The following is a 57,671-nucleotide window of genomic DNA, read 5'->3' as shown; positions in this document are numbered from 1 at the left end:
CTCCGCTTCGCGAATGCGCTGCACGACGACCTGTTTTGCCGTCTGTGCCGCGACACGTCCGAAGTCAGCTGGCGTGACCTCGATCTCGATCTCATCGCCGATTTCGTAGTCCGGCTTGATCGCGCGTGCGCGGGCGAGCGATATCTCCGTGATGTCGTTCTCGGCCTCTTCGACGACCTGCTTGAGCGCGTAAACGTGATAATGCCCCGTCTCGCGCGAGAGCGTCACACTGACGTTCTCCTTCGCGCTGAAATTGCGCTTGTAGGCGGAAATGAGCGCTGCCTCGATCGCCTCGAACAGCACCTCTTCGTCAATGCCCTTTTCCTTGCCGAGTTCCCGCAGGGTCATGAGAAACTCCTGCCCCGGATCCGTCGCCTTCGCCTTCGCCTTCGTCGTTTTCCTTGCCAACGTACTAATCCTCCTAAATCGCATGAAATGGCCTTGCTTCAAATATCGATGTGCAGCCGCACCTGCGCCGCATCTGCAAGCGGGATCGTCACGTTGCCGTCGAGCGTCAGGACGCCATCTGCAAATGCCGTGAGCCTGCCTGTGATCTGCTTCTTTCCATCCCTTGCCGCGTAAAGCGTGACATCAACCGCCTTGCCCATCTCGCGCGCGTAGTCGCGCGGTTTCCTTAGCACACGGTCGATTCCGGGAGACGAGACTTCCAAGATGTAGCTCTCCGCGATGCGATCTGCCGCGTCAAGACGCGCTCCGAGCTTTTCGCTGAGATCCTGGCAGTCCTCGATATCGACGCCGCCTTTCTTGTCGATGTAGACGCGAAGATACCATTCGTGTTCCTTGACGTACTCGACATCGACGAGCTCGATTTCCTCCTGTCCGGTTAGAAGTTCGCGCACGATCGCTTCCACTGCGTCTTCTACTTGTTGTCTTGCCATAGCCCCACTCCTACCATCTCGCGCGGCGTCGCCGCGCCATTCCTTGCACATAAGATGAAAGAGTGGGCTCGCACCCACTCTTCCATAAACACTTCATATTGATAGTCCTAGTTTAGCATAAAACCCACGTCTTGTAAACGTCCTGCCAAAATTTGTTTGCCATGTTCATTCCAAGCAAACATTTTGCTATAATTAAAACAAGTCCCCTGCCTTTCTCTACCTTTTCGGAAAGGATGCTTGCCATGAATGCCATGAAACCATCCCCTACGTTCGGCGTCGTGCATATCGGCTCCATTCGGACGAGTGCCGCCATCGTGAGCTGGCGCACGCCGACCGATGTCGAGATCATCGAGTCCGTGCAAAAGGAAACGACATTCGGCGAGGAAGTGCTGCACGCGCACCGTCTCTCCTTTGCCTCCATCCACGCGCTCTGCACGATCCTGCAAGGATTCCGCCAGCTCTTTGCCGACTACGGCATCGAGACCGTCTACCCGATCGCGACGACGGTCGTGCGCGAAGCGGAGAACAGTCTCGGCATACTCGACCTCCTGCGCCTGCGCACAGGCTTCTCGTTCCACGTCGCCGGCCTCACAGAAGAAACGTACTACAAATTTTTCGCGCTTCATCAGCGGTTAAAGAGGGACAAAACCATTGGAAAGCGCCCTCTCCTGCTGCTCGACGTCACATCAGGCGGTCTCGCCTTCACGGGCTGGAAGAGCGGCCGTATCCTCTTTCAGCGCAACGCCGCGAGCGGAAGGCTCAGCATCCTCGAACACTTCACGAAAAAGGAGCGCTCCGATGTCATGTTCCCCTCCGCCATGCGCGATTACCTCCACGCTGCACTCTCACCGCTTTGGCCTACGATCGCGCGCGCAAAGATCCACACACTCGTCCTCACGGGCTTTGAATCGCGCGTTCTTGCGCATCGCCTCATCCCCGCAGACGCCAATGAGCCGCACGCCATCGCCCCGGAAACATTCCGCACCTTCCTCGAAGGTCTTGCTCCGCTCACCGTCAAGAAGCTCATGCGCACCTTCTCGCTCTCCGAGCGGCTTGCGAGCATCCTGCTGCCGACGCTTCTCTTATACGACGAGACAATCCGCACGATTCAGATCGATTCCATTCGCGTCATGGACACGCCGTTTCTCCAGGCCTATGCGACGTACGCCGGCGCGCTCCTCTGCTCGCCGCACGCCATGCGCGAACAGGACATCCTGCTCCTCGACCTTGCGCGCAGTGTCGCCATGCGCTACGGCTGCAATCTCGCACACGACGAGCGCGTCGAAACATTTGCCGTGCGCATCTTCGAAGCGCTGCAGTCCATTCACGGTCTATCGGAGCGCCACGGCATGCTGCTTCGCATGAGCGCGATTCTCCACGAGACCGGCAAGTTCATCAACCTCCGCAACTACGCGCTTCACACATGGCAGACGGTACTGGGCTCCGATTTTTTCGGCATCACGGACGCGGAAAAGGAAATCATCGCCTCAAATTGCTACTACTACGCAAAGGAAAACCCCGATCATCGCGACACCCATTACCAGCTTCTCACGCGCGAGCAGAAAATCGTCGTGGACAAGTGCTGCGCCATCCTGCGCCTCGCCGACGCACTCGACCAAGGCCACCGCGACAAGCTCACGATAAAGAACGCCCGTCTCGCGCGCGAAGCACTCCTCCTCACGTATCGTTCGGAGGATGACATCGCACTGATCCGCTGGACATTTGACCGCGCTTCCGTGCTCTTTCGGGAAATCTTCGGCATCACGCCCATTTTGCAGCGAGCCTGACCAGCCTGCCCATTCCGCAAGGAGGAACGACGATGGACATCGACTTCAAAAGATCCGACTATTATCTCAACCGCGAATGTACCTGGCTCGCGTTCAACCACCGCGTACTGCGCGAATCGAAAGATGCATCGAATCCGCTGCTCGAACGCCTGCGCTTCATCGCGATCGCCTGTTCCAATCTCGATGAGTTCTTCATGATCCGCGTCGCAGGTCTCAAGCATCTGCTCGCAAGCGAGACGCCGCACCGCGATATCAGCGGGCTCACGCCGAAGGGGCAGCTCGATGCCGTAGCAAATCGCGCACACGAGCAGATGCACGCGATTGATCGCTGCCTCGCACGCGTCCTCTCTGCGCTCGAAGCAGAAGGCATCCGTATCACCCGCCCCAATGCGATAGACGCGAAAGAGCTGCTTTGGCTCACGGAGTTCTTCGAGTGCGAAATCTATCCCATCGTCACGCCAATGGCACTCGATCCCACGCACCCCTTCCCCTTTCTCGCGAGCAAGAGCCTGAATCTCGCCGTACGGCTCAGGCGTGCAGGCGAATCGGAAACGCGCCGTGCGATCCTGCCCGTCCCCGCCCCTGTCCTCGACCGCCTCGTCAAGCTGCCCGGTGCGCCGCGCTTCCTCTGCCTCGAAGACATTCTGAGCCACTTTGCCGTACGCTTTTTCACAGGCTATGAGATCCTCGAAACGACGCCATTTCGCGTCACGCGTGACGCCGATCTCACGATCCGCGAGGATGCCGACGACCTTCTCGTCGAGGTCGAAAAATCCCTCGAGCGCCGCAAGAAAGGCGCTGCCGTCCGCCTTGAAATCGCCGGCTCCGCATCGGATGAGACGCGCGCGTTCCTAAAGCGGGAACTCGAATTGCAGGAATCCGATATCTATACAGGCGAAGGACCGCTAGGCTGTGCTTTCTTCTCCGCGCTCGCGAATCTCGAAGGATTCGATCCTTTGCGCTATGCGCCGTTTGCGCCGGTCCCTTCCATCGAGCTTGCTCGGCTTGGTGCGGCAAGCATTTGGGACGCCATCCGCACGCGCGATATTCTCGTCCACCATCCATTCGAGCGCTTCCAAACCGTCGAGGACTTCATCCGCACGGCGGCGAGCGACCCATACGTGCTGGCCATCAAGCAGACGCTCTACCGCGTGAGCAGCCGTTCGCCGATCATCGCCGCGCTCGAAGAAGCCGCACGAAACGGCAAGGAAGTCACGGTGCTCATGGAAGTCAAGGCACGGTTTGACGAGGAGAACAACATCCTCATGGCACACCGCCTCGAAGAGGCAGGCTGCCACGTCATCTACGGCATTTTGGGGCTCAAGACGCATTCGAAGATCACGATGGTCATTCGCCGCGAAGAGACGGGCATCCGTCGTTACTGCCATCTCGCGACGGGCAACTACAACGGATCGACAGCAAAGATCTACACCGACATCGGCCTATTTACATCGGATACGGAAATCGGTATCGATGCTTCGGGCTTCTTCAATTTTCTCTCGGGATTCAGCGACCCGCCCGTATGGAACAAGCTCATCGTCGCGCCGCTCAACCTCCGCGAGACGATCCTCGCAGGGATCGATCGCGAGATCGAACACGCAAAGCACGGCGAGAAGGCATACCTAGCGGCGAAGATGAACGCGCTGCTCGACAAAGGCATCATCGCGAAGCTCTACGAAGCCTCGGCGGCAGGCGTCCGCATCGATCTCATCGTGCGCGGCATCTGCGTGCTGCGTCCGGGACTCCCGGACGTCAGCGAGAACATCCGCGTCCGCAGCATCGTCGGGCGCTTCCTTGAGCACAGCCGCATCACCTACTTCCGGGACGGCGGTGCGAGCAAGATCTACATCTCGTCCGCGGACTGGATGCCGCGCAACCTCAACAGCCGCATCGAGCTCATGGTCCCCGTCGAAGACAAAGCGCACAAAAAGCGGCTTCGCGCCATCCTGAAGGCCTACCTGCGGGATAACCGCAAGGCATATCTCATGCGCTCCGACGGCTCCTACGTGCGCGCCGCCTGCCGCAAGGGAAGCGAAGCCATCGCGGCGCAGGATCTGCTGAAGGAGACAGCGGGAAAAGGCGCCGTGCTCGGATAAGAGAGTGCCGCCGGCAAATGCATGCTGGCGGCACTCTCTTTTCATGGTTATGGGACTTCGGACAGAGGAAGCGCTTACTGTTCCGTGCTTCCTTCCCATGTTCCGACGGCACGCTTTGCGGCTTTGTCATCGAACCAGTGCGTCGTGACCGTCTTTGCGCGTGTGAAGAAGTGCACGCCGTCCCTGCCGAGGACGTGGAGGTCGCCGAAGAACGAATCCTTGTTCCCGGAGAACGGATAGTATGCGCTCGGGACCGGAATGCCGACATTGACGCCGACCATGCCGCCGTCCGTATCCATGACAAAACGGCGCGCATAGTAGCCGCTGCTCGTAAAGATGCTCGACCCGTTTGCAAACGGATTCGCATTCATGATGGCAATGCCTTCCTCGTAATTCCTGACGCGCTTGATGGAAGTGACCGGGCCGAAAATCTCACAGTCGCCGACCGTCATGCCGGGCTTCACATGGTCGAGAATCGTCGGCCCGACGAAGAAGCCCTTCTCGTATCCCGGCACGCATGCCGTGCGTCCGTCGAGAACGAGCTCCGCGCCCTCATCGACACCTTTTTGAATCCAGTCAAATACCTTCTTCTGATGCTGTGCAGAAACGACAGGCCCAAGGACCGTGTCCTCCTTGTAGGCGCAGCCGATCTTCATTGCCTCTGCCTTCTGCTTCAGCAGTGCCACGAAGTCGTCCGCGATGCTTTCCTCGACGGCGACGACAGGAAGCGCCATGCAGCGCATGCCCGCACAGCCGTACGTCGAGTTGATGATGGCGTTCGTCGAGGCCTCAAGATCCGCATCGGCCAGCAGCAGCGCATGGTTCTTTGCCTCGCACTGCGCCTGCACGCGCTTGCCGTGCGCTGCAGCGACGGAGTAGATATGCTTGCCGACGCCCGTCGTGCCAACGAAGGTGACGGCCTTCACGCGCGGATCGGTCAGGAATGCCTCCGCCTCCTTGCGGCTCGTCGTCACGAGGTTCACGACGCCGGCGGGGAAACCCGCCTCCTCGTAGAAAAGTTCAAGCATGCGCATGGAAGTCAACGGCGTATTGCTATTTGCCTTCAGCACGACCGTATTGCCGCACACGATGGCAAGCGGGACCATCCATCCCCATGGGATCATCGCAGGGAAGTTCATCGGCACAATCCCTGCCACGACCCCGAGCGGGAAACGGTACGAAGCCGTATCGTAGTTCGTCGTGACCTGCATCGCCGCATCGCCCTGTATGAGCATCGGTGCCGCGCAGGCCTCTTCCGTCGGCTCGATTGCCTTCTGCACGTCACCGCGCGCTTCATTCAAATTCTTGCCGAGCTCCTTTGCGCAGAGAACAGCGAGCTCTTCCTTATGCGCGTAAAGGACATCACGCCAACGGAAGAGATATTGGACGCGCTTTGCCATCGACATGCGCGCCCAAGCGGGAAATGCCTTTTGCGCCGCGTCAATCGCCGACTCGCATTCTGCAAGCGTGCAGCTCGGCACTTCTGCAATGACCTCGCCTGTGCTGGAATCCGTGATTTCCATGTACTTTCCTGTCGCGGACTGCTTCCACTCGCCGCCGATGCAATATCCCATGCGTTTTGCTTCAGCCATCTTACAGCCTCCTGTTCATCAAGACATTCGACAAAAATAACCTTAACCCATTTGATAGTATAAGGATAGCGAATCCTACTGTCAATAAAATAAAGATGAAATATGCTCAAAACGCGAAAGAACCGAGCGAAACTGCTCGGTTCTTCCCTTTCTTATACGCCTACACGGCTTGCTTTCGCAAGGCGAGCGAAATGCGCTCATGTTCCGCTTCGATCTGTTTTTTGGCGAGACCGAGCTGGCAGGCGACTTGGTCGTACGACGTGCCGCCAAGAGAATTGCGGTTCCTGACGCAAGTCTCCGGACGAATCGCCTCTTTGATATCGGCATCGAAGAGCGGCGAGAGCTTCTGAAACTCCTCGATGCGCATGTCTTCGAGATAGATGCCCCTTGCGATGCAGTCGTGGACGGCCTGCCCTGCTACGGCATGCGCCTTGCGGAACGGCATGCCCTTCTTGACGAGGTAGTCCGCGAGATCGGTTGCATTGGAAAAATCCTCCGTGACCGCCTTTTTCATGACGTCTGCGCGGACCTTCATGCCACGCACGATCCGGGCGTAGACGGAAAGACTGAACTTCACCGTATCGATCGCGTCGAAGATTCCTTCCTTGTCCTCCTGCAAATCCTTGTTGTAGGCGAGCGGAAGGCCTTTGACCGTCGTGAGCATCGCCATGAGATGCCCGACGACGCGTCCCGTCTTGCCGCGCACGAGCTCCGACACATCGGGGTTTTTTTTCTGCGGCATCATCGAGGAACCCGTGCAGTGCGCATCATCGAGCTCGATGAAAGAAAATTCCCGGCTGCACCAAAGGATCGTCTCCTCCGAAAGGCGTGAGAGATGAACCATGAGGATGGAAGCCGCAGAGAGGAACTCCATGATGTAATCGCGGTCGCTGACCGCGTCGATGCTGTTCGTGTAGATGGCCTCAAATCCGAGCTCCTTCTGCACGAATGCGCGGTCGATGGGGAACGTCGTTCCCGCGAGCGCACCCGCTCCGAGCGGCATGATGTCCGCCCGTTCGTAAACGCCTGTGAAGCGTGCGAAATCACGTGCGAGCATGCCGTAGTAAGCGAGCAGGTGATGCGAAAAGAGAATCGGCTGCGCGCGCTGCAGGTGCGTGTAGCCCGGCATGATGACATCCTTGTACTGCTCTGCCGCCAGTACGAGCGCCTGCTGGAGATTCACGATTTCCTTCTGCACGGCGAGCACTTCGCGTCGCACGTAGAGATGCGTGTCGAGTGCGACTTGATCGTTGCGGCTTCGTGCCGTATGGAGACGTCCGCCCGCCTCGCCGATCGCGTCCGTCAGACGCTTTTCGATGTTCATGTGAATGTCTTCGAGCGCGACGGAGAAATCGAAGTCCCCTGCCTCGATCTTCGCACGGATATCCTGAAGCCCGTGAACGATGGCATCGCGATCCTTTTCCGAGAGGATGCCGCATTTCGCAAGCATTTTCGCATGGGCAATCGATCCTGCTATATCCTCTTGATACATGCGCCGATCAAATGCAATGGACGCCTGAAACTCGTTGATCCTCTCATCCGTCGTCTTGCTGAAGCGACCGCCCCACATTGCCTCACTCATGGATTCGTCTTCTCCTGCATCAATGCGCGAACCTTGAGCGGCAGGCCAAAGAGGTTGATGAAGCCCGTCGCATCCGCTTGGTTGTAGACATCGTCATGCTCGAACGTGACGAATTCCTTGCTGTAGAGCGAGTACGGGCTCTTCGAGCCTGCCGAAATGATATTGCCCTTGTAGAGCTTGAGCCTTACCGTGCCCGTGACCGTCTGCTGCGTGCTGTCGACAAAGGCGGAGAGCGCCTCACGGAGCTGGCAGAACCACATGCCGTCGTAGACGAGCTCGCCGAAGCGGATCGCGACTTGCTGCTTGTAGTGGTACGTCATGCGGTCGAGGCAGAGGTATTCGAGCTCGCGGTGCGCGTAGTAGAGGATCGAGCCGCCTGGGTTCTCGTAGACGCCGCGCGACTTCATGCCGACGAGGCGGTTCTCACAGATATCGACGATGCCGACGCCATTTCTGGCGCCGATCCCGTTGAGCGTGGTCAAAAGCTCGACTGCGCCCATCTTCTTTCCATTGACGGCGACGGGCTCCCCCTTTTCAAAATCAATCGTGACGTATTCGGGCTTGTCCGGTGCGTCCTGCGGCGCCTTTGCAATGAGGAACATGCTGTCCTTCGGCTCGTTTGCCGGATCCTCAAGATCAGAGCCCTCATGCGAAAGGTGCCATATATTGCGATCCATCGAGTATGTCTTGTTGTCCTCCGCGACGGGGATGCCGTGCTTCTTTGCATACGCGATTTCCGAAGAGCGCGAATCGAGCTCCCATTCGCGCCACGGCGCGATGAGCTGGATATGTGGCGCGAGCGCCTTGACCGTGAGCTCGAAGCGGACCTGATCATTGCCCTTGCCCGTCGCGCCGTGCGCGATGGCATCCGCGCCTTCCTGCTTCGCGATCTCGACGAGCTTCTTCGCGATGATCGGGCGTGCAAATGACGTGCCGAGCAGGTACTTGTCCTCGTAGACGGCGCCCGCCTTGAGCGTCGGCCAAACGTACTGCGTCAGGAACTCCTCCGTGAGGTCGCAGATGAACACCTTCGATGCGCCGGACTTCAGTGCCTTGTCGTGCACGGGCGCAAGCTCCTCGCCCTGTCCGATGTCCGCGCAGCAGGCGATGACTTCGCAGCCGTCGTAATGCTCCTTGAGCCAAGGAATGATGACGGAGGTATCGAGACCGCCTGAGTATGCGAGTACGACTTTCTTGATCTGACCCATGATAATTACCCCTTTTCTATTGGTCCGTCGCCCATCGTGAGCGCCATGATGGCTTTCTGCGTGTGGAGACGGTTTTCCGCCTCGTCAAAGATGACATCCGCGTTCGCCTCAAGGACTTCCTCGGTGATTTCCTCGCCGCGGTAGGCGGGCAGGCAGTGCATGACGATGACGCGCTTATCCGCGCCCGCGAGCAGCTCGCGGTTCACTTGGTACGGCGCGAAAATCTTCCTGCGCGCGTCGTGCTCCGCTTCCTGCCCCATGCTCGCCCACGTGTCCGTGACGACGATATCGGCATCCTTTACGGCTTCCTTGGGATCGGTGACGAGCGAAATGCGCGCGCCCGTCGCCTTCGCATCCTCGACCGCCTGCTTTGTGACCGTCGCATCGGGACGGTAGTCTGCGGGCGTTGCCGCGACGAACGTCATGCCGGTCTTGGCACAGCCGTACATGTAGGAGTTCGTCATGTTGTTGCCGTCGCCGACGTACGCCATCTTGAGTCCCTTGAGGTCTTTCCCCTTGTGCTCGCGGATCGTCAGAAGATCGGTGAGCGCCTGGCACGGGTGCAGGAGATCCGTGAGCGCATTGATGACGGGGATATCCGCCCACTCGGCGAGCTCCTCGACGCAGTCATGCCCATAGGTGCGGATCATGATGCCGTCGAGGTAGCGCGAGAGCACGCGTGCCGTATCCTTGATCGGCTCGCCGCGTCCGAGCTGCAGATCGCGGTTCGATAGGAAAAGTGCCTGTCCGCCGAGCTGGTACATGCCCGTCTCGAACGAGACGCGCGTGCGCGTCGAGGACTTTTCAAAAATCATGCCGAGCGTCTTGCCCGCAAGAAGATGGTGCGTGACGCCCGCCTTCTGCATGGCCTTAAGCTCTTTCGCGAAGGAGAGAATCTCCTCTACCTCGTCCACGGAAAGGTCATGGATGGATAACATATCCTTCCCTTTCAGCATAGAAACGCCTCCTCTATGCACAAAGCACGGTGCATGCTTTTGTTATTATACATCAGTTCCTTGTGCCTGTGAAGGGAATCCCAAAAGAATGATGTATACTTATACGACTATCTTGCATAATTGAAAATTGCTTTGTCGAGGGTCGCGATGACTTCGTCGATCTGTGCCTCGGTGATAATGAGCGGCGGGATGAAGCGAAGCACCTTGCCCGCCGTGCAGTTGATGATCACGCCTTCCGCGAGGCACGCATTCACGATGTCGCGCCCATGCTGCGCCGAGGCGAGTTCCGCGCCGAGCAGGAGTCCCGTGCCGCGCACGTCGACGAGAAATTCCCTGTACTTCTTCTGCAAGCCTTCCAGTTTTTTCCTGAAGTACATGCCGAGCAGCTCGACGCGTGCGAGAAACGCCGGATTCGGCACGGTATCGAGGACGACGTTCGCCGCCGCGCACGCGAGCGGGTTGCCGCCGAACGTCGTGCCGTGGTCGCCCGCATGGAACGCCCTCGCGACTTCGTTGGTGACGACGAACGCGCCGATCGGCACGCCGCCCGCAAGCCCCTTCGCGAGCGTGACGATGTCGGGCTTCACGCCGTACTTCTCGTAGGCGAAGAACGCACCCGACCGGCCGATGCCCGACTGAATCTCATCGAAGATGAGGAGCGCGTGATGCCTGTCGCAGAGCGCGCGAACGTTCTGGAGGTAGTCGCCCTTTGGCGTATGGACGCCGCCCTCGCCTTGGATCGTCTCGAGCATGACGGCTGCCGTCTTATCGCTGATCTTCGCCTCGAGCTCCTCGATGTCGTTGTAGTGGATGTAATCGAAGCCTGCGGGAAGCGGGCCGAATCCCTCGTGGTACTTCGGCTGTCCCGTCGCCGTCAGAGTCGCGAGCGTGCGGCCGTGGAAGCTGTCCCATGCCGTTAAGATTTCCGACTTGCCGGGATCCGTCCGATGCGCGTACTTGCGCGCGATCTTGATCGCGCCCTCATTCGCCTCGGCGCCGGAGTTGCCGAAGAATGCGCGGTCAAGGCCGCTGAGCTTGACGAGCTTTGCCGCAGCGCTTGCCTGCGGCTCCGTGTAATAGAGGTTCGATACATGGATGAGCTTTCCCGCCTGTCTTGCGACTGCGTCGACAAGCGGCTTGTAGCCGTGGCCGAGCACGTTGACGGCAATGCCGCCGAGGAAGTCGAGGTATCGCTTTCCCGTGATGTCCCAAACGTAGGCGCCCTCGCCATGATCGAGGACAATCCTGTAGCGGTTGAACACGGGCAGGTAGTCCTTCGCATCCGTATCGAAAATTTGCTGTTCTGTTGCGCTCATAGTTTCTCCTTACCGCACGACCTGCGTACCGATGCCAGTCGATGTGAAAAGCTCGAGGATGATGGAATGCGCAAGGCGCCCGTCGATGATGTGCGTCTTGCGCGTGCCTCCTTCGAGTGCCCGAAGGCAGGCCTCCACCTTCGGGATCATGCCGCCCGCGATCCTGCCACCCTTGATGTAGTCCCTTGCCTCTTGCATGCGGATCGTCGAGAGGAACGAGCTCTTGTCGTCGAAATCCTTGTAGATGCCTTCGATATCCGTGAGAAGCAGAAGCTTTTCCGCCGCAAGCGCGCCCGCGATCCCAGCCGCGACGTAATCGGCATTGATGTTGTAGCTCTCACCGTCCTGCCCGACACCGATCGGTGCGACGACGGGCACGTAGTCCCGATCGAGCAGATCCTTGATAACGGAAACGTTCATCGCCTCGACCTCGCCGACGTAGCCGATGTCGACTTCCTTTTCCGCCTCATTTTCGTAGACGTGTGCGAGCTTCTTGCGCGCGCGGATGAGCCCCGCGTCCTTCCCCGAAAGCCCGACCGCGCGCGCGCCGCGCTGATTTAAGAGCGTGACGATCTCGGAGTTGATCTTGCCGTCCAGCACCATCTCAGCGATTTCCACCGTTTCCGCATCGGTCACGCGAAGCCCTGCGACGAAGGACGACTGCTTGCCGACTTTCTTCAAAAAGCCGGTGATCTCGGGGCCTCCGCCATGCACGATGACGGGACGGATGCCGACGTACTTCATGAGCGCGATGTCCTGCATGACCTCGTCTTTGAGGACATCGCTGACCATCGCATTGCCGCCGTATTTTATGACAATCGTCTTCCCGTAGAATTCCTGTATGTACGGGAGCGCTTCTACGAGAATGGACGCCTTGTCCGCTGCCTGATACAAATGACCGCCTCCCTTTCAAGCGATGCCGATCAAGTATGATACTCGCCGTTGATCTTGACGTACGCATAGGAAAAGTCGCACGTCCAAACCGTCGCGCTCGCCTCGCCCGCCCCCATATCGATGTCGATGGCAATATCGTGTTCGCCCATGACGGCCCTTAGCGCTTCCTCGTCGCAAGCCGCGCCAACGCCGTTTGCGTAGACGGGAATGCCGCCGAACTTCACGACCGTTGTCTTCGGATCCATGGGGATGCCTGCGTAGCCGACCGCACAGATCACGCGTCCCCAGTTCGGGTCTTCGCCGAAGAACGCCGTCTTGACGAGCGGGCTCTTCGCGACGCTCATTGCGATCGTCTTTGCGTCCGCAAACGACTTCGTGCCGGATACGTTGACGGTGAGGAACTTCGTCGCGCCCTCGCCGTCTGCGGCAATGCGCTGTGCGAGTCCCTTGCAGATCGACTCCAGCACCTTCTTGAACGCCTCGTAGTCTGCCCCTTCTGCCTGAATCCTCGCGTTTCCTGCGGCTCCGTTTGCGAGCACGACCGCCATGTCATTCGTGCTCATGTCGCCGTCGATCGAAATCATGTTGAACGAAACCTCGGTGGTCTCGGAGAGCGCCTTTTGCAAAAGCCTGCTGTCAATGGCCGCGTCCGTCGTGATGAAGCAGAGCATCGTCGCCATATTCGGCTGGATCATGCCCGAGCCCTTCGCGATTGCGCCGAAGCGGACTTTTTTGCCGGCGATTTCGACTTCCGCCGCGCACGACTTCGAGTACGTGTCCGTCGTGAGGATCGCATTGCCGGCATTCTCGCTGCCGTCCGCTGAAAGCGCCGCGACGGCCGCCCTGAGTCCTTTTTCCATCTTGTCCATCGGCAGATTGACGCCGATGACGCCCGTCGAAGCGACGATGACGTCCTCTGCCGTGCAGCCGAGCGCCTCAGCCGTGATTTCCTGCGTCGCGCGCGCGTCCTTTTCCCCCTGCTCCCCCGTGCAGGCATTCGCACAGCCCGCATTGGCAGCGACGGCGTGCGCCGTACCCGTCGCGACGACCTCCTTGGAGACAGAGACCGACGCTGCTGCAACCGCGTTCTGCGTGAACACGCCTGCGACAGCCGCTTCCCGCTCCGTGTAAATGACGGCGACGTCGAGGTTGCCGCTCTTCTTGATGCCAGCCTTGACGCCAGCCGCCTTAAAGCCCTGCGGGAACGTCACGCCCGCCTTTGCATGCTTCTCACTGAACATGTGATTTCCTCCTGATATTTGCTATTTGCACGGATTTCCGCCGCGAGCCGTTTCTTATGGATACAGCGGCGTCATCATGAGCCCCGTCGTCTCGTCAAAGCCGCAGGCGATGTTGAAATTCTGCACCGCCTGCCCTGCCGCGCCCTTGACGAGGTTATCGATCGCCGACAGCACGATGATGCGATGCGTCCGCGCGTCGATATGCCATGCGATATCGCAGAAATTCGAGCCGCGTACCTCCTTCGTCGAGGGGTACGCACCGCGTCCCAACAGACGGATGAAAGGCTCGTTTCGATAGATTTTTTCGTACGCCGCATCCACGTCATCTTCCGTGACGCCTTCTTTCAGCGTCGCGTAGCACGTCGCGAGGATGCCGCGCGACATCGGCACGAGATGCGGCGTGAACTGGATCGTCGCCTTCTCGCCCGCAAGCTTTCCGATCTCCTGCTCGATCTCCGGCGTGTGGCGATGGTGCGCGACGTTGTAGGCGCGGAAGTTATCGTAAAGCTCAGGAAAGTGATTCGCCGTCTTCGCGCCGCGTCCCGCGCCCGAAACGCCCGACTTCGCATCGACGAGGATCGTATTCACGTCGACGAGACGCTCCTTCGCGAGCGGTGCGAGCGCCAAAATGCTCGCCGTCGTGAAGCAGCCCGCATTGCCGATGATCTTCGCCGTGCGCACCGCGTCGCGGCAGAGTTCCGAAAGGCCGTAGGTGCGCGGCGCATCGGCATGCGTATGCCTGACGTGATACCATGCCTCGTAAACATCCGTATCATCAAAGCGGTAGTCCGCGCCGAGGTCGATGATGCGCGTCCTCATGCCCGCAAGCGCCCTGCCAACCTCCATCGCATGGCCATGCGGCAGGCCGATAAAGACGAAGTCGCTGTCGGCACCGATGCGCGCGATGTCCCTCATGCTCTCAAGCTCCATATCATAGAGCCCGCGCAGATGCGGATAGAGTGCGGTGATATGCTCGCCCGCATGACGCTCCGACGTGATGTGGACGACCTCCGCGTTCGGATGGTTGTATAAGATGCGCATGAGCTCCGCACCTGCGTAGCCCGTCGCACCGAGGATGCTGACTTTACTATCCATACGCGTTTTTTCCCCCCCTTAGGGAAGCACGGATCCATTCAGCCACGCCAGCCCGGCGCATCTTTTTTGCCCGTACTTCGGTGGAAAATCCTCCACCGAGCGCCACGCTGCGTCCAGTTTTCCACCTCGTTCGGACGAAACATCTACGTCAATCCGACGAATTTCATGTTATCCATGATTCCTTAGAAAACTATGGTCATAATTATACATCATTCTTGCATAAATTTGCAAGCATTCTTTTTGCACAAAAAAACAGCGAGGATCCGTTTCCCTCCCCGCTGCCAAAGGATTCATGTCGATTCAGGCGAGCACGATCTTGCCGAAGTCCGCGACTTCCCTCGTGAGTGCATCGATGGACCTCAAGAGTGCGAGGCGGTTCCGGCGGACAGCCTCGTCCTTGTCCATGACCATGACGGCGTCAAAGAACGCGTCAATCGGTGCGGCAAGGCTCGCAAGCGCCTGCAATGCACCCACGTAATCATGCGATCCGCACGCTGCCAAAACACGCTTTTTCGCCTGCTCATAAGCATAGAAGAGTGCCTTCTCTTCCGCTGCCGCAAAGCGTGCCGGATCCATGGCATCGTCCTTGCCCTTTGCCGCGAGATTCGCAGCGCGTACCAATGCCTGCACGCCCGCCGCCGCATCTTCTCCCGCGAGAAACGACTCGACTGCCTTTGCGCGCAGGATCACGCCGTAGACATCATCCACATGCGTGAGCACGGCATCGACGACATCGTAACGGATTCCTTCAAGAACGTTCTTAAGGCGCAGGCGGATGAAGTCGGCCACAGCCTGCTGCAGCTTCCCGCGCGCCGACGCATCCGTGATCCGGTAGAGATCCATCGCGCGTCCGACTAAGGCGCGGAGCGAAAGCGCGTACTTCGCCTCGATAATCGTATGGACCATCCCGAGTGCCTGACGGCGCAGGGCAAATGGATCCTGCGATCCCGTCGGGATCTTGCCGATGGAGAACGTGCCGACGATCGTATCGATCTTGTCGGCGAGGCTCACGATGCGCCCTGCCTCGGTAGCGGGCTGCGCATCGCCCGCAAAACGCGGCTTGTAGTGCTCGTCGATCGCACGCGCGACGCCTTCACAGCATCCGTCAAGGCGCGCGTACTCGCGTCCCATGATGCCCTGCAGCTCCGTGAATTCCTGTACCATGCCTGTCACGAGATCGGCCTTTGAGAGGAGGGCTGCGCGATGTGCGTGCTTGTGTGCCTTCTCGTCCGCATGGACGGCGTCTGCGATGCAGTCTGCGAGCACGGCGAGGCGTTCCGTCTTTTCGTACATCGTGCCGAGTCCCTGCTGGAACACGACGGTCCGGAGTTTTTCGCGGTGTTCGTCGAGACTCTTCTTGCGGTCTTCATCAAAGAAGAACTGCGCATCTTCAAGGCGCGCGCGCAGCACGCGCTCATTGCCGTGCCGCACCGTTTCGAGGTACTCGCTGCCGCCGTTGCGCACCGTGATAAAGAGCGGCAGGAGCTTTCCCTTTGCATCCTTTACGGGAAAGTAGCGCTGATGGTCGCGCATCGGCGTGATGACCGCCTCCGGGGGCAGCTTCAGATACTTCTCATCGAATTTGCCGCAGAGTGCCGTCGGGTACTCGACAAGATAGAGAACCTCTTCGAGAAGGTCTTCCGTGATCTCCGCCCTGCCGCCGTTCTCCGCGGCGGCCGCTTCGATGCCGGCGCGGATCCTTTCCCTGCGCTTCTCCGGGTCGACGAGGACAAACGCCTTCTCGCACGCCGCTTCATAGCTTGCCGCATCCGCGATTTCAAAGCCGCCGTTCCCCAGGAAGCGATGGCCGCGCGATATGCGTCCGCTCCTGACGTTCGCGACCTCGAACGGCACGACGTCAGCGCCGAAGAGCGCGACGATCCAGCGGATCGGGCGAATGAATTTGAAATCGAGCGTGCCCCAGCGCATGCTGTTCGGAAAGCTCAGCCCGCAGATGAGAGCCGGCAGGATCTCGCTCAGAAGCGCTGCCGTCTCCTTGCCCGCCTCATGCACCATCGCGTAGACGTAGCCATCCTTCGTCACGAGATCCTTCGGGTCGATATGCCGGCCATGCGCGAAGCCCTGCGCCGCCTTCGTCGGATTGCCGTCCGCGTCGAATGCGATTGAGACGGACGGTCCACGGCTTTCGCACGTGACGTCCTCCTGCTTTTCGGCAACTCCCGTGACGAGAAGCGCCATGCGGCGCGGCGTGCCGATCGTGCGGACCGCGGCAAATGCGATACGGTTTTCGTTCAGCGCAGCCGCCGCATTCTCCCTGAGTTCCTTCAGAATGCCCGGCATGACGTGCGCGGGGACTTCTTCCGTTCCGATTTCGAGTAATAAATCCTTGCCCATGCTCATTTCTCCCCCCTGTGCAGCATCGGATAGCCAAGCTCCTCCCGCTGCTTCAAATAGCACGCAGCGCACAGACGCGCGAGCCTCCTGACGCGCCCGATGAAGGCGGCGCGCTGCGATACGGAAATCGCGCCGCGCGCATCGAGCAGGTTGAACGTATGCGAGCATTTGAGCACGTAGTCGTATGCGGGATGAACGTTTCCCGTCTCAATGATGCGGACGGCTTCCTTTTCATACTTGCCGAAAAGATCAAAGAGCAGTGCCTCGTCGGAAAGGTCGAATGCGTAAGCCGACTGCTCGTACTCGTTCTGATGGAATACATCGCCGTACGTGCAGTCGTCCGTCCACTTGATATCGTAGACATTCTCGACGCCCTGAATGTACATCGCGAGGCGTTCGAGCCCGTACGTGATCTCCGATGCGACTGGGCGGATGTCCTGACTGCCGACCTGCTGGAAATACGTAAACTGCGTGATCTCCATGCCGTCGAGCCAGACCTCCCAGCCGAGTCCCCACGCGCCGAGCGTCGGCGACTCCCAGTTGTCCTCGACAAAGCGGATGTCGTGCTGCCTTGGATCGATGCCGAGACGCTCCAGGCTCTCTAGGTAAAGCTCCTGGATGTTGTCGGGCGACGGCTTCATGATGACTTGGAACTGATGGTGCTGGTACAGGCGATTCGGGTTATCGCCGTAGCGTCCGTCGGCGGGACGGCGCGATGGCTCGACGTAAGCGACATGCCATGGCTCTGGGCCGAGCACGCGCAGAAACGTCATGGGGTTCATCGTGCCTGCGCCCTTTTCGACGTCGTAAGGCTCTGCGAGAATGCAGCCCTGCTCCGACCAAAATGCTTGCAGGGCAAAGATGATTTCCTGAAATTTCATGGGAACAACTCCTCTACTCCAACTGCCGCAGGAAAAGCGGCTCCTATCCGCATAGAAAAAGCCCCGCCCCTGCGACGCAACGCCACAGGGACGAGACTCGATTGCCAAGTACCGCGGTTCCACCCTGATTGATCCGAAGACCCACCTCAATCTATGCGGTTCGCGCTCCAAAGTGCCTTCGCCCCGTCGATGCCTTTCACCGTCGCATCTCGCTGGGATTGGGGGTACTCCTCTTCTTCATTGCCATTACAGTGTAGCAAACGGGACATGGCTTGTCAATGCGGGACAGGCAGGTTTTCTTAAAACGCCCAGTTCACCTGCACGCTGCCGGACACCCCTTCGCGCCTGCCTTGCCAGCCCGTCACTTGGAAGTCGTAGCGAACGCGGCCGTCCTTCGGTGCGAAGCGATAGCCGAGCTCGAGCATCGCGCTGCCGCCGCGCAGGCTGGGACTCGGCGTGTCGTAGCCCGCGTAGCTTGCACGCGCACTGCCGCTGAGCTCATACTCCCAGGCAAGCCCTGCCCGCACGGAGCCGCCCCGCTTGCCCATATGGGCGTATGTCGCGCCGAGGCGCACGCGGTTCGAATGCACGCTGCCGAAGTCGTACGTCTCGCCGGAGCTCAGCGTCGCTTCTCCGCCCTGCTGGTTGGAATAGAGGTAGCGCAGGTACGCTCCGACGGTACTGCCTGCTCCGCAGCGGAAGTTCTTGCCGACGCCGAGATGCGCCGCATAGTACGCGCTGTCCATATCGTACGTCGTATTCCGATTGCCGTAGAGCTGTCCGCGGTAGTCGCTCCGCGCCATGCCCGCATGGACGGACGCATCCGCCCAAAGTCCATCCGGGCGTTCGTACGTTCCGAGCACGCCCGCGCCGAAGTAGCTGAGGTCGCCGCTTCCCGTCGTGCCGTCGTCCAAATGAGAGGTATACTTCCCCTTGCCGTACTCGACAAAGGGACTGAAGGTCGTCTTGCCCTTGCCGCGCGGATCCCTGCGTGCCCATCCAAGGGCAAGGTTCATGCCGTTGCTGTCGACATACGAGCCGGTTCTTGCGCGCATCGAGCCGTTTTGCATGGCAGCCCAAAGCTCGTACCGCTTCGTCCCGCCTTCCTTGCCTGCGGACTGGACGCCCGCCCACGTCAAGAGATCCGCGCCGCGGTTCAAAAAGTCGCTCATGCCGGCGCGCGTCTCGACGAGGGACTTCGTCCGCTCGCTTATGGCCGCCTTGGTGACGGTCGCGACGAGCTCGTCAAGCCCGCGCTTCTGCAGGTCAAACCCATAGAGCAGCGAGACGCCCTGCATCCCCTCGACGTGGTTTTGGGGAAGCGCGTCCATCGTGAGCGTGCCGCCCGGTGCGGCTTTCATAAGGCTGATGACATCGCCCATTTGCAGGGCGGGCGCAGCACCATTGACGCCGACGCCGAGATGCATGCCGCGCATGTCCTTCTGTCTGACGCCAAGCTGGAGCATGGTCGGGCTTTCGCGGTTCACCCTGCCGCCAAGGTAGAAGTGCAGGTTTTCCACATTGCGGAAGTCGTGGACAGACGATGTGCGCACGGGGTCGAAATGGATGGCAAGCGTGTTGCCCGCTGCGCCCGCCGTGCCGCCGATGACGTCACCCGTCACCGCAGCCCCCCGCAAGTGAATGGCATTGCCGGTTGTCGTCGCGCCCGCACCGCCCGTCACATCGCCCGTGACGGACGCGCCTTCCACGGTGACCGCATTCTGCGAGGCGCTGCCCTGCGCAGCCCTGCCGCCAAAGACATCGCCCGTCACGGCGGCCTTGATGGAGACCGTGTTCTCCGTGGCGTCTGCATGAACAGACTCTGCCCCCGTGACACGCCCCTGCATGGAAGAAGCGACCGTGACCGTATTCTTTGTCGCGCTGCCTGCGGCGCGCGCGCCGCAGAGATCTGCATGCACCGTGCCGCCTTCGGCTGCGACGCGGTTTTCATGCGCTTCTCCCTGTGTCATGGCGCCGTAGAGCGCGCCTTGCGCCGATGCCGTGCCGATTGCCCCGCCATTGACGACGACGGCATTTTTCACGGCCGCGCCGCCAATCGCCTTGCCGCCGATGCCGTGCGCCAGCGCGCCGTCCGTTACCGTCAGCACGTTCCCCTTTGCATCGCCCATAGCGGACTGCGTGTCGCCCGCTATCGCGTTCGTGACCGCCCCGCCGGCAGCAATGGAAAGATGATTCGACTCCGTTTCCGCCATGCGGCTCTTGCCCGCGTAGGCATCGGCTGCCGCAGTGCTTGCGGTGATGTTCGCATTGCGCCAGCGATAAGCGGAAATATCGAGCGTTCCCGTCGTCACAGCCGCATCGTCATCCGTCCGGAGCTGGTATTCGACATCGCCCGCACGCTTTGTGTCCGCCGCTGTGCCATACCCGTTTACCGTAAGCGAAGCACCGGTCATGCGAATGAGATGTGCGCCCTTTTCCACAGCGTTTCCAAGCCATTTCTCCATGTGCTCGGTCGGTACGCAGAGCGATCCGATGGGAATCACCGTGTTCCGCGTGAGCGTAAGCACGGTGTCTCCGTCCGCCATCTGCGCGTTCGGCATAAATGTGATATGCTCGAAGTTTGCGACACTGCCTGCCGTCAAGCCCTTCGTCTTGATGTTCAGCGTATTGCCTTCGACGTCCGTTCCATTTCCGCCGTAGATCGTGCCGGAAACGGATGTGCCGGCAGCAAGAGGAGCCGCGCCGTCGCCGATATTGACGATGTTGCCCGTTGTCCTGCCCGTGCCCGCCGTGAAGCCCGCATAAATGTCCTGCGCCTGTCCGCCTAGGATATTCACCACATTGCCCGTCGCTGCGCCCACAGCCGCCGCGTCCGTCAGCGCACCGCCGTATACCGTGCCCGTGACTGTGCCGCCCTTCAGGCGCACGACGTTCTCCTTTGCCGCGCCCGTCGCGCCTGCTGCCGTGAGCGCGCCGCCGTAGACATTCCCCGCGACCGTGCTGCCCGTGACCTCGGCGGCGTTCCCTTCCGCCGAGCCTCCCTTCGTGCGCACGTCCGCGCCATAGGCATCATGGACGGCCGCGCCTGCCTTTACCGTCACCGTGTTGTCGTTCGCATCCCCCGTTGTCAGAAGGACGCCTGCGCCGTCGTGTTTCGTGTTCTCGGCGATGCCGCCCACCGCCTTTACGAGCGTGCCGCCCTCGACGGAAAGCACGTTATGCTGCACGGTGTTGCCGGCGATGCTGCGCCCTGCCCATGCCTCGGGCTTCGTGCCGTCCGCCGCCGTGAATTTCGCCGCCTTGTTGTTTTGGTACTGGCAGCCCGTGAGGTCGACGTAGCGCGTGGCGTTCACGCTGTGCGTATCCGTGTCGAGGACGAACTCGTAGTTTCCATTCCGCTTGTCCTTGGCACCGATTGGGACGTACGTATTGCGCGAGCCCTGCATGAACGAGATGCCGCCTGCCCCTTCCAGGATATGCGCATGGTATGCCTCATAGGGCCTGAGCACGGGCGAAAGGTGCTTTACGTCCACGTCGACCTTCGCCCAATCGAGTCCCGCAAGCGGCATCGTGCCCGTCACATTCAGAAGCGGCGTCGTCGTGCTCGCGCTCGTGTCCATGTCGAACCGGATGGTCTCAAAATTTTGGATGCCCTTGACCGCAGCTCCGGCATTCGCCTTGACGACGAGCGTATTGCCCGTGACGTCCGCGCTGTCACTGCCGCCGTAGAGCGTACCGTAGATCGTGCCGACGCCATGCGTGCCGTCGCCTAATGTGACGGTGTTCCCCGTCGTCTTTCCAGAGCCTGCCGTATAGCCGCCGTAGACATCTGCTGCCTGAAGGGGCGTGCCGATCCTGCCGCCCGTGATGGTGACGGTGTTGCCCGTCGCACTTCCCGTCGCCGCCGCGTCCGTCAGCGCGCCGCCGTAGATCGTGCCCGTGACCGTGCCGCCCGCGACGATGGCCTTGTTGCCCGTCGCGCTTCCCGCGGGCGTCTCGGAGCGTCCGCCGTAGAGGCTGCGGACTTCCGTCGGATGCGCCGCATCCGTGTCCTTCAGCGTGACGCTGTTCCCCCGGCTGCCGAATTTGTCGGCGGCCGTCGTCGTCGTGCCGGCCGTCCATCCGCCATAGGCATCGCGGAACGTGCCGCCCGTGACGGTGAGATGGCTCCCCGCCGTCGTGTTGCCGATCGCGGAACGCCCGGCCCATACGTCCGACGCGGGCGTCGTGGCATCGGATGCGCCAGCGGTCTTGCTGGCATCGCGGAACGTGTAGCCGCGGAACAGGATCTTCTTTGCGCTCGCCGCATGGGTGTCGGTATCGATGGAGATTTCGCTCGTCCCCGTGGACGCGACTTCTTTCGCCCCGGTGTACGACCCGATCGTGAGCCCGCCTGCCGTCGTATTTTCAAGCAGCGTGACGATGCGGCCATCCCCGATCGCATTTCCCGTCGTCTTGATGCTGCGCCAGTCCAGCGCCGTGCCGGCCGTGTCCGTGAGCCTGAGCAAGGGGCTTGCCGCGTTCTGCGTGGGCTTGAAGTTGAAGCGGATCGTCTCGAAGTTCCGGATGTTCTTCGCCTGCGCGTTGGCGTTGACGTTCAGGACATTGCCCGCGACGTCCGCGCTGTCACTGCCGCCGTAGAGCGTGCCGTTTACGGCAGTCGCAGCGGAATACGCCCCATCCTCGTCGCCGAGGTTGACCGTGTTGCCCGTCGTCTTGCCCGTGCCTGCCGTATGGCCGCCGTAGACATCGCCGTTCAGCGTGCCGCCCGTGATGGTGACGGTGTTGCCCGTCGCATTTCCCGTCGCCGCCGCGTCCGTCAGTGCGCCGCCGTAGAGATTCGTGACCGCGCCGCCCGATACCTTGACTGCGTTCCCTGTCGCATCCCCCGATGCCGCCGCGCCCGTCAGTGCGCCGCCGTAGAGATTCGTAATCGCACCGCCCGATACCTCCGCCACGTTCTTCTTTGCATTTGCCTTCGCCGAGGCATCCGCCTTTCGGTCCGCATCCGAGGCCTGCGTGGCGCGGGAGAATCCCGCATAGGCATTTGTCGAGGACGTGCCAGGTTCAAACTTCAGCGTATTGTACTCCGAACCACCTTTTTCCGCATCGGTATAGCCTGCGCGGACGTCGGAATACGCGCCCGGGCTTATCGTAATCGTATTGTGGTTCGTCGTATTGCCATAGAGAGAATATCCGCCATGCGCAGTAGCGCCGACGACTGTCGGTGTCGTTGCGTATTCGTATTTATTGCCTGACAGGGTAATTTGCGTTGCCCCTGCCATCGTTGTCCCCGCGAGCGTGCCGTTTCCGCGTATTCCGAATTCGTAGTGGTTCATCGCTTGAATCAAGCGTGGCGAGTAATTGCGAAGTGAAATATTCGATGACCCAGTGTTGTACAGTACGACGTTTGGCGTGTTGATCGTGGATGGCAGGCTTTCGGCCCACTTGCTCAACCCGTTTACCCCCACCTTGTTCCAATCAATGGACGGCAGCCCAAACGATACGTATAACATCCCAGCGCCATTGGCAACACTCGAATCGAGATCATACTCCATCTTCTCGAAATTTCTTATTTGGATTACGCTCGTCATCCCGCCCTTTACGCGCAGCGTGTTTCCCGTCGTGGCATCTCCTGCCGGAAGATTGCTTCTTCCGCCATATAGGTATAGATAATTCCCCGTTACCGGGCCTTCCAGTATGACCGTATTGCCGGTCGCATTTCCGTGCTCTGATCCTCCCCCGACAAAATAAAGATCAGCAAGGCCTGAATTCAATTCCCCACTTAGCGTGAGTATGTTGCCTGTCGCGTTGCCGCTACCGGCCGTATACCCGCCATAATGCCATACGTATCCGGTTCGCACACGTATGGTCAGTTTGTTGCCAACCACATTTCGGTTATCGCCTGTATTGGGTATATCCGCTCCATTTCCTGCTGGCAATGAAAACGTAGCGGGAAGAGGATGCGCCGCATCCACCGTCACATCTCCGCCCGTCACATCCGCAGCCAGCGCATGGGTCGGATTTAGTAAGAATGTCCCCCCCCCCGTGGACAATGCCAGCGCAATGCACACGGCCAATTTCTGATATCTCTTGGTTCCTTTGCGCATGATACCCCTCTCCCCATATTTTTTAATGTATTAACCTAGCATAAGATTATTTTACTGCTAATAGAACATGAAAGCAAGATAAAAGATTGGATGGGCAGATTTTTCTTGCCACGATTCACGAATCGGATGCGGGCAGACAAATAGGCACACGAAAAGAAAGAGTCCCATCGTCCTATGTGACGAATGGACTCCCTCCCCATGCGAATGGCACACGTATTCCGCTGCCCGCAAAGCATGATGCGCCGTCGCCGAATCAGTTCTCCCTAGAGGAACGCCTTCTTTCGATGATCTTTTTCGCCTCTGGATCCGCAAGCGGCTCGTAGCGCGAGAACGCCCGTGCATAGGTGCCGCGTCCCTGCGTGAGGGAGCGCAGGTCGGTCGCGAAGCGATAGAGCTCCGAGACGGGCACCTCCGCCTGTATCCTGCTCATGTCCCTGCCAACATGCTCGATGCCGAGGATGCGCGCCCGCTTCGCGTTGAGCTTGCCAACGACGTCGCCCATGTAGTACTCGGGAGTCCGAACCGTCACGGTATCGATCGGCTCGAGGAGGACGGGCGATGCCTCCATGACGCCTTTCTTGAGCGCGATGGCGGTCGCCGCCTTGAACGCCGCCTCGGACGAGTCGACGGTATGGTACGAGCCGTCGTAGAGATTGACCTTGACGTCGGTCACGGGATAGCCTGCGACGATGCCTGCAGCGAATGTCTCTGCGACGCCTTTTTCGACGGCGGGGATGTACTGGCGCGGCACGCTGCCGCCGAAGATCGTCTCCTGGAATGCATTGCCTTCGCCCGCCGGCTGCGGGCTGAGCTCAAGCCAAACGTCGCCGTACTGGCCGTGGCCGCCGCTCTGCTTTTTGTGCTTGCCCTGCACCTTGACGCTCTTTCGTATCGTCTCGCGGTAGGCGACCTTCGGCTCGCCGAGCTTGAGCGTCACGGAGAACTTGCGCGCGAGCTTCTCGGCGAGTATCTCAAGGTGCACTTCGCCGATGCCGGAGACGAGCGTCTCATGCGTCTCGGGATTTTTCGTGACGGCAATGGCCGGGTCTTCCTCCTGCTGCTTGTAAAGCGCGGAAAAGACCTTGTCCTCTTCGCCCTTCTTTTCTGCGGTCGCCGCCATTTCGAGCATGGGCGCAGGCGTCTCGATTGCCTCGTACTGGATGGCGTCCGCCTTGTCGCAGAGCGAGTCGCCGGTCCGAACGGACGGCAGCTTTGCCGTGACGACGATATCGCCCGCCGCGGCGCTTGGCAGGCTTTCCTGCTGCTTGCCGCGCATCGTGAAGAGCGTGCCGACGCGCACCGTATCCGTACCGTTCGGATGGCAGTACGAAGCATCGCCGCGCATCTCACCCGAAAGAACGCGCAAAAAGCTAAGATGTCCGACGAAGGGATCGACGATGGTCTTGAACGACTGCGCCGAGAACGCGTCCTCCGTGCGCCGCTCCTTGATGTCCCCCGTTTCGGGATCCGTGCCGATCGCGACCTTGAAATACGGTGTCGGCAGGTATTCGACGATGCTGTTCATCAGCTTTCGGATGCCGATGTTCGCCTTTGCCGAGCCGCAGAATACGGGGAATATCTTGCCTGCCTGAATCCCCTCGATAAGGGCAGCAGCCGCCTCGACTTCCGTGATTTCCGCGCCTTCGATGTACTTTTCGAGAAGCTCGTTATGGAACTCCGCAATCGACTCGATGAGCTTCTGCCGTCCTGCCTCAACCTCCGCCCGGATGTACGCAGGGACTTCGCCCACCTGCGGCTCATCGTCGTGCGTCATGACGCGCATGCGAAGGGTCAGGAGATCGACGACGCCCTGGAACGCCGCCTCCTTGCCGATCGGGATCTGCACGGGAACGACGCCCGTGCCGAATCGGACGCGCAACTCCTCGACGACGCGGTCAAAGTCCGCGTGTTCGCGATCCATCTTATTGACGAAGAACGCACGCGGCAGCAAGGCCTCCTCCGCATACTGCCAAACGCGCTCTGTCTCCATCTCGATGCCTGCCGGCGCGGAAATGACGATGAGTGCGCTGTCTGCTGCGGCGAGCGCTCCCTTCACGTCGCCGACAAAGTCAGGATAGCCCGGCGTATCAAGGAAATTGATCTTGTAATCCTGCCATTCGCAGGCGACGAGCTTCGCGCTGACCGTCATGCCGCGGCGCAGTTCTTCCGCCTCATGGTCAATCGCGCTCGTCTTGTCTTCGACGCTGCCGAGACGCTTTGCTCCGCCTGCATCAAAAAGGCAAGCGTCGAGCAAGCTCGTCTTGCCCGTCTTGCCATGTCCAATGACGGCGACGTTTCGCAAATTTGTGCTTGGATACGATTTCATGAACCATCCCTCCCATTTATAAATTCTTTTTTCTATATTCTCTGAATACAATAGGAATCCTGCCAAAATACAAAAAAATGAACATCGCCCGAATAGGAAGCAGGTATTTCCCGCGCCAACCCCGATGCAAAAGCAAAGGGAAATAAAATGGGCTGTGCCCCCGCACCTTCTCGGTTGGGCTGCACAGCCTTTGTTTTTCGGCAGCATCGATTTCACCGTGTAATGCCGGTCCATGCGATGGAGCGGCCCGCTCATGCCTCCTCGCCGCTCGAAAAAACATCTTCTTCAAGCCGCATGAGAAGGAAGCAGTAGTCGGAGATGCGATTGAGGTAGATCATCGCCTGCGCGGGCACATCCTCTTCCTGTGCGAGGCGGCACGCCGCACGCTCGGCACGCCGCGCGATGGTGCGCGCGAGGTCGAGCATCGCGCCGCCCCGCGTATCGCCCGGCACGATGAATGCGTGCTGCTCGGGGAGGTCGTCCTCGATGTCTGCGATTTCCTTTTCGATCTTCGCTACGTGCTCTGCCGTGATAAGCGGCTCTTTTCCGATGCTCGCGAAGTCTGCCATGAGCAGGGATACGCTCTTTTGCAGGCTGCGCACGCGCTTTGCGACACCTTCTTTTTCGGCAAAGGCACGCGCGAGCGCCAGTGCGGAATCGAGCTCGTCAATCGTGCCGTACGCTTCGACGCGCAGACTGTCCTTGCCGACGCGCTGCCCCGTGTAGAGGCTCGTCTTCCCCTTGTCCCCCGTCTTTGTCGTGATCGCCATAAAAGCACCTCCCAGCTGCCTGTACGCAATCTTATCCAATCGCATCGTCCGCGTCGAAGATCTCCATCTGATTGAAAAAAATCGGGATCTCGCGCGCCGCGCTCTCAGGGCTGTCCGAGGCATGGACGGCATTGCGGCTGCTGGACTCGGCAAACTGCTTGCGAATCGTCCCTTCTTCCGCCTCAGCGGGATTCGTCTTGCCGTTGAGCTTGCGGACACGCGCGATCGCGTTCTCGCCCATTAGGACCATCGCGATGATCGGGCCGGACGTCATAAATCCGGAAAGGTCGCCGTAGTACGGGCGCCCGATATGTTCCGCGTAGTGAATGGAGGCGAGCCGTGCGTCCATCTTGAGCATCTTCATCGCGACGATGCGGAAGCCTTCTTTCTCATAGCGGTCGATGATCGCGCCTGCATGGTGCTTGCTGAACGCGTCCGGTTTGATGAGCACAAGTGTCTTTTCCATCCGATTCTCCTTTAGCGCTTCTCCTTTAGAGCAGCTCTGCCTGATATTCCTGTGCGACGTTCCGATAGTTCTCCGCCGAGGCCTTGAGCGCCTCCATCTCATCCTCGCGCAATGCGCGGACGATCTGCGCGGGGCTGCCGTAGACGAGCGAATTGGACGGGATCTTCTTGTGCTGCGTGATCAGGGATCCTGCCCCGACGATCACGTTGTCGCCGATCTCCGTGTAGCCGAGGATAATCGAGCCCATGCCGATAAGGCAGTTGTTGCCGATGCAATTGCAGTGCAGGACGACGTTATGCCCGATGATGACATCGTCGCCGATGATGGTCGGCGTATCGCACATGACGTGAATCGTCGCATTGTCCTGCACGTTCGTCCGCTTGCCAATGCGCACGGGCTGAAAATCCCCGCGCACGACGGCGCCGAACCAAACGCTTGAGCCATCGCCCAGTGCCACGTCGCCAATGACGGAAGCATTCGGCGCGACGAATACGTCCGCGCCGATCTTCGGCTTGACCGATTTGTAGGGAAAGATATTTGCCAAATCCGTTCACCCCTCCAGCAAACTATGGTTTACTATATGTATTCGATAAGAAGAGAAAACTTCCTGCTAACGGATGGAAACCGCCTTGCCATTCTTTGCACGGATCGCGCGCAGGATCGCAACTTGCTGCGCAAAAATCCAATCGCCGATCGCCTTTCCCCTTAGCCGTTCAGGAGCGTCTTCACCTCGAACGGACTGCATGGCCGCGAGATACTCCGCTCCCGATTCGAGATAGTCCGGCAGCCCGCGATGATCGGCGCGGATGACCGCACAGAATCCTTCGAGCGAGATCGCAGATTTGTCGATGTCGAGCAGGAGCGCTGCCATCTTGCCGATCTTCTCGATGCGCGGCGCACGCATGTGTTCCTGGATGACGAAAAGCCCCGCCTGCAGCCAGCCGTGCGGCAGCACCATGCGTTCGTTCCACGCGCGGAGCGCCGCGAGCCCCGTCCGCTCGTGCCCGTAGTGATGCGGCAGCATTTCAGGCGGCGTCCTGCCCTTGCCGAGATCGTGGACGAGCGCGCAAAACCGCGTGACGGCATCGTGCGTCGTCCCCGCTACGGCATCGACGACATCCATCGTATGCGCCCATGCATCGCCTTCTGGATGGAATTCCTTCGGCTGCGTCTTTCCAATGAGCGCAAAGAGTTCGGGAAACGTCACCTCGAGAAGCTCCGCACGCTGAAGCGTACGAAAAAAAATGGACGGCCTTTCTGTCGCCAAAGCACGCTGCATCTCTAAGAAAATGCGCTCGCCCGGCTCAAGCGCCAGCTCCGCGCGGCACTTTTTCATGTAGGCGTAGGTCTCCTCCGTGATCCGAAAGCCAAACTGCGCCGCCTGCCGCGCCGCGCGCAGGGCGCGGACGGGATCTTCGAGGAAGTGTTCCGATACGGCACGTATCCGCTTTGCCCCGATGTCGGCGCGCCCGCCGTAGGGATCGATCCAATCGCCCTCCGGCAGTGCGATCGCCATGCTGTTCATCGTCGTGTCGCGCCGAAAGAGATCTTCCTCGATGGTGACGGACGGATCGACATCGACGGAAAAGCCGCGATACCCCGCTCCCGTCTTCTTCTCCCTGCGCGCAAACGCGATTTCGCATGGCTTTCCGTCCATGCGGACGAGGTAGACGGGAAACGCTTTTCCGATCTTCTTTGCCTCTGGGAACAGTGCACAAAAATCTGCTTCCGAAAGCCCCGTGATCACATAGTCCTTGTCGTGCGGAACGGCGCCGCGGACGCGGTCACGCACCCAGCCGCCGACGACGTAGAGCCGTCCTCCGGCAGACGAAATCCGCTCCGCTGCGGCGCGCTCCTTCATGCCTTCACTTCCTCGCAAAAAAACCTTGCCGAGCGCAAGGCCTGCCTTTATTCTTTGCGCACATGCGCTCCGCGCATATCGAGCCGAAGCGTCAAAATATCCGCATGCACATCATGCGCGGCAAACGCCGACTTCATCGCTTCGCCGATCGCCTCTTCGCAGCGATGGCGCTCAAGCGCGTAGGCGATGAGGCTCGGTCCGGCCCCGCTCAGCGATGTGCCGACAGCGCCCGCCCTGCGCGCAGCGCGGAACACGTCGTACATGCCGGGGACGAGCTTTGAGCGGTACGGCTGATGCAGCGCATCGTCAAACGAGGCGCGCAGGAAGCGTTCGCTGCCGCGCGTAAGCGCCGCAATGAGCATGGTTGCCCGGCCGATATTGAACACGGCATCCTTCATCGGCACGTCTTCGGGCAGGACTTTTCGCGCTGCACGCGTCGGGAGCGAGAAGTTTGGAACGGCAACGACAAACGTAAGATGAAACTTCGGAACGAAGGAGAAGCACTCCACGCCGCTTCGCATCGTCGTGCTGATCGTAAAGCCGCCGAAGATCGCGGGCGCGACATTGTCTGGATGCCCTTCGATCGCCGCTGCGAACTGCAGGAGCTCGCGCCGGCTGTAGCGATTGCCGATGAGGACATTCGCTGCCTTGAGTCCCGCAACGATAGCCGTCGCGCTGCTGCCGAGGCCGCGCGAGATCGGCACGCGGTTCTCCATCTCGATCTTTGCGCCTCGGTACTCGCGCTCAGCTCCCGCCTGCTGCAGCAGGTACTGGATGGAGCGCCAAACGATATTGCGCGCATCGGTCGGGATCGCGCCCGCGCCCTCTCCATGCACCACGATCTCAAGCTGCGGCTCATGCGTGAGTTCGAGTGTCAGATCGTTGTAAAGCGTACAGGCAAGTCCGAGCGTATCAAACCCCGGGCCGCAGTTCGCGCTCGTTCCCGGCACGCGAATGGATATGGATCGTTCCGCCATGATTACCCCCGTTCATTCTCGACACGTATCATATTGCGCACTTCATCGACGACAGGCAGCCCCGCAAGTACCCTGACCGCCTCTTCGATGCGTGCATGCGCGACGATATGCGTGACCGCCACAATCTCCGCATGGTCTTCAACGACGTTGCGGCGCGTCTGGATCACGGACTTCAGGCTGACCCCCGCATTGCCGAACGCCGTCGCGATCGCGCCCAGGACGCCCGGCTTGTCATCGACGAGCAGGCGCACGTAGTACGAGGACGAGGTATTCGCAATCGGACAGAGCTTTTTCTGCTCAAAGCAGGTGCAGCGCACCTTTCCGAACGTATGGTGCACGATGTCGCGCGCAACGTCGATGATATCGGAGACGACTGCCGATGCCGTCGGAAGCGATCCCGCCCCCTGCCCGTAGAACATCGCCTCGCCGATGGCGTTGCCGCGCACGAAAATTGCGTTATAGACGCCGTTGACGGCCGCGAGAGGATGGCTCTTCGGCAGGAGAACGGGATGCACGCGCACGTCGACGCCCGCATCGGCATCGTTTTTGCCGACGGCGAGCAGCTTGACGACATAGCCGAGATCCTTTGCGTAGTCGATGTCAGCAGACGTGATCCTCGAAATCCCTTCCACCGAGACATCATCGAGATGAATGCGCATGTTGAATGCGATTGAGGCGAGTATAGCCGCCTTGCGCGCTGCATCGAGCCCGTCGACATCAGCAGATGGATCCGCCTCGGCATAACCTTTCTCCTGCGCTTCTTTCAGCGCTGCCTCGTAGCTCTTGCCGCACTCCATCATCTGCGTGAGCATGTAATTCGTCGTGCCATTGACGATGCCCATGATTTCCGTGATGCGATTTGCCGTCAGGCATTGCTTGAGCGGCGTGATGATCGGGATTCCACCGCCGACGCTCGCCTCAAAGAGAAAGTCGACGTCCTTCTTCGACGCCATGTCGAACATTTCCTTGCCGAACTGCGCGACGACGTCCTTGTTCGCCGTGACGACACTCTTGCCTGCTTCCATCGCGCGAAGCATGTACGTCTTCGCAGGCTCAATGCCGCCCATGAGCTCGACGACGACATCAATTTCCCCGTCCGTTAGGATATCTTCGATATCATCGGTCAGGCGGACGTTCCTCAGATACGGTCGTTTCCGTTTCATATTGCGGACGAGAACGGCCTTCAGCTCGATGGAAGCACCGACGCGCTCCACGATCTGCTGGCGGTTCATATCGAGCACCTTGACGACGCCCGAACCGACTGTTCCCGCCCCCAATAGGCCGATCTTGATGATGCGTTCCATGATTCCTCCCCGCTCCGTTACGACTGGCCAAGGATTTCGAGGCGCTTGACCCCGTCGACCATGCGGATCTTATCGAGAAGAGCCTCAAGGTCGATCGAGAGATTTGCCGTCTCGATCGAGATTGTCGCATTGGCTACGCCCTGCAGGGGAATGCCCTGATTGATCGTCATGACGCTGCCGGATTCCGAGGAAATCGTGTTGAGCACGCTCGACAGCACGCCCTTTTTATGCTCGAGCAGCAGCGTGAGCGTTACGATCTTGTTCTGGCTCGCCTCATAAAAGGGAAACACGTAGTCCTTGTACTTGTAGTACGCACTGCGCGAAAGCTCCATTTTCTCGACAGCCTCATTGATCGTGCGCGCGTCGCCGCGTTTGAGCATCTCCTTTACGCGGATCGTCTTTTTGATTGCCTCCGGCAAAATCTCTTCACGAACCAAAAAGAAGCCGCTTTTTTCTTTGTCCATCTATTACGCCTCCAGTCCATCCATTACGCCTCCAATGGATAGTATTCTTCTAGCAAGGGATAGTATAGCACAATCCCTTGCAGTAGCACAATGATTTACCGTGCTTTTTCACGGAATCCGTACTTCTCTTCCATGCCTTAACGATGCCCTGCTTTGATTTTCGGCTCCGTTCCATTTAACAGGCGCACGATGTTCGCATGGTGGCGCACGATGACAAAAGCAGCGGCAAGCGCGCCGAATGCCGTGTACTCGCGTGGAAAGCCAAGTGCCAACGAAAGGATCGGCACGAGCAGCGCCGCGACACACGAACCAAGCGATACGTACTTCGTCACGACAACGATGGCGAGCCAGACAAGAAAGACGATGAGACTCGGCAGCGGCATGAGCATCGCGATGACGCCGAGCCCCGTCGCGACGCCCTTGCCGCCATGAAAGCGCAGAAAGAGCGAGCACGAGTGCCCGATGATCGCAAAGAGGCCGCCGAGCACGAGTGCGAGCGGCGCATGGATAAGCGCGCCGCCAAGAAGCACGCTGACGGCGCCCTTCAGGAAATCGAGTGCGAAGATCAGGATGCCCGCGCCCTTTCCGAGCGTGCGCCACGCATTCGTCGCACCAATGTTGTGGCTGCCATACTCGCGGAGATCGGTCTTCCAAAGGAGCTTTCCAAATACGAGCCCGTTCGGAACCGAGCCGAGCAAATAAGCGATGAGGCAAACGGGAAAATACGAAACCATCGTCATTCCTCCTCCTCACGTGCGCGCACAATGAGCTGAAGCGGCGTTCCCTCGAAGCCGAAGCTCTCGCGCAGGCGGTTCTCGATGAAGCGCAGGTACGAAAAGTGCATGAGCTTTGGATCGTTGACGAAGAGGATGAACTTCGGCGGCGCGACGCCAACCTGCGTCATGAACAGGATCTTGAGCTGCTTGCCGCGGTGCATGGGCGGCGGATTGACCGATACGGCGTCGCGGATCAGTTCGTTCAGGACGCTCGTCTTGATGCGCATCGACTGCTGCTCAGCGACGTACTTCACGAGCTCCGTGATGCGCCCAACGCGCTGCCCCGTGAGCGCCGAGGCATAGAGCACGGGCGCATATTGCAGGAAGCCGAGTTCGTCGCGCAGGTCTTCTGTGAAGCGCAGCGTCGATTTGTCGTCCTTGTTCGGATAGATATCCCACTTGTTGACGACGATGACAACGCCTTTTCCCGACGCATGCGCGTAGCCTGCGATCTTCTTGTCCTGCTCCGTGATGCCCTCTTCGGCGCTGATCATCATGAGCACGACATCGGCACGGTCGACGGCGCGCAGCGAGCGGATGACACTGTATCGCTCGACTGCCTCGCCAATCCTGCCGCGGCGGCGCATGCCCGCCGTATCGATGAGCGTAAACTTCATGCCATCGCGCATGAAATGCGTATCGATCGCATCACGCGTCGTTCCCGGGACATCGCTGACGATGACGCGCTCCTCGCCGAGAAGCGCGTTGACGAGCGATGACTTGCCGACATTCGGACGGCCGATGACCGTAATGCGAATCTCCTCTTCGTCGCGCACTTCTTCCACATGGTCGGGAAAATGCGCGACGACGGCATCGAGGAGATCGCCGAGATTCATGGCATTCGATGCGGAAAGCGCAATCGGATCGCCGAGCCCTAGATTGCAAAATTCGTAGATATCCACCGCACGCTGCGGGCTATCGATCTTGTTGACACCGAGCACGACGGGCTTCTTCGTCTGACGAAGGAGCCGCGCGACTTCCTCATCCGCCGTCGTGAGCCCTGCCCGCCCGTCCACGAGGAAGAGAATGACGTCTGCCTCCTCCATCGCGAGCTGCGCCTGGCTGCGTATCGCCTGCAGGATATGGCTGCGCGCATCGAACTCGATGCCGCCCGTATCGATCATGGTGAACGCGCGATTGAGCCACTCGGCGTCGAGGTAAATGCGGTCACGCGTGACGCCCGGCATGTCGTCGACAATCGAGACGCGCTTCCGCCCGATCTGATTGAAAAGCGTCGACTTGCCGACATTCGGGCGACCAACGATCGCAACGATTGGCTTGCTCATAAAATCCCTTCTCTCTGATCCGTGTTTTTCGCTATCAAGATATCAAGATATCAATACGAAACATTCTTCGTGTAGCCGGCATTGCTCTGCCACATGTACGCCGTCTCACGCGCCCTGTCCTTATGGTAGGTGCGCCAGCCCGTGAGCGCCATGCGATAGTCATGGCCATTCTGCACGGGCTCGATGCGCGCCTTTGGAAAATGGGCGCGCAGATCGTCGAGTGTCACGTCGTCGAGGAAGATGTCCTCGCCTGAACGCAGCGCGGACTCTGGGATCAGCACGCCGTCAAAATGCTCGCCCATCTTTTTAAGCGATGCGATAATGTCATGTGCAGTGAGCAGCCCCGATACATTGACCGTCGTGCCGAAGTGCTCGTTCGGCACGGCGATGATGTGCACCGCAAGATTCCTTTGCTTTACGGTATCCGCGAGCCGCTGCATGACAGGCGCGATCGCAGTGCCCGTGACAACAGCGAGATGAACGGGCGTCTCGTAGGCGCTTTGCTGCGGCTTCGTCCCTTCCCACTCGTTCAAGAAGTTCCGCGTGAGGCCGATGCCGTTGTCGAGCTGCGGAAACCCGTCGTAAAAGCGGGAAGGCGGCACCTCGCGTCCCGCCAAGAAGTAGAACTCATCGCCGAGGTAGAGGAATGTGCGTCCATCCTCTTCCTGCAGCTTCTTCTGCCATTTCTCCGCCTGTTCGATGACAGTTGCCGCTTCCTCCCGGCCGAATTGCTTGAGCGGGAATGGATCCATGCGGTACTTCGTGATGCCGACCGGCACGACGGCGAGCGAAAGCGCGTGCGGACGGCGCGCGACAATCTCGCGGATCGTGCGTTCCAGCTCCTCGCCGTCGTTCAGCCCTGCGCAGAGCACGACCTGCGTATGGTACTCCGTTCCCGTCGCCTCAAGGCGGTCAAGCTGCGAAGCGATCTGCGCCGCGCCCTTGCAGCGCAGGATCTCAGCACGCAGCTTTGGATTCATGCACTGGACCGAAACGTATAAGGGCGACAGATGGTATTGCTCGATGCGGCGAAAATCCGCATCGCTTAGGTTCGTCATCGTAATGAAGTTGCCGTAAAGAAAGGAGAGACGGTAGTCGTCGTCGCGGATGGAAAGACTGTTGCGCATATTAGGTGCGATCATGTCAACGAAGCAAAAACAGCAATGATTCGCGCAGCTTCGTATGCCGTCAAAAACAGCCGACTCGAATTCGACGCCAAGCTCTTCGTCGGCATCCTTGTCGAACGAAATCATTTCCTGCTCGCCGCCTGCGTGTTCGACGAGCAGATCGATCGCCTCGTCTGCCATCGCGAAGCTCAGGTCGATGATGTCGCGAAGTCCCTGTCCGTTGACTGCGAGGATCTTATCGCCGGGCGCGAGCTCCAGTTCCTCTGCGAGGCTACCCGGCTGGACGCGCAAGATGACGCCCGGATATTGTTTGCTCATATACTGCTTTCTGCCCAATGCTGCTTCTTGCTACAACAAAGGAGTGATGGATGTCCACCACTCCCGAATATGCTGTGTTTGCGGTTTTCTTATTCGTTCTTTGCCTTCGTGATCGAGAGCGAGATGCGCTTGCGCTTCATATCGATGCGCAGGATCTTGACGCGGACGATGTCGCCGACATGGACGGCTTCGTCTGCACGCTCGATGCGCTTCTCTGCAAGCTCACCCATCGGGATGAGGCCATCGAATCCCGGCTCGATTTCCATGAATGCGCCGAAGTCCGTAAGCTTGATGACCTTGCCTTCGATGATGTCGCCCTCGTTGTAATGCTCTGCATGATCGAGCCACGGATCACGCATCGTGTCCTTGACGGACAGCGAGATGCGCTTTGCCTCAGCGTCAACGTTCTTGACATAGACGTCGAGTTCCTGGCCAACTTCGAGGACATCGGAAGGATGCTTGACGCGATGCCATGCGAGGTCGGAGATATGTGCCAGCCCATCGACGCCGCCGATGTCGATGAACGCACCGTAGTCGACGAGACGCTTGACCGTGCCACGAACCGTTTGCCCAGCCTCAAGTGTCGAGAACACTTCTTCCTCGCGCTTTGCACGCTCTGCCTCAAGCAGGGCGCGACGCGAGAGGACAAGGCGCTGCTTATGCACGTCGATCTCGATGATCTCCGCTTCGACCGTCTGTCCGACATAGACCGAAAGATCTTTGACGAAGTGCAGTTCCATCTGAGAAGCGGGGATGAATCCACGAAGACCGTTGACCGACGCGACGAGACCGCCCTTTACTACCTGGTTGACGTGCGCCTGGACCGTTTTCCCGGCCTCCTTGATCTTCTCCATCTCCGTCCAAGCGACCATGCGGTCCGCCTTGACCTTCGAAAGAATGCCGCCGTTGTCTCCGCCGAGGGATACGACGTAGACGTCGATCTCATCGCCGACCTTGACCACATCCTCTGCCGAATCCGGCGTCGGATACGCAAGCTCACGCTTCGGGACGGCGATCTCCTGCTTGTAGCCAATGTCTACATAGGCTTCATCGCGCGTCACCTGGACGACCGTACCGCGTACCGTAGTACGTTCCTGGATATCCGGCATCGACTCCTGCGCCAACAATTCTTCCATACTCATCTGTTCTGACACTTCTTGTATACCTCCCTGATAATCCAGTCCGGTGTAGAAGCACCAGCTGTAATACCAATTTTTTCTATGTTGTCAAACCACTCGGGCTGCAGCTCTGCCGCCGTCTCGATGTGGAAAGTCAGGCACTTTTCTGCGCATAGCTGCGCGAGGCGCGTCGTATTGGCACTGTTTCTGCCGCCAATGACGAGCATCCGATCCACTTTTTCGGCGAGTGCCATCGCCGCCGCCTGACGCTGATCCGTCGCGGTGCAAATCGTGCGGAGGATCTTGATCTCGCGTGCCTTTTCGAGGAGCTGCGCGACGATCCGTTCAAAGCGCACGCGGGAAAACGTCGTCTGGCAGACGACGCCGAGCCGTGCGCACGGCTCAATCGCTTTTGCTTCCGCCTCGGTCTCCACGATGCGCGCCTTTCCGGACGCCCACTCCAAAATGCTCTTGACCTCGGGGTGCTCCTTTTCGCCGATGAGGATGACCGCATAGCCTTCATCGACCAGTGCCTTTGCCGAAAGCTGTGCCTTCTTGACATGCGGGCACGTCGCGTCGACCATATTGAGACCACGGCGTTCCGCTTCTTCGTAAACGGATGGCCCGACGCCATGCGAGCGAATGATGATCGTGCCGTGCCGCATCGCATCCAAAGAGGAGACCGTCCCGACTCCTTCTTCCTGCAGACGTCTCACCATCTGCGGGTTGTGGATGATCGGGCCAAGCGTACAGGAGGTGCCGTCCTTCGCGGCGTTTTCCTTCGCCATCTGGATCGCACGTTTGACCCCGTAGCAAAAACCGAGGTAGTCCGCCAAGAGCACTTCCATCGTATCACCATTTCACGTACCTTAGGCACAAATCACCGAATGACTCATGACCTGCTTTTTAGTATATCATGCTTATCTGTAGCAGGCAAACTTTTTTTAGAAAAAATTTTCCCTCGTGCAAGCGGTTTCCTCATGGATCCAAGACGGTGCGATTGCCGTACATTTTTTCGTAGTACGAAGCGTAAGCGCCGCTCACGATATGCTCCCACCAAGCACGGTGTTCGAGGTACCATGCGACCGTCTTCTTGATGCCTTCCTCAAAAGAGGTCGTCGGCAGCCAGCCGAGTTCCGCATGGATTTTCGTCGGATCGATCGCATAGCGGCGATCGTGTCCCTTGCGGTCCGTGACGTGCTCGATGAGCGTCTCGGGCTTTCCCAGCTCCCTCAGCACCGTCTTGACGACGGCGATATTCGCGCGTTCGTTGTGCCCGCCGATATTGTAGGTCTCGCCTTCCCTGCCCTTGCGGATGATAAGATCAATCGCGGTGCAATGGTCCCTGACATAGAGCCAGTCGCGCACGTTGAGCCCGTCGCCGTAGACGGGAAGCTTCTTATCGGAAAGCGCATTGATGATCATGAGCGGGATAAGCTTTTCCGGGAAGTGATACGGCCCGTAGTTGTTCGAGCAGCGCGAAATCGTCACGGGCAGGTGGTACGTACGATAATATGCCATGACGAGAAGATCCGCGGATGCCTTCGATGCGGAGTACGGGCTCGATGCCTTGATCGGCGTCGCTTCCTTGAAAAAGAGATCGGGACGGTCGAGCGGAAGGTCGCCGTAAACCTCATCCGTCGAGACCTGATGGTATCGGCGGATGCCGTATTTCCGGCACGCATCCATGAGGACGTTCGTGCCGAGAATATTTGTCCGCAGGAATATCTCAGGCGTCTCAATCGAGCGGTCGACATGCGACTCCGCCGCAAAGTTCACGACGATGTCGGGGCCTTGCTCCGCAAAGATCGCATCCATCGCTTTGCGGTCCGCGATGTCAGCGCGCACGAATCGAAACTTCGAATTCCGCATCGCGCCCGCAAGCGTTTCCATATTGCCTGCGTAGGTGAGTTTGTCCACGCAGAGGATCTCGTCATCCGGGTGGTTTTCCAGTTCGTAGTAAACGAAGTTCGCGCCGATAAATCCGGCGCCGCCCGTCACCAGCAATTTCATGTTCAAAGCCCTTCCTTTACAATCTGCTGCAAGTATTTGCCGTACTCGTTCTTCGCGAGCGGCGCAGCGAGGCGAAGCACCTGCTCGGCGTCGATGTAGCCCATCCGCCACGCGATCTCCTCCGGCGAAGCGATCTTCAGCCCCTGCCGCGCCTGGATCGTCTGTACGAACGCGCCTGCCGCGAGCAGCGACTCGTGCGTTCCCGTGTCGAGCCATGCGTAGCCGCGGCGCATTTTCTGCGCGCGAAGCGTGCCGCGCTCCAGGTATGCCTTGTTGACGTCTGTGATCTCAAGCTCGCCGCGCGGCGACGGGCGAATCCCTTTCGCAATCCCGACGATGTCCTTATCGTAGAAATAGAGTCCTGTGACCGCGTAATTGGAGCGTGGATTTTTGGGCTTTTCCTCCAAGCTCAGCGCCCTTCCCTTGCGGTCGAATTCCACGACGCCGTAGCGTTTCGGGTCTGAGACGTAGTATGCGAAGACCGTGGCGCCTTCGTCCTCCTTCGTCGCCTGCTGCATCGCCTGTGCGAGATCCGAGCCGTAAAAGATATTGTCGCCCAAGATGAGCGCGCAGCCTTCGCCCGCAATAAACGACGCACCGATCAAAAATGCCTGCGCAAGCCCTTCGGGGCGTGGCTGCACCGCGTACGAGATCTGGATGCCAAGCTGGCTGCCATCGCCTAAGAGGCGTGCAAATAGATCGCGGTCTTCCGACGTCGTGATGATCAGGATGTCGTGGATTCCCGCGAGCATGAGCGTCGAGAGCGGGTAATAGATCATCGGCTTGTCGTAGACGGGCATGAGCTGCTTCGATACGACCTTCGTCAGCGGATAAAGGCGCGTGCCAGAGCCTCCCGCAAGTATGATCCCCTTCCGAATCAAGAACAACCACCTCCAAATCAAAATCTTCTGCTTTCTGCTTTATATCAATACGACAAAAAGTGCTCTTTTCCTGTTGCGCAAGACCGCGATAAAAAAGGTGGGCCACCGAAGTGACCCACCGCCAAATGCCGTGCGATCAACGAAGAAGCGCGAGAACTGCACCACGGTTGTGGTTGTTCATCTTCGTCGCGAAAAGTGCGAGCTGCTCCTGCGTCTGCGCATTCCTGAGATCGACAGAGCCCTTTGCGATGTCCGTGCTGTCCATGACAGATGCCTGGCCCTGCAGTCCCTCTTCCATCGTCGTGTAGTTCGCCGAGCGATACGAAAGCCCTTGCTGTGCGGCGCCGATCGTCGTAGCCTGATCCAGTGCCCGACCAAGAGCACGGTCGACCTTGTCGAGCGCGTCTGCAATCGAGGACGGATTCGAGACGTTGACCGTGCTCCTGCCCTGATCGTCGCGGAGGCCAAGTCCCTCTGCCGACAAGTTGCCGAGCGGAACGTTCTTGTAGCTGTCCGACCCTGCGACCATGACGTTCTTGTCCCCGTCGAGGAGGCGCTTGCCGTTGAACGTCGCAGAGTCGACCGTATCGTCGATCGAATGGATCGTCTGATCGATCGACTTCTGAAGCGTCGCGAGATCCGACGGGCCGTTCGTGCCGTTCGCTGCATGGAGGATCGTCTCGCGCAGGTTCGTGAGCGACTCGACCGTGTTGCTCACACCGCCCGAAGCCGTCGCGAGCATCGCGCTTGCATTCTGCGTGTTCTGATTTGACTGGCTCACTGCGCCGATATTGGCATAGGTGCGCTGCACGATCGCATACGCTGCCGAGCCAAATGCTGCGCTCGAATGCTTCGAGCCGTCCGAAATGCGCTGAAGCGTATTCGCATTCGTCTTATGTGCGCGATCCAGCGTGTTCAACGAGTGTAGGGCATTGTAGCTTCCAATCTGCATAGAAAATCCTTCCTTTCATACCATAGACCCGCAGACCTTCCATGGTCTGCGGCCGTACCAAAAAGCGCAAGGCTTTCCTGCGCTTTTCCCCTTCCATCTCGTATTATACGGGAATTCCGTTTTGATTGCAAGTCCATTATAAACGAAAAAGGAACCTTTGCAGGGCTGCCATACCTGTGTTACATTTGCAATTTGGGATTGGATTCATTTGACCTCCCATGCCAGACTCTCGCTTTGCAGGGAATAGAGGCGATGGTACAAGCCGTCCTCCTGCATCAATTCTTCATGTGTGCCGGATTCCATCACGTTCCCTTCGTTCAAAACCACGATCTTATCGCACGCCACTATGGATCGCAGTTTATGCGCAATGATCAGTACTGTCTTGTTCGCAACAAGCCTGCCGATGGCCTTCTGGATTTTTGTTTCATTTTCAGGATCAATGGAAGCGGTGCTCTCATCCAGCAGAATCACAGGCGCATCCTTCAGGAATGCGCGGGCAATGGAAAGCCGCTGTCTTTCACCGCCGGAGAGGGTCATTCCGTTTTCTCCGATTACGGTGTCATACCCCTGCGGGAGCCGGTCTATAAACTCGTCACAGCAGGCCAGCTTTGCCGCAGTCAGGACTTCCTCACGAGTCGCGTTTTCTTTTCCAATCTTGATGTTGTTATAGATCGTATCATTGAATAACACCACGTCCTGAAAAACAAAGGCATAATGCTTCAATAATGTGTCCGGAGCAATTTCATTTATGTTGAGGCCTCCTAGAGACACGCTTCCTCTACTTACGTCCCAGAAACGGGCCGCAAGCCGGCAAAGGGTACTTTTCCCACAGCCTGATGGCCCTACCAAAGCCGTGATTTGTCCCTGCTTTGCTGTAAAAGAGACATCATGCAGCACATCTTTCTTATTGTAAGCAAATGATACATGATCAAAGAAAATATCAAAAGATTTTGGCTGCCATGATGCGTCTCCCTGCTGCTCCGGATAATCCATCAGATCCCGGATCCGCCCTGCGCTGACCAAAGACGAAATCATGACGCCAAGCGATTCACACGCCTTGGTCAGAGGCTCGTAAATCCTGACCGCAACAAGGAGAAACAAGAGGAATGCAAAGAAATGGATTTCTCCTGAAATCAGGAGCGTGGAACCCGTGACGATGATAAGCCCTAAACCGATCCGCATGATGTTATGAGCCAGTCCAATCGCAAATCCGGACAAAAATTCGTATAGGACAAGCCCCTTCAATATGCGCTTGATTGTGACGGACAGACGATTCTGGTACCCTTCCATTTCTTCGGAAGAACGCAGCACCTTTATCGTTTCCAGATACTCCTGTAGCCCGTCGCTGATATCCAGCTTTTTTTGCCTGTTTCTTTGATTCGTCCCCTCAGAGATAATCCGGCACAAGAACATTACGATCACGACTAAGGGGAGGCAAACCGCCAGACTGCCAGCCAGCTTCCAGTTGTAAAATGCGAGGATGGCAAGGGTCGTCACCCCCGACAGGAATCCTCCTATAAACTCTGCTGCGCCAGTAGAAAGCGCCAACTCCACAGCAGCAACATCATCCATGACCGTAGAGGCTAAATCGCTCAAATCACGCCTCCCGATATAAGAGAGCGGAAGCCTTCGGATTTTGTCTGCGATCCCCATGCGAAGCCTCATATCTTCTTGTGTGGAAGTCAGGTATTTCTTTCGATATGTCATGCGGTATGCAAAATAGATTGCGCATAGCAGCAAAAAGGCAGTTCCCCAATACCCCCACAAAGGGATACTTCCGTGCGCTATGCCAAAGTATCGATTCATCATTTCATCTGCAACCATTGCAAGCAAAAGAACAGGCAAAAGCGTAGCAAGATTGAACAGGCACATATACAAACCGGACTTCAGAATGTTCCAACTTCCCTCGTCACTAATGCGATATACGCGCTCCAGCATATTGTTGCCCTCCAATCCTCCATGAAATACTGCTTTGGTATTCTTCACGCATTTTGGCATATGCACCGTGCATGCCCATCAGTTCACGGTGGGTTCCCTTCTCAACAATCTTCCCTCGCTCCAAAACACAGATTTGATCCGCGTGTATAATGGTGGAAAGCCGGTGGGCAATCATAATGACGGTTTTCCCTCGCAGCAGTTCGTCCAAAGCTTTCTGTATCCGGTATTCATTTTCCGCATCAGCAAATGCAGTTGCTTCATCCAGCAGCACCACAGGGGCGTTTTTCAGGATTGCGCGGGCAAGGGCGATCCGCTGCATTTCACCACCGGAAAGATAGATTCCATTTGTCCCGATCACCGTGTCTGCGCCCTGCGGCAGCTTTTCCAAAATATCGTCACACTGTGCCAGATGAAGGGCTTGGAAAATATCCTCACGTGAAGCGTCCGGATTGAAAACAGCGACATTTTCTTTGACCGACGTCTTAAATAAATTCGTGTCCTGAAATACCATACTGACCCGCTTCATCCAATGCTTATAATCCATTTCCCGTACATCCACTCCGCCGACCCGGATAGCTCCCTCATCGACGTCCCAAAATCTCGCAATCAGATTCGCAATCGTGCTTTTCCCGCCGCCGGATTTCCCGACCAGTGCGGTAATCGTACCCTCCGGCACATCGAAAGAAATATCGTCCAAAGCTTTTCCGGCCGTCTCTCCATAAGAAAAGGAAACATGGTCAATGGATATATCATACCCCATCGGAGATTGCGGCTTTTTTGTTTCCGGCAGCGGCTTTTCCTTCAAAATCCGATCGATTGCGTCCAACGACGCCTTGGAAAGCATGAGATTGGAGGAACTATTCATAATGCGCGCTAAGAACGTCGCGACGGTAGGAATCAGGACCGAAAAGAACAGAAAACTCAGTATCGTTTTTTCAGGATTGCTGCCTGTGTTAAACAGGATTATGCCGCCGGGAATCAGGAAAAAGAAGATGCCGTTAATTGCAGCATGGTAAAGACTGTCTGTATTTTGCATGGAGAGCGCGTATTTCAGCAAATAATCACCGTACTCTTTTACCGCAGCTTTATAGTGCCGAAAAGAATTGGCAGTTTGTCCAAACACCTTTACAACCGCAATGCCCCTGATATATTCCGTGACGGCATTGCTAATGTCCTCGGCAGATTTTTGATATTGCTTAGCAAAGCCTTCGCTTTCATCCTTCAGCATATAATAAAGGATGCCAAAGCCGACCAAGATCGGTATCAGGCAGATGAAAGACAACCGCCAGTCGTACACAAACATAAATACAAGAAAAGCGATCGGCAGTGCAACCGCTCCTGCGAAGTCTGGAATCTGATGTGCAATCAGCGTTTCCAGATTGTCCGAGTTCTTTTCAATAATTTTTCGTTGTTTCCCGCTGGGATTTGTCGCGTGATACCCCAAAGGCAGATTCCCAATGTGTCGGACAATCTGAATCCGCAGTTTTGCGACCGTATTGAAAGCGGTGATATGGGAGAACAGCAATGCCAGTCCGTATATTCCAAATGACATAAGAATCAAGAATACAGCGCGCCAGCCCATATCGACCATATCGGCCTGATCCAGCGCATGCATATTGCCTAGCGACCGAACGATCTCCTTTGCCACGTCATACACGCACACAAAGGCATATAGGTTGATGACCGACGAAACAGCAGACAATACAATGGAGATTGCCATTGTGATCCTGAACATGCCCATATGTCGGAACAGACGCCCCAGTACCCCTTTTTCTTTCATACTGCCAACTCCTTGATTTTGCCTGTCTGCCAGCAATGGCGAATCATAAAGTCAAAACATTTTCCTCTTGCCATACATTTGAAACACTGTTTCAAATAGGATTATACGGCGTATCAGCAAGGATTGTCAACCTGTTTCTGTATTGACACGCTGCTTTCTTGCCGATAAAATAAAAAACGATGTTTCCATCTTTCAGAAAGAGCGTATTGACATGAAACGAATTGCTGGTATATCAGAACGCTTACTGGAATGTGCCAAAAGCGAATTTTTAAATCAAGGGTTTCAGGCTGCTTCCATCCGGGAGATTGCAAAAAAAGCAGGAACCAGCGCCCGTGCTGTCTATACGCGCTTTCCCAATAAGGAGGGGCTTTTTGACGCAATTGTTTCGCCCGTATCAGATGGTCTTATTGAACGATATCAGAATTATGCGAATCAGTTTTGGCCGAAGAATGCAGGGGGGAATGGAACAGCCGCCATTTCTTCCGATGATACTGCAATCTATATGGATATGATCGACTATATTTATGATCATAAAGACGAGTTTCTATTGATGCAAACCTCTTTAGAAGGCAAATGGCACACGGCACTGATTGAGGCTTTGACTGACAATAACATTTCCTACGTCTCGAAATGGACCGGATTGGCAGGAGGTGCAGGGAACGAAAAAAAATTGATGATGAACGTGCTGCATATGCTGACCAATTCCTTTTATGCGTCTATGTTCGAACCTCTCCGCCACGACATGAACCGCAGGGAGGCGCGTTTTTATATGGAGAAGCTATGTGCCTTTTTCGTCGCTGGAATGGATCGTCTGTTGAAACAGAATACTGCTTCGAAAACGATTTCGTTCAAAAAGAGCCGATAATGGCAACGGCAGATAACGTTTGACTACACTTTTATGGCACGAAAAAACGCCAGTACATCCTCAAGTCGAGCATGAGCTGACGCGTTCAAATATTGGCTGCAATATGGATATAAGAAAACCATCAAAGCTGTTTTCACAGATACTCTGGCAGTAAGATCCGTTTTGTGGAATGACTGCCTATATCGTTTTTATCGGTTTCAAAATTTGGCACTAAGTTGGTGGTAAATTCGTAGGCCCTGCAACTTCCGAAAGTCCGCTGGCTCGCATAAACGCTGGATTTTTTGGTCATTGCTCCTTGGCAGGCTTCATCGTGGGGAAGAGCAGGACATCGCGAATCGATGCCGCATCCGTCAGGAGCATGACGAGTCGATCGATGCCGATGCCGACGCCGCCCGTCGGCGGAAGGCCGTACTCCATAGCCGTGACGTAGTCGCGATCCATGACGTGCGCCTCATCATCGCCCGCCTCGCGCTGCTTGAGCTGATCGAGGAAGCGTCCTTCCTGATCGATCGGATCGTTGAGCTCCGTGAAGCCGTTCGCGAGCTCGCGTCCGTAGATGAACAGCTCAAAGCGGTCCGTAATGCGCGGATCATCGGGATTTCGCTTGGCGAGCGGCGAGATCTCCGTCGGATGCCCCGTGATGAAGGTCGGCTGCACGAGTGTCTCTTCCACCTTTTCCTCGAATGCCTGATTGAGGATGCCGCCGATGCCATGGCGAGGCTCGTAAGGAACGCCGATCCCATCGGCCAGCTTGCGCGCTTCCTCGACGCTATCGCACGCCATGAAATCCTTGCCTGTCGCTTCCTTGACCGCATCGTTCATCGTGATGCGGCGCACCTTCCCGAGATCGATCGAAACGCCCTGATACAGGATCGTCGTCGAGCCGAGCACGCGCTTTGCAGCGTCTGCCACGATGCCTTCCGTAATGTCCATCATATCGCGGAAATCCGCATAGGCCTGATAGAACTCGATGGTCGTGAATTCCGGATTGTGGCGCACGTCCATGCCCTCGTTGCGGAAGACGCGGCCGAGCTCGTAGACGCGGTCAAGCCCGCCGATGACGAGGCGCTTGAGGTTCAGCTCCGTCGCGATGCGCAGATAGAGGTCGATATCGAGCGCGTTGTGGTGCGTCGTGAAAGGACGCGCCGCTGCGCCGCCCGCGATCGTCGAGAGCACGGGCGTCTCGACTTCGAGGTAGTCGCGCGAATCGAGATACGCGCGAACGGCTTGGATGACCTTCGTGCGCTTGCAAAATGTATCGCGCACGTCCTGGTTCATGATGAGGTCAAGGTAACGCTGGCGATAGCGGATGTCGACGTCTTTGAGCCCATGGAACTTCTCAGGGAGCGGGCGAAGCGACTTGGCGAGCAGCGTGAAATCCGCAACGCGCACGGTGACTTCGCCGCGCTTCGTCTTGAATACGATGCCGCGCACGCCGATGATGTCGCCGATGTCGAGCCGCTTGAACTCTTCTTTGTATTTCTCTTCACCGACGACGTCGAGCTTGAAGTATATCTGGATGTCGCCCGTGCGGTCATTGAGCGTGCAGAACGATGCCTTTCCGTGTCCGCGGATCGCCATGATGCGTCCTGCGATCTGGACTTCCTCGCCTTCATCCTCGCCTTCGAGGCAGGCGAACTTCTCCTTGAGCGGTGCTGCATAGTCCGTCACATCGTATCGATGGCCAAACGGGGCAACGCCGCGCGCGCAAAATGCCTCCATCTTCTCGCGGCGCACCTTCATCATTTCGTTCAGGTCTTCCTGCGGAGCCTGCTGCTTGTTCTTCTCTGCCATTTCCTTGCTCCTTAGCCCTGAATCTCCAAGATCTCGTACTTGATGATGCCGGCGGGCGCGTGCACGTCGACGACCGATCCGCTCTTCTTCCCGATGAGCGCCTGCCCGAGCGGCGACTCATTGGAAATCTTTCCTTCGTCGGGGTCTGCCTCTGTCGAGCCGACGAGCATGAAGACCTCCTCTTCATTGAACGCAAGGTCCTTGACCTTGACCTTGCTGCCGATCTGCACGATGTCGCCCGCACCGCCCTGAATGATGTGCGAGTTGCGGATCTTCGTTTCGAGATCCTGAATCTCGCCTTCGAGGAATGCCTGTTCGTTCTTCGCGTCGTCGTACTCGGAGTTCTCGGAAAGGTCACCGAGTGCGATAGCCGCCTTCAAGCGTTCTGCAATCTCAATGCGGCGCACGCTCTTGAGGTAATTCACCTTTTCGACGAGCTTGTTGTAGCCTTCTTCGGTCAGCATGACCTTTTTTGCATCTGCCATGGATAAAAACGCCCCTTACTTCTATAGAGATATCATTTGTTCATTCTAATGGCTCTTGTCCGCACTGTCAATGAGTGCCAGCTTTTCGGCGTGCGTGAGCTGCTTGATGTGCCACTCGCGGCTCTGCGCCTCGCGCTTGTCGGGAAATGCCTCCGCGTAGACGAGGTGCACGGGAAGCCGCGTGCGCGTGTACTTTGCTCCCTTGCCTGCGTTGTGCGCCGCGACGCGCTTTTCGAGATCCTTCGTCCAGCCCGTGTAAATGCTGCCGTCCCTGCACGCGAGCATGTACGTATACGCTTGCCCGCTCACTTCTTCGCGTCTCGGATCTCGATCTTCTCGATGACGACCTTCTCAAGCGGACGGTCTTGGAAATCCGTCTTCACGTGGCCGATCTTTTTGACAACGTCCATGCCTTTCGTGACCTTGCCGAAGATCGTGTGCTTGCCGTTGAGCCACGGCGTCTTGTCGAGCGTGATGAAGAACTGGCTGCCGCCCGTGTGCGGCATGCCCGTATTTGCCATCGCGAGAATGCCCTCGCCCGCAAAGGTGAGATCCTCGCGAAACTCGTCCTCGATCGTGTAGCCGGGACCGCCCATGCCCGTCCCCGTCGGATCGCCGCCTTGGATCATGAAGCCGTCGATGACGCGGTGGAATATCACGCCGTCGTAAAAGCCTTTCTCCGACAGGTCGATGAAGTTCTTCGTCGTGATCGGTGCCTTGTCCTCAAAGAGCTCGACTTCAAACGTTCCTTGATTCGTCTTGAATACTGCCATGCGATTTGCCATTTTGTTGCCTCCACCACGATTCGCGCTTCCCGTTTCCCCTGCTGCAAGGCATCCGCTCGTAAAGACGAGCAGGAGCGCGAGCGCTGCGACTATCATTCGTTTCATTGTATCGTATCCCTCCCTGCATTTCAAGGGAACCGCGGATACGATCACCATGCGGTCTGAATCGATCCGTGCTTCCCCATAAACGGCGCGAAAAATCGCCTCATCATGCCGTCCCTTCCGCCAGCGGCTCGCTCATGCGAGGAAACCGTGTGCCGAAAGCACGCGGCGTTCGCCTTCCGCGCGCGGCGACCAAACGGGGATTTCGCGCCCTGCCTCAAAAAAGCCTGCGGGCGGCGTCCATACGGGATAGCCGACCGAATGCATCGTGACGAGCGCGCGCACCGACGTTTCGGCACAGAACACCTTCGCACCCTTGTCCATCGCGCCCTCGAGCCTGCCGTCGACGGGGAAAAACGCGAGGTCGGCTTCAAGGCCTGCAAGCTTTTTCATCTGCTTGCGAAAGGCGTTTTCCGCGAGCTTTCGATTCTCCGCCATATCGCCGATCCAATCCCACCAGTTAAAATCGCCCGCGTGGAAAATGCGCCTGCCCGTCCTCTTGATCGCAACGAGAAACGAGACGCCTGCATCGGTCGAATCAAACGACGCGACGTGGAGCGCATCGTCCTCCCACGCATCGTACGTCTGCATATACTGCGTCTTTTCCGCAGGGAATGCCTTCGCGCGCTTCGTTCGCCGAATGTCGTAGCCGAAGATGAAATGGCTTGCCTGCGCTTCGTAGTCCAGGATATGCGAGTCGAAGTGATCGAAGTGCGCATGCGAGGCGAAGATGTAGAGGCGATCAAAGCCCTTAGCAAGCTCGCGCCTTACCGCTTCCTTCGGATCGCGGAAATCGTCGAAAACGAGCAACAGCCCGCCTTCGCGGACGATGAAACCGCTGTTCATCAGGTACGTGAGTTCCAAATTCATATCGCAATCCCTCTCTAGTGTCCATGCTGGTTACGCTCATACGCTTCGTGCAAGTCATGCACGCGATGCACGATCGGCGTCTTCCCACCGGAGCCCGGTTCACTGAAGCCACGCCCTAAGACTTCATTTGCCGGCACGATGATCATGAACGCGTGCGGATCGATCGCATGGACGACAAGCTTGATCCTGCTGACCTGCGTGAGCTTCACAACGACGAATACGACATTGCGCTCCCTTCGCGTGAATGCCCCCTGCCCGTGCAGGAATGTCACGCCTCGCCCTATCTCCATAATGCCTTCGGCGATGTGCTGTGCACGGTCGGATACAATGAGCACGGCCTCGCGGCTGTTGAAGCCCGCGATGACTTTGTTGGTAACGGCGGCGTTCATGTACATGCAGATGAGCGTGAACATCGCGGGCGCCATGCCGAAGAAGAACGCCGCGACGCACATGATGCCGCAGTTGAACGCGAAGATCACGCCGCCCATGCTCATCGAGTAGTATTTCTTGATGATCGCGCCGATGATGTCAAACCCGCCCGTGCTGCCGTTCAGCCGAAAGACGATGCCGTAGCCGATGCCGTTGAAGACGCCGCCGAATATCGCGGAAAGCATGATGTCCTGTACGGGCGCGTAGGCGTTCAAAAAGCGCGTGAGGTCGAGAAAGACCGAAAAAATGCCCGTGCCGATGACGACGTCAATCGTATAGCTGCGCCCTAAGAGCCGCCATGCGGCGACGAGCAGCGGGATGTTGTAAAGAAACGTCTGCAGTCCGATCGGGAGTCCCGTGAGGTAGTAGGCAATGATCGCGATGCCCGTCGCGCCGCCCGTCAAGAGATGTGCCGGGACGAGAAACGTATTGATCGAGCAGCTCGCGATGAAGCAGCCGAGCGCGATGCCGGCATAGCGCAGGGCGCGGTTTTCGAGGACGTGCAGGTGGAGGTATTTCACGGCAGCACACCTCCAAGCTTCACATCGCTGGCATGCGGCAGTGCCGAATCATCCATTCCCTTCAGATCGGATCCATCATCCGCCTCCGCCTGCGCCTCTTCTCCCGCTCGCGCATCGGCTTCTTCCTCGGTCAACGGAAGCGACGTCAGGCGAACGGACGCCAGCGACTCCGTTTCCGGGTCGAGGAAGAGCACGAGATGATCGTGCGGATGGCCGGGACGCGTGTAGACATAGGCGAGCTTTCCATCGAGAAATCTGCGTTCCGTCTTGCCGTACGTCGCCCAAATGAGATGCTTCGTCGCACCGCGTCTCACGCCCGCGCGCATCACGGGCGGATCGTCCTCCATCACGAAGTCGACGACGCGCCTCGTGCGCACGGAGACGCCGACATCGATGTGCCCGTGGAACGTGCAGACCTTGACCGTCACCCCCTGCTTGCGCATGATACGATCAAATAGCGGCTCACCGTAAACGGCGAGCAGTTTTTCCTCCGTATCGCCGAGCGCAACGCCCCGATAGGCAAAATCCGTGTCGAGGAGCGCCCCCTCCATTGGTTTCGCCCCTTCTGCCGCTTCTGCGAGAACCGAGGCGGCAAAAAGCATGAAAAAACAAATGAGACTTACTGCAACCTGCCCTATGCGCCCCATCATGCGCCCTCCTTAAAATGCGAAGTTCCCATTCCGAAAGACCTGTACCTTCTTTCCATCGCTGCGGCGTACGCCGACAATCGAAAGGTCGCTGCTGCCGACCATGAAATCCGCATGGATAAAGGAATCGTTGACGCCGTGCCGTGCGAGCGTCACGCTGTCCATATCCGCGCCGCCTTCGATGCACGTCGGATAGGCTTTTCCGAGCGCAAGATGGCACGCGGCATTTTCGTCGAAAAGCGTGTTGTAAAAGAGCACGCCGCTATTGCGGATCGGGGAATCGAACGGAACGAGCGCGACTTCTCCGAGATACGATGCGCCTTCGTCCATGGCAAGAAGCTCTTTCAGCACGGCCTCACCTTTTTCCGCATGGAACGAGACGACCTTCCCTTCCGCGAACGTCAGAGAAAAGTTCTCGATGAGGTTGCCGTTGCAGTGCAGCGGCTTCGTCGCGACGGCCTTTCCGTTTACGCCGTCGCGCTTTGGCAAGGTGTAGACTTCCTCCGTCGGCATGTTCGCAGCGAAGAGCGTGCCACGTGCCGAGCGCTCCGCTCCTCCCGCCCAAATGTGGCCTTTCGGCAGCTCGATGGTGAGATCGGTGCCAAGCGCATTCGTGTAATGAAGTCGTTCAAAATCACTTTCGTTCAGGAAACGCGCCGCCTTTTGCAGGAACGCGATATGCTCCTGCCACGCATGCACGGCATCGCGCCCTTCGCCGACGCGCACCGCCGCGAATATCTCTCTCCATAGGCGCGCAACGGCTTCCTCTTCCGTGCAATCGGGAAAGACCTTTCTTGCCCAGCTCTTCGTCGGGATCGAAACGATGCACCACGTGTTCTTGTTGCTCATGAGACGTTCGCGGTACGCAAGAAGCGCCGCGCCCGCTGCTTGATTCGCGAGCGTGAGTTTTTCGGGATCGATTCCTGCAAACAGCTCCGGATCGCGCGCGGCGATCGTGACGAACGCCGCGCCCTGCTCGGCGTAGTCCGTGTAGAATGCACGCCGCCAGTCCGGGAACTCCGTGAAGAGTGATTTCTTGCCGCGCATAAAGCGCAGGCGCGCCGACAATTCGTCCCCCCAGTCCATCACGACATCATGCGCTCCTGCCGTGAACGCTTCCTCCGCAATGAGGCGCGCGAAGGAGGCACACTCGATCGGCGCGGTCAGGACGAGAATCTGACCGCGCTCGAGATGGACTCCGACGCGCACGACGAGCCGTGCGTATTCCTTGCACAGAGTTTCATTCATGCAGGATCCCTCTTTTCCCCTGACCATCATAACGCATCCGTATCAAAAAGCAAGGTCACGGGGCCATCGTTGATGGACGCGACCTGCATATCCGCGCCGAATTCGCCGTGTACGACGCGAAAGCCCTTCCCTTTGAGCACGGCGAGAAAATGCGTGTAGAGCCTTGCGGCGAGTGCGGGCGGCGCGGCGTGCGAAAAGCCCGGACGCCGCTTCTTCACGTCGGCGTAAAGCGTAAACTGCGAGATGACGAGAAACGCGCCGCCCACTTGATCGATCGAGAGGTTCATCTTGCCCTCCGCGTCGGAGAAGACGCGCGTGCGTGCGATCTTTTCCGCTAGGTGCCCGCACGTCTCCTCCGTATCCGTAGGGCCAATGCCGAGCAGGACGAGGAAGCCCTGCCCAATGCGCCCATGCTCCATGCCCTCTATCGTCACCGAAGCGGAGCTAACCCGCGTCACTACTGCCCGCAATGCGATTCCTCCTCATTTCCTTTCGTCCTTGTCCATGTAGGGACGGACGAAATCGCGTATCGTCTTGAAGTAGAGTTTCTTGCCCACCTGGCTCGATGCCGCATGGTTCGCGCCCGGTATCAGGAGCGTTGCCTTCTGCGGCGCATTTGCCGCATCGTACAAGAGATCCATCATGTAGTTCGGCACGAGCGTGTCCTTTTCCCCGTGGATAAAGAGAATCGGCACGTGCGCATGGCGCACCGCCTCGATTGGCGCAGCATCCTTGATGCGAAACTTCGCTAGGCGCACGCAGCGCCAGTCGAGAAGATTCATCGCCGGAAATGCGGGCAGGCCGAACGATTCCTCCACCTGCAGCGCAAGCAGGTCGTAGGCACTCGTATAGCCGCAGTCCTCGACACAGGCGACGAGCTCGCGCGGCAAGTCATCCCTCCCCGCTGCGAGCATGACCGTCGCCGCGCCCATCGACACGCCGTGCATGAGGATCTTCGCATGGGGGCGCTCGCGTGCGATCTTGCGCGCCCAAAGCACGATGTCCTCGCTCTCGCGCACGCCCAAGGTCAGGTAGCGTCCCTCGCTGTCGCCTGCTGCACGGAGGTCCGGCGTCAGCACGTGATAGCCCATGTGCAGATAATGTTCTGCGATGTAGTAGGAATTCTGCTGCGTGCAGCCGTAACCGTGGACGACGATCGCCCATCGCTCCGGCTCCTGCATGCGTCCCTCCTTCGGCGAAAAGTGCGTCGCCGCGAGATGCAGCCCATCCGTCGATGTGAGGTCCCATGGTTCCGACGGATAATCTGGCTTTGCAAACTCGCGCGCCTCCGGCGGCATCAATAGTGCATAAGCGCGCGGCGGCTCTTTCGGATTGTCCTTCGTGCCGCGCTCAAGCCCAAAATGCACAAAATAATTGCCGAACAAATAGCCGATCCCCGTGACGATGGTGCAGGTGACGAGAACCGCCGTAAGGATAACGGTAAGAATGATTTTCTTCATGATTTTAGGAAGCCATTGCCTTTCTACAGCGCTATTCGCATTTCCCCTTTCCGTTCCTGCCTCAATTTCGACAGGATACGCAATCCATTCGTATCGAGGTCGCCCCAGTAGAATCGTTCCATATCCTTTAGCCAAGGCAGGAAACGAACTGCTTTTAGGATACCATAACCCATGCCATAGAGCAAAATACGATTCGGGGCTAGACGAAACCGACGTGGCGGATGAACGGCTCGATGGTCGCGAGCTTCAAAAGCGGCGTCACGACCAGGAGCTGCAAGTCAAGGCGCGCAAAAAGCGCAGGCCCGAATGTCGCCTCATTCGAGCTTTTAAGAAACGCCTCATCGATGTCTTCCGCAGCAAGCGCACGGTCCGTGCGGCAGTGAACTCGGCACGGAAACTGCGCACGCGTTCATCATGTGCCTGCACGCACGCCATCTGGATGTAGCGTCCCGCATTGTAGTCGATTCCCCGAAGGGAATCGTTGATGCTCGCGATGTGCTCCGTGATATCGTGGCAGGCCGCATCCAAACGCGCGCGGATTCCATATATCGATCCTTTGCCGCAGACGCCATATCCTGCTACGCGTCCCCGCTCACGATGAGATCCAGTTTTGCCGTACGCGGATGGATCATGAGCCCGTGCACCTTGACCGATTTCGGGATGTAGGGATTCCCGCGCAGCGTTTCGACGGCATGGCGCACATTCTCCACGGGATCGTGGAATGCGTCTGCCCACTCGGCAAGCTCTTCATGCGCCGCTGCGATCACATCTTCTGCAATGCCGCGCTCGCGCATCGCCCTTGCCAGGCTGTCCGCCGTCGTCTTTGCCATGCCGCACTCGTAATGCCCGATGACGACAATCTCCTCGACGCCAAGCTCGTAAATGGCGATCATGAGGCTGCGAATGACGCTGTCGAGCGATCCGGAAAGGTAATTGCCAACCGTCTTGATGACCTTCGCATCGCCGCGCGCGATGCCGAGCGCTGGCTCCAAGAGTCCCGTCAGCCTGGTATCCATACAGGCAAAGATCGCGAGCTTCTTCTTCGGCAGTTTGCTCGTCCTGCGGTTTTCTCCCGTGTAGTCGTGCGGCGCACGCTTCTGATACGCTGCATTGGCCGCGAGCATTTCTTCCAGTCGCGTCATTGTTTCACTCCTTTATCCCGATTTCTTGTTCCCGTTATGTATTATACAGGAAACCATCTCCCTTTACCATTCGGAAGGGTCGACATCCGCTATGCGGGTGACAACCGCATCACACATCGAGAGATCCGGATGGAAGCTGTGCGGGCTCTTGAATCCGATGCAGCGCATGCCTGCCGCCTTCGCCGCGAGCGCGCCGCTCTTCGTGTCCTCGATGACGACGCAGTCCGCAGGCGCTACGCCAAGGTGTTCTGCCGTCTGCAGGTAAACGACTGGATCTGGCTTCGAACGCGGCACGCTCTCGCCGCTCATGAGGAAGTCGAACTTGTCGCGGATGCCGAGGTCGTCGACGACGAACGAGATGAATGCGCGGCTCGACGAACTCGCAATCGCCGTCTTGAGGCCGGTCTTGCGGCGTTCATGCGTCTTTTCGATGAGCGCGAGGATGCCTTCGATAGGCGTCACGTGCTCTTCGCGCATGATCTTCTGGAAAAGCGCGGCCTTCTTCTTCGCCACCTCCGCAGCCGACGGCGCGAAATGGAATTTCTCCTTCAGATCCTCGTACATCATGAGATCCGTCACGCCTTGATATTGCGCGAGGAACTCGTCCGTGACCTCGATGCCCATGTCCTGAAGGACAATTCTCTCCGCCTTCGTATGCACGGGCTCGGTGTCGGCGATCACGCCGTCCATGTCGTAAATAAACGCTTTCATGAAATGCTCCTTTCGCACGGACCCGAAAATGGATTTCGTGTTTCCCTTCAAAAAATCCCTGCTCTCTTTTCATGACAGCAGGGATTTCATCATACCAGGTGCACGTAACGGCCTTACTCCACCGTAACCGACTTCGCGAGGTTGCGCGGCTTGTCGACATCGCAGCCACGCGTGATTGCCGCATAGTAAGCGAGAAGCTGCAGCGGAACGACCGTCAGGAGCGGAATGAGCAGCTCATCCGTCTGCGGGACGGTGATGACATGGTCGACGTATTTGGAGAGCTCCGTGTCGCCTGCCGCCGCAAGCCCGATGACGACAGCATCGCGCGCCTTGACCTCCTTGATATTCGAGAGGGTCTTCTCGTAGACACTCTTCTGCGTCGCGAGCGCGATGACGGGAACGCCCTCAATGATGAGCGCGAGCGTGCCGTGCTTGAGCTCGCCTGCCGCATACGCTTCGGCGTGGATATAGGAAACCTCCTTGAGCTTCAGCGCGCCTTCAAGCGCGACCTCATAGTCGAGCGCACGGCCGATGTAGAAGACATCCTCGTTGAAGCCGTACTGCTTCGCAAACGTCTTGATCGGCTCAACATCCGAGAGCGTCTCGCTGACCTGCGCAGGGATCTCCTTGAGTCTCGAAATAAGCGCCTCGACGCGCTCCGGACTCTGCGTGCCGCGGATCTGCGCCATGTAGAGGGAGAGCATGAAGAAGAGAATGAGCTGCGTCGTATAGGCTTTCGTCGACGCGACGGCGATCTCAGGGCCTGCCCACGTGTAGAGCACCTGATCCGCCTCGCGTGCGATCGACGAGCCGACGACGTTCGTGATCGCGAGCGTCTTTGCGCCGAGACGTTTCGACTCCTTGAGTGCGGCGAGCGTATCGCTCGTCTCGCCGGACTGCGAGACGACGATGAGCAGCGTATTCTCATCGACGATCGGATTGCGATAGCGGAACTCCGATGCGACGTCGACCTCGACGAGCACGCGTGCCATCTTCTCGATGTAGAACTTGCCGACAAGCCCAGCATGGTACGCCGTGCCGCAGGCGACGATGTAGATCTTGTTGAACGAATTCAGATAGTCGGCATCCCACTTGAGCTCATCCATCACAATGCGCTTGCCATCCTTCGCGATACGCTGGCTCATCGTGTCGCGCACCGCCTTCGGCTGCTCGTGGATCTCCTTGAGCATGAAGTGCTCGTAGCCGCCCTTTTCCGCTGCCTCAGCGTTCCAGTTGACTTCGAAGACCTTCTTCGTAACCGCTTCGCCCTCGCGGTTCGTGATTTGGATCGAATCCTTCTTGACGACGGCGAGCTCGCCGTCGTTCAGGATGTAAGTGCGGCGCGTGCGCGAAATGATCGCGGGAATATCGGATGCGATGAAGTTTTCCCCCTCGCCGATTCCGATGACCAGCGGGTTGTCCTGCTTCGTGCAGACGAGCATATCGGGATGCTTCCTGCTCATGAACACGAGCGAATAGGAACCCTCGATACGGCGCAGGACTTCGCGGATCGACGAGACGAAATCGCCGTTGTAGACTTCTTCGAGGAGATGTGCGACGACCTCCGTATCCGTCTCGGACTTAAAGTCGTGCCCCTTCTCAATGAGATCCTCTTTCAGTGCGAGGTAGTTCTCGATGATGCCGTTGTGGACGATGACGAAGTCCCCGCTGCAGTCCGTATGCGGATGTGCGTTGCGGTCAGACGGGCGTCCATGCGTCGCCCAGCGCGTATGGCCGATGCCGAGCGTGCCCTTCGGCATGTTGCTGCCGATCTTGTCGCGCAGTGCGGCGAGACGACCGACGCTCTTCTCGACGCGAATCTTCGCGCCGTCGTAGACCGCGATGCCTGCCGAGTCGTAGCCGCGATACTCAAGCTTCGAGAGTCCGTCGAGCAGGAACTCCGCCGCCTGCTTGTCGCCGATATAGCCGACAATACCACACATAAAATTCCCTCCTTGGGGAAAATTCCCCACGCGCCTGCTGCGCCCCATCCCATTTTGTCCCCGCGCTCGCGCACGGGCTTTGCCGGGAATCTATCGGCGGGCGGCCGGAAGGCATCCGCTGACGGCTCGACAACCTTCTCCTCGTCCTCTCATGTCACGCATGAGAACCAGCGCTAAGATGATTCCATCTTTTCCGTATTACCAGAACAGCAGGCATTTTCTCTGGATTTCTTCTCGTTAGACATTTTAACGTAAGGCACGTGCAAAGTCAATCTTTCGCCGTCAAACAAAACAGCCCGTACATCGTATCGTAAGTTGTAAAATAAATTGACGCAAAAA

49 protein-coding genes (1 of these 49 running past the window's edge) are annotated in these 57,671 nt (G+C 58.2%); 4 read left to right on the top strand and 45 right to left on the bottom strand.

Annotated features, from left to right (window positions below; translation table 11 throughout):
* Together nusA and rimP are read right to left on the bottom strand one after the other, a co-directional pair.
* A protein-coding gene (nusA, locus tag HMPREF1985_RS09400; protein WP_040637582.1) for a transcription termination factor NusA crosses the window boundary here: on the bottom strand, positions 1 to 408 show its 5' portion. 744 nt of this gene lie to the left of the window's left edge; only the first 408 of its 1,152 coding nucleotides appear in the window; its start codon is at positions 406 to 408; its stop codon lies off the left edge, out of view.
* A gap of 38 nt (positions 409 to 446) precedes the next feature.
* Entirely contained in the window at positions 447 to 899 is a 453-nt protein-coding gene (rimP, locus tag HMPREF1985_RS09395) for a ribosome maturation factor RimP (RefSeq protein ID WP_040637581.1), read from the bottom strand.
* Between the two features lie 242 nt (positions 900 to 1,141).
* Between rimP and HMPREF1985_RS09390 the strand changes: the two genes are divergently transcribed.
* Entirely contained in the window at positions 1,142 to 2,686 is a 1,545-nt protein-coding gene (locus HMPREF1985_RS09390; RefSeq protein ID WP_231385191.1) for a Ppx/GppA phosphatase family protein, read from the top strand.
* Between the two features lie 32 nt (positions 2,687 to 2,718).
* Positions 2,719 to 4,782: a polyphosphate kinase 1 gene (ppk1, locus tag HMPREF1985_RS09385; protein ID WP_021772361.1), complete on the top strand. Its 2,064-nt coding sequence runs from the start codon at positions 2,719 to 2,721 to the stop codon at positions 4,780 to 4,782.
* A gap of 74 nt (positions 4,783 to 4,856) precedes the next feature.
* Here the strand turns inward: ppk1 and HMPREF1985_RS09380 are convergent, their stop codons facing one another.
* From HMPREF1985_RS09380 to HMPREF1985_RS09240, 29 genes are all read right to left on the bottom strand, one after another.
* Positions 4,857 to 6,374, bottom strand: a complete 1,518-nt coding sequence (locus tag HMPREF1985_RS09380; RefSeq protein WP_021772360.1) for a CoA-acylating methylmalonate-semialdehyde dehydrogenase — start codon at positions 6,372 to 6,374, stop codon at positions 4,857 to 4,859.
* Positions 6,375 to 6,534: 160 nt separating this feature from the next.
* Positions 6,535 to 7,956, bottom strand: a complete 1,422-nt coding sequence (gene argH, locus HMPREF1985_RS09375; protein WP_021772359.1) for an argininosuccinate lyase — start codon at positions 7,954 to 7,956, stop codon at positions 6,535 to 6,537.
* Complete coding sequence (locus HMPREF1985_RS09370) at positions 7,953 to 9,164, bottom strand: argininosuccinate synthase (protein WP_021772358.1); 1,212 nt, start codon at positions 9,162 to 9,164, stop codon at positions 7,953 to 7,955. Before HMPREF1985_RS09370 ends, argH begins: the two co-directional genes overlap by 4 nt.
* Positions 9,165 to 9,169: 5 nt before the next feature.
* A complete protein-coding gene (argF, locus tag HMPREF1985_RS09365) occupies positions 9,170 to 10,120 on the bottom strand; it encodes an ornithine carbamoyltransferase (protein ID WP_021772357.1) in 951 nt (316 codons plus the stop codon).
* Positions 10,121 to 10,227: 107 nt separating this feature from the next.
* Positions 10,228 to 11,436 (bottom strand): acetylornithine transaminase, encoded by a 1,209-nt coding sequence (locus HMPREF1985_RS09360; protein WP_021772356.1) that lies wholly within the window; start codon positions 11,434 to 11,436, stop codon positions 10,228 to 10,230.
* 9 nt (positions 11,437 to 11,445) lie between these two features.
* Positions 11,446 to 12,330, bottom strand: coding sequence for an acetylglutamate kinase (argB, locus tag HMPREF1985_RS09355; RefSeq protein ID WP_021772355.1), 885 nt, complete (start codon positions 12,328 to 12,330; stop codon positions 11,446 to 11,448).
* Positions 12,331 to 12,359: 29 nt separating this feature from the next.
* On the bottom strand, positions 12,360 to 13,571 hold the full coding sequence (gene argJ / locus HMPREF1985_RS09350; protein WP_021772354.1) for a bifunctional glutamate N-acetyltransferase/amino-acid acetyltransferase ArgJ: 1,212 nt from the start codon (positions 13,569 to 13,571) through the stop codon (positions 12,360 to 12,362).
* A 54-nt stretch (positions 13,572 to 13,625) separates the two neighbouring features.
* Entirely contained in the window at positions 13,626 to 14,666 is a 1,041-nt protein-coding gene (argC, locus tag HMPREF1985_RS09345) for an N-acetyl-gamma-glutamyl-phosphate reductase (RefSeq protein WP_021772353.1), read from the bottom strand.
* A gap of 300 nt (positions 14,667 to 14,966) precedes the next feature.
* A complete protein-coding gene (glyS, locus tag HMPREF1985_RS09340) occupies positions 14,967 to 17,021 on the bottom strand; it encodes a glycine--tRNA ligase subunit beta (protein ID WP_040637580.1) in 2,055 nt (684 codons plus the stop codon).
* Between the two features lie 2 nt (positions 17,022 to 17,023).
* On the bottom strand, positions 17,024 to 17,902 hold the full coding sequence (gene glyQ, locus HMPREF1985_RS09335; protein WP_021772351.1) for a glycine--tRNA ligase subunit alpha: 879 nt from the start codon (positions 17,900 to 17,902) through the stop codon (positions 17,024 to 17,026).
* Positions 17,903 to 18,201: 299 nt separating this feature from the next.
* A complete protein-coding gene (locus tag HMPREF1985_RS09330; RefSeq protein ID WP_155943549.1) occupies positions 18,202 to 23,319 on the bottom strand; it encodes an autotransporter outer membrane beta-barrel domain-containing protein in 5,118 nt (1,705 codons plus the stop codon).
* A 907-nt stretch (positions 23,320 to 24,226) separates the two neighbouring features.
* Entirely contained in the window at positions 24,227 to 26,299 is a 2,073-nt protein-coding gene (gene fusA, locus HMPREF1985_RS09325; protein WP_021772348.1) for an elongation factor G, read from the bottom strand.
* 251 nt (positions 26,300 to 26,550) lie between these two features.
* The gene (locus HMPREF1985_RS09320) at positions 26,551 to 27,069 is read right to left on the bottom strand and encodes a cob(I)yrinic acid a,c-diamide adenosyltransferase (RefSeq protein ID WP_040637578.1); all 519 of its coding nucleotides are present in this window, start codon (positions 27,067 to 27,069) and stop codon (positions 26,551 to 26,553) included.
* A 31-nt stretch (positions 27,070 to 27,100) separates the two neighbouring features.
* Positions 27,101 to 27,535 carry a nucleoside-diphosphate kinase gene (ndk, locus tag HMPREF1985_RS09315; protein ID WP_021772346.1) on the bottom strand — a complete coding sequence of 145 codons (435 nt, stop codon included), beginning with the start codon at positions 27,533 to 27,535 and terminating at the stop codon, positions 27,101 to 27,103.
* A gap of 25 nt (positions 27,536 to 27,560) precedes the next feature.
* On the bottom strand, positions 27,561 to 28,079 hold the full coding sequence (locus tag HMPREF1985_RS09310) for a gamma carbonic anhydrase family protein (protein ID WP_021772345.1): 519 nt from the start codon (positions 28,077 to 28,079) through the stop codon (positions 27,561 to 27,563).
* Positions 28,080 to 28,145: 66 nt separating this feature from the next.
* Complete coding sequence (locus HMPREF1985_RS09305; RefSeq protein ID WP_021772344.1) at positions 28,146 to 29,396, bottom strand: HD domain-containing protein; 1,251 nt, start codon at positions 29,394 to 29,396, stop codon at positions 28,146 to 28,148.
* A 47-nt stretch (positions 29,397 to 29,443) separates the two neighbouring features.
* Entirely contained in the window at positions 29,444 to 30,373 is a 930-nt protein-coding gene (gene thrB, locus HMPREF1985_RS09300; protein WP_021772343.1) for a homoserine kinase, read from the bottom strand.
* A gap of 2 nt (positions 30,374 to 30,375) precedes the next feature.
* A complete protein-coding gene (locus HMPREF1985_RS09295) occupies positions 30,376 to 31,677 on the bottom strand; it encodes a homoserine dehydrogenase (RefSeq protein WP_021772342.1) in 1,302 nt (433 codons plus the stop codon).
* A gap of 17 nt (positions 31,678 to 31,694) precedes the next feature.
* Complete coding sequence (locus HMPREF1985_RS09290; RefSeq protein WP_021772341.1) at positions 31,695 to 32,141, bottom strand: ACT domain-containing protein; 447 nt, start codon at positions 32,139 to 32,141, stop codon at positions 31,695 to 31,697.
* A 137-nt stretch (positions 32,142 to 32,278) separates the two neighbouring features.
* A complete protein-coding gene (plsY, locus tag HMPREF1985_RS09285; RefSeq protein WP_040637577.1) occupies positions 32,279 to 32,875 on the bottom strand; it encodes a glycerol-3-phosphate 1-O-acyltransferase PlsY in 597 nt (198 codons plus the stop codon).
* A gap of 2 nt (positions 32,876 to 32,877) precedes the next feature.
* Positions 32,878 to 34,203, bottom strand: a complete 1,326-nt coding sequence (der, locus tag HMPREF1985_RS09280) for a ribosome biogenesis GTPase Der (protein ID WP_021772339.1) — start codon at positions 34,201 to 34,203, stop codon at positions 32,878 to 32,880.
* Positions 34,204 to 34,253: 50 nt separating this feature from the next.
* The gene (locus HMPREF1985_RS09275; RefSeq protein ID WP_021772338.1) at positions 34,254 to 35,648 is read right to left on the bottom strand and encodes a DUF512 domain-containing protein; all 1,395 of its coding nucleotides are present in this window, start codon (positions 35,646 to 35,648) and stop codon (positions 34,254 to 34,256) included.
* Between the two features lie 89 nt (positions 35,649 to 35,737).
* The gene (gene rpsA, locus HMPREF1985_RS09270; RefSeq protein WP_040637588.1) at positions 35,738 to 36,784 is read right to left on the bottom strand and encodes a 30S ribosomal protein S1; all 1,047 of its coding nucleotides are present in this window, start codon (positions 36,782 to 36,784) and stop codon (positions 35,738 to 35,740) included.
* Positions 36,785 to 36,786: 2 nt separating this feature from the next.
* Positions 36,787 to 37,614, bottom strand: a complete 828-nt coding sequence (gene ispH / locus HMPREF1985_RS09265) for a 4-hydroxy-3-methylbut-2-enyl diphosphate reductase (RefSeq protein WP_021772336.1) — start codon at positions 37,612 to 37,614, stop codon at positions 36,787 to 36,789.
* 130 nt (positions 37,615 to 37,744) lie between these two features.
* Positions 37,745 to 38,779: a dTDP-glucose 4,6-dehydratase gene (gene rfbB, locus HMPREF1985_RS09260; RefSeq protein WP_021772335.1), complete on the bottom strand. Its 1,035-nt coding sequence runs from the start codon at positions 38,777 to 38,779 to the stop codon at positions 37,745 to 37,747.
* A gap of 2 nt (positions 38,780 to 38,781) precedes the next feature.
* Positions 38,782 to 39,660 carry a glucose-1-phosphate thymidylyltransferase RfbA gene (gene rfbA / locus HMPREF1985_RS09255; protein ID WP_040637576.1) on the bottom strand — a complete coding sequence of 293 codons (879 nt, stop codon included), beginning with the start codon at positions 39,658 to 39,660 and terminating at the stop codon, positions 38,782 to 38,784.
* Positions 39,661 to 39,796: 136 nt separating this feature from the next.
* Positions 39,797 to 40,612 (bottom strand): flagellin, encoded by an 816-nt coding sequence (locus tag HMPREF1985_RS09250; protein ID WP_021772333.1) that lies wholly within the window; start codon positions 40,610 to 40,612, stop codon positions 39,797 to 39,799.
* Between the two features lie 204 nt (positions 40,613 to 40,816).
* Positions 40,817 to 42,550, bottom strand: a complete 1,734-nt coding sequence (locus HMPREF1985_RS09245; RefSeq protein ID WP_021772332.1) for an ABC transporter ATP-binding protein — start codon at positions 42,548 to 42,550, stop codon at positions 40,817 to 40,819.
* Entirely contained in the window at positions 42,525 to 44,330 is a 1,806-nt protein-coding gene (locus HMPREF1985_RS09240) for an ABC transporter ATP-binding protein (RefSeq protein ID WP_021772331.1), read from the bottom strand. Before HMPREF1985_RS09240 ends, HMPREF1985_RS09245 begins: the two co-directional genes overlap by 26 nt.
* 211 nt (positions 44,331 to 44,541) lie before the next feature.
* Between HMPREF1985_RS09240 and HMPREF1985_RS09235 the strand changes: the two genes are divergently transcribed.
* On the top strand, positions 44,542 to 45,195 hold the full coding sequence (locus tag HMPREF1985_RS09235; RefSeq protein WP_051349105.1) for a TetR/AcrR family transcriptional regulator: 654 nt from the start codon (positions 44,542 to 44,544) through the stop codon (positions 45,193 to 45,195).
* 285 nt (positions 45,196 to 45,480) lie between these two features.
* Here the strand turns inward: HMPREF1985_RS09235 and lysS are convergent, their stop codons facing one another.
* From lysS to HMPREF1985_RS11840, 11 genes are all read right to left on the bottom strand, one after another.
* A complete protein-coding gene (lysS, locus tag HMPREF1985_RS09230; RefSeq protein WP_021772328.1) occupies positions 45,481 to 46,989 on the bottom strand; it encodes a lysine--tRNA ligase in 1,509 nt (502 codons plus the stop codon).
* Positions 46,990 to 47,000: 11 nt separating this feature from the next.
* Positions 47,001 to 47,474, bottom strand: a complete 474-nt coding sequence (gene greA, locus HMPREF1985_RS09225; protein ID WP_021772327.1) for a transcription elongation factor GreA — start codon at positions 47,472 to 47,474, stop codon at positions 47,001 to 47,003.
* Positions 47,475 to 47,519: 45 nt separating this feature from the next.
* Complete coding sequence (locus tag HMPREF1985_RS09220; RefSeq protein ID WP_021772326.1) at positions 47,520 to 47,783, bottom strand: GIY-YIG nuclease family protein; 264 nt, start codon at positions 47,781 to 47,783, stop codon at positions 47,520 to 47,522.
* Positions 47,780 to 48,364 carry a peptidylprolyl isomerase gene (locus tag HMPREF1985_RS09215; RefSeq protein WP_040637575.1) on the bottom strand — a complete coding sequence of 195 codons (585 nt, stop codon included), beginning with the start codon at positions 48,362 to 48,364 and terminating at the stop codon, positions 47,780 to 47,782. Before HMPREF1985_RS09215 ends, HMPREF1985_RS09220 begins: the two co-directional genes overlap by 4 nt.
* Before the next feature lie 132 nt (positions 48,365 to 48,496).
* On the bottom strand, positions 48,497 to 49,231 hold the full coding sequence (locus HMPREF1985_RS09210; RefSeq protein ID WP_021772324.1) for an MBL fold metallo-hydrolase: 735 nt from the start codon (positions 49,229 to 49,231) through the stop codon (positions 48,497 to 48,499).
* A gap of 14 nt (positions 49,232 to 49,245) precedes the next feature.
* On the bottom strand, positions 49,246 to 50,181 hold the full coding sequence (locus tag HMPREF1985_RS09205; RefSeq protein WP_021772323.1) for a YitT family protein: 936 nt from the start codon (positions 50,179 to 50,181) through the stop codon (positions 49,246 to 49,248).
* Positions 50,178 to 50,831 (bottom strand): hypothetical protein, encoded by a 654-nt coding sequence (locus tag HMPREF1985_RS09200; RefSeq protein WP_021772322.1) that lies wholly within the window; start codon positions 50,829 to 50,831, stop codon positions 50,178 to 50,180. The genes HMPREF1985_RS09205 and HMPREF1985_RS09200 overlap by 4 nt, the downstream gene beginning before the upstream one ends.
* A gap of 9 nt (positions 50,832 to 50,840) precedes the next feature.
* Positions 50,841 to 52,076 carry an aminopeptidase gene (locus HMPREF1985_RS09195; protein ID WP_040637574.1) on the bottom strand — a complete coding sequence of 412 codons (1,236 nt, stop codon included), beginning with the start codon at positions 52,074 to 52,076 and terminating at the stop codon, positions 50,841 to 50,843.
* 26 nt (positions 52,077 to 52,102) lie between these two features.
* The gene (gene dtd, locus HMPREF1985_RS09190; RefSeq protein WP_040637573.1) at positions 52,103 to 52,546 is read right to left on the bottom strand and encodes a D-aminoacyl-tRNA deacylase; all 444 of its coding nucleotides are present in this window, start codon (positions 52,544 to 52,546) and stop codon (positions 52,103 to 52,105) included.
* Between the two features lie 12 nt (positions 52,547 to 52,558).
* The gene (locus HMPREF1985_RS09185; RefSeq protein ID WP_021772319.1) at positions 52,559 to 53,536 is read right to left on the bottom strand and encodes an alpha/beta hydrolase; all 978 of its coding nucleotides are present in this window, start codon (positions 53,534 to 53,536) and stop codon (positions 52,559 to 52,561) included.
* A 23-nt stretch (positions 53,537 to 53,559) separates the two neighbouring features.
* Positions 53,560 to 53,724, bottom strand: coding sequence for a Wadjet anti-phage system protein JetD domain-containing protein (locus HMPREF1985_RS11840; RefSeq protein ID WP_369758576.1), 165 nt, complete (start codon positions 53,722 to 53,724; stop codon positions 53,560 to 53,562).
* 26 nt (positions 53,725 to 53,750) lie between these two features.
* Between HMPREF1985_RS11840 and HMPREF1985_RS09180 the strand changes: the two genes are divergently transcribed.
* Complete coding sequence (locus HMPREF1985_RS09180; protein WP_021772317.1) at positions 53,751 to 53,981, top strand: hypothetical protein; 231 nt, start codon at positions 53,751 to 53,753, stop codon at positions 53,979 to 53,981.
* A gap of 133 nt (positions 53,982 to 54,114) precedes the next feature.
* Here the strand turns inward: HMPREF1985_RS09180 and HMPREF1985_RS09175 are convergent, their stop codons facing one another.
* From HMPREF1985_RS09175 to glmS, 3 genes are all read right to left on the bottom strand, one after another.
* On the bottom strand, positions 54,115 to 54,678 hold the full coding sequence (locus tag HMPREF1985_RS09175; protein WP_021772316.1) for a beta-class carbonic anhydrase: 564 nt from the start codon (positions 54,676 to 54,678) through the stop codon (positions 54,115 to 54,117).
* A 63-nt stretch (positions 54,679 to 54,741) separates the two neighbouring features.
* Positions 54,742 to 55,389, bottom strand: a complete 648-nt coding sequence (locus HMPREF1985_RS09170; RefSeq protein ID WP_040637583.1) for an HAD family hydrolase — start codon at positions 55,387 to 55,389, stop codon at positions 54,742 to 54,744.
* 113 nt (positions 55,390 to 55,502) lie between these two features.
* Positions 55,503 to 57,332, bottom strand: coding sequence for a glutamine--fructose-6-phosphate transaminase (isomerizing) (gene glmS, locus HMPREF1985_RS09165; RefSeq protein ID WP_040637572.1), 1,830 nt, complete (start codon positions 57,330 to 57,332; stop codon positions 55,503 to 55,505).
* Positions 57,333 to 57,671 lie beyond the last annotated feature (339 nt).

The organism is Mitsuokella sp. oral taxon 131 str. W9106, assembly GCF_000469545.1.
Taxonomy (GTDB): Bacteria; Bacillota; Negativicutes; order Selenomonadales; family Selenomonadaceae; genus AWVT01.
The sequence above is the reverse complement of the archived record's forward strand: the minus strand, read 5'-3'. Positions and strand labels throughout refer to the sequence as shown.

Coding starts and splice junctions, on each gene's coding strand:
- rimP (WP_040637581.1), bottom strand. CDS start 899: ATGGCAAGACAACAAGTAGAAGACGCAGTGGAAGCGATCGTGCGCGAA.
- HMPREF1985_RS09390 (WP_231385191.1), top strand. CDS start 1,142: ATGAATGCCATGAAACCATCCCCTACGTTCGGCGTCGTGCATATCGGC.
- ppk1 (WP_021772361.1), top strand. CDS start 2,719: ATGGACATCGACTTCAAAAGATCCGACTATTATCTCAACCGCGAATGT.
- HMPREF1985_RS09380 (WP_021772360.1), bottom strand. CDS start 6,374: ATGGCTGAAGCAAAACGCATGGGATATTGCATCGGCGGCGAGTGGAAG.
- argH (WP_021772359.1), bottom strand. CDS start 7,956: ATGAGTGAGGCAATGTGGGGCGGTCGCTTCAGCAAGACGACGGATGAG.
- HMPREF1985_RS09370 (WP_021772358.1), bottom strand. CDS start 9,164: ATGGGTCAGATCAAGAAAGTCGTACTCGCATACTCAGGCGGTCTCGAT.
- argF (WP_021772357.1), bottom strand. CDS start 10,120: ATGCTGAAAGGGAAGGATATGTTATCCATCCATGACCTTTCCGTGGAC.
- HMPREF1985_RS09360 (WP_021772356.1), bottom strand. CDS start 11,436: ATGAGCGCAACAGAACAGCAAATTTTCGATACGGATGCGAAGGACTAC.
- argJ (WP_021772354.1), bottom strand. CDS start 13,571: ATGTTCAGTGAGAAGCATGCAAAGGCGGGCGTGACGTTCCCGCAGGGC.
- argC (WP_021772353.1), bottom strand. CDS start 14,666: ATGGATAGTAAAGTCAGCATCCTCGGTGCGACGGGCTACGCAGGTGCG.
- glyS (WP_040637580.1), bottom strand. CDS start 17,021: ATGGGCAAGGATTTATTACTCGAAATCGGAACGGAAGAAGTCCCCGCG.
- glyQ (WP_021772351.1), bottom strand. CDS start 17,902: ATGAAATTTCAGGAAATCATCTTTGCCCTGCAAGCATTTTGGTCGGAG.
- fusA (WP_021772348.1), bottom strand. CDS start 26,299: ATGAAATCGTATCCAAGCACAAATTTGCGAAACGTCGCCGTCATTGGA.
- HMPREF1985_RS09320 (WP_040637578.1), bottom strand. CDS start 27,069: ATGGCGATCACGACAAAGACGGGGGACAAGGGGAAGACGAGCCTCTAC.
- ndk (WP_021772346.1), bottom strand. CDS start 27,535: ATGGAAAAGACACTTGTGCTCATCAAACCGGACGCGTTCAGCAAGCAC.
- HMPREF1985_RS09305 (WP_021772344.1), bottom strand. CDS start 29,396: ATGAAGGAGCGCGCCGCAGCGGAGCGGATTTCGTCTGCCGGAGGACGG.
- thrB (WP_021772343.1), bottom strand. CDS start 30,373: ATGGCGGAACGATCCATATCCATTCGCGTGCCGGGAACGAGCGCGAAC.
- HMPREF1985_RS09295 (WP_021772342.1), bottom strand. CDS start 31,677: ATGGAACGCATCATCAAGATCGGCCTATTGGGGGCGGGAACAGTCGGT.
- HMPREF1985_RS09290 (WP_021772341.1), bottom strand. CDS start 32,141: ATGGACAAAGAAAAAAGCGGCTTCTTTTTGGTTCGTGAAGAGATTTTG.
- plsY (WP_040637577.1), bottom strand. CDS start 32,875: ATGGTTTCGTATTTTCCCGTTTGCCTCATCGCTTATTTGCTCGGCTCG.
- der (WP_021772339.1), bottom strand. CDS start 34,203: ATGAGCAAGCCAATCGTTGCGATCGTTGGTCGCCCGAATGTCGGCAAG.
- HMPREF1985_RS09275 (WP_021772338.1), bottom strand. CDS start 35,648: ATGAGCAAACAATATCCGGGCGTCATCTTGCGCGTCCAGCCGGGTAGC.
- rpsA (WP_040637588.1), bottom strand. CDS start 36,784: ATGGAAGAATTGTTGGCGCAGGAGTCGATGCCGGATATCCAGGAACGT.
- ispH (WP_021772336.1), bottom strand. CDS start 37,614: ATGGAAGTGCTCTTGGCGGACTACCTCGGTTTTTGCTACGGGGTCAAA.
- rfbB (WP_021772335.1), bottom strand. CDS start 38,779: ATGAAATTGCTGGTGACGGGCGGCGCCGGATTTATCGGCGCGAACTTC.
- HMPREF1985_RS09250 (WP_021772333.1), bottom strand. CDS start 40,612: ATGCAGATTGGAAGCTACAATGCCCTACACTCGTTGAACACGCTGGAT.
- HMPREF1985_RS09245 (WP_021772332.1), bottom strand. CDS start 42,550: ATGCTGGAGCGCGTATATCGCATTAGTGACGAGGGAAGTTGGAACATT.
- HMPREF1985_RS09240 (WP_021772331.1), bottom strand. CDS start 44,330: ATGAAAGAAAAAGGGGTACTGGGGCGTCTGTTCCGACATATGGGCATG.
- HMPREF1985_RS09235 (WP_051349105.1), top strand. CDS start 44,542: ATGAAACGAATTGCTGGTATATCAGAACGCTTACTGGAATGTGCCAAA.
- lysS (WP_021772328.1), bottom strand. CDS start 46,989: ATGGCAGAGAAGAACAAGCAGCAGGCTCCGCAGGAAGACCTGAACGAA.
- greA (WP_021772327.1), bottom strand. CDS start 47,474: ATGGCAGATGCAAAAAAGGTCATGCTGACCGAAGAAGGCTACAACAAG.
- HMPREF1985_RS09215 (WP_040637575.1), bottom strand. CDS start 48,364: ATGAAACGAATGATAGTCGCAGCGCTCGCGCTCCTGCTCGTCTTTACG.
- HMPREF1985_RS09210 (WP_021772324.1), bottom strand. CDS start 49,231: ATGAATTTGGAACTCACGTACCTGATGAACAGCGGTTTCATCGTCCGC.
- HMPREF1985_RS09200 (WP_021772322.1), bottom strand. CDS start 50,831: ATGATGGGGCGCATAGGGCAGGTTGCAGTAAGTCTCATTTGTTTTTTC.
- HMPREF1985_RS09195 (WP_040637574.1), bottom strand. CDS start 52,076: ATGAATGAAACTCTGTGCAAGGAATACGCACGGCTCGTCGTGCGCGTC.
- HMPREF1985_RS09185 (WP_021772319.1), bottom strand. CDS start 53,536: ATGAAGAAAATCATTCTTACCGTTATCCTTACGGCGGTTCTCGTCACC.
- HMPREF1985_RS09175 (WP_021772316.1), bottom strand. CDS start 54,678: ATGACGCGACTGGAAGAAATGCTCGCGGCCAATGCAGCGTATCAGAAG.
- HMPREF1985_RS09170 (WP_040637583.1), bottom strand. CDS start 55,389: ATGAAAGCGTTTATTTACGACATGGACGGCGTGATCGCCGACACCGAG.
- glmS (WP_040637572.1), bottom strand. CDS start 57,332: ATGTGTGGTATTGTCGGCTATATCGGCGACAAGCAGGCGGCGGAGTTC.